The organism is Nocardioides sp. Z35_8 (genome assembly GCF_059621125.1).
Genome location: NZ_JCAQIE010000002.1, coordinates 282,582 through 337,914, shown reverse-complemented (window position 1 = coordinate 337,914; position 55,333 = coordinate 282,582). Strand labels below are relative to the sequence as shown.

Genomic DNA, 55,333 nt, shown 5'->3' with positions numbered 1-55,333 from the left:
GCCGAACCTCCTGGGCCCTTGTGAAGGCGCACGGACGTGGATGAAGGTGAGGAATGCGCCCGGGGGAGACCCGCCTGGGCCGACCCACCACCAGCCCGCCCTCAGGAGGTCGACACAGATGCAACTGACTCCGCGTGAGATCGACAAGCTCTACATCTACCAGGTCGCCGAGCTCGCCCGACGTCGGCGAGAGCGGGGGACCAAGATCAACCTCACCGAGGCCCAGGCGCTCATCTCGGAGGCGATCATCGAGGGAGCGCGCGACGGCAAGTCGGTCGCCGAGTGCATGGAGCTGGGCAAGCACGTCGTCACCGAGGCCGACTGCATGCCGGGGGTGCGCGAGCGGCTCTCCCTGCTCCAGGTGGAGGCGACCTTCGTCGACGGCAGCAAGCTCGTGTCCTGCCACGATCCCGTGGCGGCGTGAGGGAGATGTCCTCGGTCATGTCCGGGCGGACCAGGACCGTCCTGGTCGCAGGGCATGAGAGCGACGGGGGCGCCGCCCTGGCGCCGATCGCCGACACCCTGGGCGCCGTCGTCACCACCTCGGGCCGGCCGTTGCACGACGTCGTGACGGCACTGCTCACCGAGGGGGAGGGCCGCGTCGTGGTCGTCCCGATGACCTGGGGCCGTGACCCCGTCATGGTGGCCGACACGGCGAAGACGCTGCGGTGGATCAGTGCGACGGCGGGAGCGGGACGGGTCGCGCAGAGTGCCGACTTCGGCACCGTCGACCACCTGGTCGCGTGGCTGCGTCGCGCGGCCGAGCGGGTCTCGACCCGACCGGGCACCACCCTGGTCGTCACGGCACCGTCGGGCGACCCGTTCGACGACGCCGACCTCCACCGGGTCGCGCACCTGGTGCGCACCCACGGCGCGGGGGTGCCGGTTGAGGTCGCGTGCGTCGCCGAGCCCGGCGACCTGGCCGAGGTCGTACGCCGGGCGAGGCTGCTGGGAGCCGACCAAGTCGTGGTCGTCCCGGCCGGCTTCGCCCGCACCCCGCCGGCGGGCCTGCCCGAGGACGCGTCGTTCTTCGGCCCCCTGCTCTCCGAGGAGGCGGTCCTGGAGGTCATCCGGCGGCGCGTGGCCGCGGCGGAGCACGACCTCCGGCACGGGCACGACGGCATCGCGGCGGGCCTGCTGGCCGACCACGGTCACGGCTACGCCCACTCCCACGCCTTCGAGCACGGCGGCGAGGGGGACTCGCACGGTCACTCCCACGGCCACTCCGACGGTGCGACCCACCGGCACTCCCACCTCCCGTCACCGCCTGACCTCGAGGCGGTCGGCGCGGCCGGCTCGCTGCCCCGCGGGTAGGGACGGCACGCCACCCCGCCACGAGACGCCCCCAGTGCGCGGCGTCCCCCAGACCGGGCCATCCCGGTCGAACCCCGGAGTCCCGGGCGACGCGCGTTCGCTCGTGCCCACCATGAAAGGACATCCCCATGCTCGGCAGCCCCAAGTACGACCACAACGAGAACGAGATCGAGATCAACGCCGGTCGCGAGAGCGTCACCCTCACTGTCAGCAACACCGGCGACAGAGCGATTCAGATCGGGTCCCACTTCCACTTCTTCGAGGTCAACCGCGCCCTGCAGTTCGAGCGTGAGAGGGCCTACGGGATGCACCTCGACATCCCGGCCGGGACCGGGGTCCGGATCGAGCCGGGCGAGACCAGAGACGTCACCCTCACGGCCTACGCCGGCAGCAGGTACGTCTACGGGTTCAACGGTCTCGTCAACGGCGGCCTCGACGCCGGGCAGACCCGGATTGATGCCCTCGCCCGGATGACCGAGCGGCAGTTCAAGGACGGCGCCCCCGCGGCGAAGAACCGTGGGGCCAACAAGCAGGGAAAGAAGAACTGACATGGCCATCATCTCGCGCAAGCAGTACACCGATCTCTTCGGACCGACGACCGGCGACAAGGTGCAGCTCGCCGACACCAACCTGGTCATCGAGATCGAGAAGGACTACAACGAAGGGCACTACGGCGACGAGGTCGTCTACGGCGGCGGAAAGACCGCTCGCGACGGGATGGCGGCGGACCCGCAGGCGACCAGCGCCCAGGGCGTGCTCGACCTCGTCATCACCAACGCGATCGTCCTCGATCCGGTCCTGGGTGTCGTGAAGGGGGACATCGGCGTCAAGGACGGCCGCATCGTCGGCGTCGGCAAGTCGGGCAACCCCCACCTGCAGAGCGGCGTCGACCCGCGCCTGGTCGTCGGGCCGGGCACCGAGCTGCTTGCGGGGGAGCACTGCATCGCGACCGCCGGTGCCATCGACTCCCACGTGCACTACATCTCGCCGCAGCAGGCGGAGGCAGCCCTGTCGAACGGGATCACCACGCTCTTCGGCGGTGGCACCGGACCCACGGACGGGACCAACGGCGTCACCACGACTCCGGGTGTCTGGAACCTCCACCGGATGATCCAGGCCGCCGAGGACGTGGGGGTCAACATGGGCTTCCACGGCAAGGGCAACGGCTCCATGAGGGAGGCCCTGGTCGAGCAGATCAAGGCCGGGGCCTCGTCGTTGAAGGTGCACGAGGACTACGGGACGACCCCCGCGGCGATCGACAGCGCGCTGCGGGTGGCCGACGAGTTCGACGTCCAGATCTCGATCCACACCGACAGCCTCAACGAGTCCGGATTCGTGGAGGACACCATCTCCGCGATCAACGGCCGCACCATCCACACCTACCACACCGAGGGGGCCGGCGGCGGTCACGCGCCGGACATCATGAAGGTCGCGAGCCTGCCCAACGTGCTGCCCTCCTCGACCAACCCGACCCTGCCCTACACGGTCAACTCCGTCGACGAGCTCCTCGACATGGTGATGGTCTGCCACCACCTCTCCCACGACATCCCCGAGGACGTCGCCTTCGCTGACTCGCGGGTGCGCGCGGAGACGATCTCGGCCGAGACGGTGCTCCACGACGAGGGCGTGCTGTCGATGTTCTCCTCGGACTCCCAGGCGATGGGACGCATCGGCGAGTCGGTGACGCGGGCCTTCCAGACCGCCCATCACAACAAGGACCAGCGCGGGGCGCTGCCCGAGGACGCCGAGGGCAACGACAACTTCCGGGTGCTGCGCTACCTGGCCAAGGTGACCATCAACCCCGCGATCACCCAAGGGGTCTCGGACCACATCGGATCGCTCGAGGACGGCAAGCTCGCCGACATCGTGATCTGGCCGGTGGACTCGTTCGGGGTCAAGCCGCGGATGGTCATCAAGGGCGGGCTGACCAGCTGGGCGCAGATGGGAGATCCCAACGCGTCCCTGCCGACGCCGCAGCCGGTGTACTACCGGCCGATGTTCGGCGCCTACGGCAGGGCCCGGCAGAAGACCCGGGTGACCTTCATGTCCCAGGCCGCGATCGACCTCGGTGTCCCCGAGCAGCTCGGGCTGGAGAGCCAGGTGCTGCCGGTGCGGCGCTGCCGGGGGATCGGCAAGGAGCACATGGTGCGCAACGACCGCACCCCGCTCGTCGAGGTGGACCCCGAGACCTACAAGGTCACCTTCGACGGCAAGCCGGCCCACATCGACCCGGCGGAGTCCCTGCCGCTCAACCAGCTCTTCTTCCTGGCGTGAGGACGAGATGACCTCGACGACCGCGGTCCCGGAGCTGCTGGTGAGCCTGCAGCTCTCGGACTCCGCCTTCCCCAGCGGCTTCTACACGATGTCGCACGGGCTGGAGGGCTTCAGCCAGGCCCGCGCGGTCGACCAGGACGGTCTCGAGGGACTGTTGCGAGGCTTGCTCCTCCACTCCGTGGGTCCGGGCGACGCCACCGCGCTCGCCCGGGCCCACGAGGCGGTCGCGCAGGGCGACTGGGCGCGCGTACGCCACGTCGACCGGCTGCTGTTCGCAGCCAAGCTCAACGCCGAGCTCCGACGGGTGACGGTGCGCAGTGGCCACCAGGTCACCGACGTGGCGGTCGCCGCGATCGGCGGGCCGCTGCTGGAGGAGTGGCAGCGCGCCCTCGCGGCCAAGGAGACACCGGGGTGCCAGCCGGTCGCGACCGCGGTGGCCTACGCCGCCGCGGGCGTGCCGGCGGCCCAGGCCGTCGCGTCCGACCTCTCCGCCTTCGCGGTGAGCTTCCTCGGGGCGGCCCTGCGGCTCGGGCTCACCGAGTACAAGCACCTCCAGGTGGTGCTGCACGCCCTGGGACCGGTCATCGAGCAGGTGTGTGCCGAGGCGATCGATCGGGACCTCGCGGACATGGGCGGATGTGCGCCGATGACCGACGTGATGTCTGCGCGGCACGAGCACTCCGACGCACGACTGTTCGCCAGCTGAGGACCCTCCTCGGCCGGCACGACGACGACAACCACGACGACAACCACGACGACAACCACGACGACAAACAAGGCGGACGTATGAGCGAGAACGTGTTGCGGATCGGCATCGGCGGCCCGGTGGGCTCGGGCAAGACGGCCCTGGCGGAGGCGCTCGTGCCCCGGCTCCTGGCCGCGGGCCGGCAGCCCGCGGTCATCACCAACGACATCTACACGCAGGAGGACGCCCACCACGTGCGGCGCGAGCTCGCCGGGGTGCTCGATCCCGACCGGGTGGTGGGCGTCGAGACCGGCGCCTGTCCCCACACCGCGGTCCGCGACGACCCGACGATGAACCTGGCCGCGGGCGCCGAGATGCTCGAGCGCCACCCCGATGTCGACACGCTCATCTACGAGTCCGGCGGCGACAACCTGACGCTGACCTTCTCGCCGTCGCTGGCGGACGTCTTCGTCTTCGTCCTCGACACCTCGGAGGGCGAGAAGATGCCCCGCAAGCGCGGCCCCGGGATCACCGACTCCGACATCCTGGTCATCAACAAGATCGACATCGCCCAGTACGTGCGGACCGACCTGTCGATCATGGAGTCCGACGCCCACCGGGTCCGCGACGGCAAGCCGGTCGTCCTCACCAACTCCCTGACCGGCGAGGGGGTCGACGCGCTCCAGGACCTGATCCTCGCCGCCTGGGACAGGCGTCCGGTGGCGTCCTCGCGATGACCACCTCGCTCCTGCGCGAGCGGGACCCGGTCCCCTCCAGCACCGTCGCAGTGCCGACGACGCGCTACGGCGGGCCGCGCCTCGACCCGGCCTACTACGAGCCCGACCGCGTGCCCGACATCATCGAGCGCTACGCCGGACCGATCGACACCCTGCCCCCCGGCAGCCCCGGCAAGGTCGGTCTGCTGGAGCTGGAGTTCGGGCGCACACCGCGAGGGACCGAGCTCGTGCAGCACTACCAGAAGGCGCCGCTGCAGATCATGCGCCCGCTCTACTACGACCCGGCCCGCCCGGACATGCCCTACACCTACCTGATGTCGACCGGCGCCGGCGTCATGCAGGGCGATCGGCTGCGCACCGACCTCGTCTTCGGGCCGGGCACGTCCGCGCACGTGACGACCTCGGCCTGGACCAAGGTGCTGCGCATGCACCACGACTACGCGGTCGCGCAGGTCAACATCTCGGTGGGCGAGGACGCCTTCCTGGAGTACCTGCCCGACCCGGTGATCCTGTTCGCCGAGGCCCGGCTCTACCAGCGCACCCGGCTCACGCTGCCGCCGTCGGCGAGCGTCGTCGTGGGCGAGACCCTCGTGGCCGGGCGGCTCGCCCACCACGACGAGCGTCACCTCTACTCGGCGCTCGCCGCCGACTTCGAGGTCTGCCGGCCCGACGGGACGGTCGTGGCACTCGACCGGGTGCGCCTCACGCCCGCGGACGGAGCGACAGGGGACCTCGCCGTCCTCGACGACCACGACGTCCTGTCCATGCTCTACGTCCTCACCTCGCAGGCTTCGGTGGCCGAGGTCACCGAGCTGCTCCACAGCGCGCTGGCCCCGTCGACCACGGGTGGGGTGATCTTCGGGGTCAGCGCCCTCCCCGATGACGCGGGCGTCTGGGTGCGCCTCCTCGGCGACGACACCCGGTCGGTCGGCGCCGCGATGACGCTCGCCTGGCAGTCCGTGCGGCGACTGCTGACAGGCGGCACCGCCCCGACCATCCGCAAGACCTGACCCACTCCCGACGCGCAGAGCGCGCCCGGGCGACCCGCTCCACCCCGACGTACGACCACCACGGACAAGGGAGCTGAGATGACAACATCGCGAACGGCCGCCACGGCGGCGCCCAGCACGTGGCTCACCTGGGAGGTCGTGCCGCGCGGGGTCTCGGAGATCTTCTTCCAGAGCAACACCTGGACCGGCCTGCTGATCCTCGCCGCGTTCGTGGTGGCCGACTGGCAGATGGCCCTGCTCGCCCTGATCGGGGCGATCTGCTCGACGCTCGCCGGCGTGCTCATGCGGGTGAAGACCGACGACATCACGATGGGCATGGCGGGCTTCAACGGCACCCTGGTGGGCGCTGCCCTCTTCGTCGAGCTCGGCGGCGGCAAGGTCTGGACCTATGTGCTCACCGTCGTCGGCGCCCTCGTTTGCGGCCCGGTCACCTGGTTCTTCAACTGGCTCTTCGCGACGCCCGCCCTGTCGCGCTTCGGCCTGCCGTCGACCACGGCGCCGTTCTGCTCGGTGACCGGCGTCATCTACGTCCTCACGACGAGCCTGCACGTCGAGTCGTCGTCGCACCACGCCTTCGATGAGTCGGCCGGCTCGCTGCTGCGCTCGCTGCTGACCAACGTGTCGGAGGTGGTGCTCATCAACAACGTGTGGTCGGGGGCGCTGATCCTGGTCGGGCTGTTCGTCGCGTCGTGGAAGGTGGGACTGGCCGCGGCGATGGGCAGCGTCATCGGCACCCTGTGCGCGCTCGCGATGGGGGAGAGCGCGGAGACGATCGTGGAGGGTCTCGCCGGCTACTCCGGCGTGCTGACCGCCATCGCGCTGTCGGTGGTGTTCCTGCGCAGCACCGTCGGGTCCTGGATCTACGCCGCCGTGGGGGCCGCGATCACCGCGGTCGTCACGGTCGCGATGACCGACGCCTACGGCGGCCCGCACTTCACCTGGCCCTACATCCTCACCACGTGGGTGCTGCTCGTCATCGCGACCTTCATCCCCGCACTGAAGCGACCGTGAGCAGCTCCGACGACCTGGCCTCTCCCGACCCGGACCGAGGCGTGCCACCCCAGACCCGACCCCCCACCCATCCCCAGCCCCACTCCCACCGCAGGGCTGATCACCCCGGGCAGACGATGCGCGTCGAGCTCGACCAGGTGCACGTGATGGGCCGCCGGGACCGCCTGCTCGAGATCGACCACCTCGCCCTCAGCACCGGCGAGTGCGTCCTCGTGGCCGGCGAGCCGGGGCAGGGCCACTCCGCGCTCGCGCTGGCCACCACCGGCCGCCTCGCGCCCACCGGCGGCTCCGTCCGGCTGGTCGCCGACGACGGCACCGTGAGCGACGACATGGCACAGCTGCGGCGGGTCACTGCCGTGGTCGACCTGCCCGGCGTCTCCGAGCCCGACGACGTGATGCCCGTCGAGACCGTCGCCGCCGAGGACCTCGCCCTGGCCGGTCACGACTCCACGCCCGGTGCGGTGCACACGTGGCTGGAGCAGCACGCGCTCGAGGGGTTCGAGGACCACCGGGTCGACGCCGTCGAGGGGGTCGTCCGCACGGCGTTGCTCACCGGGCTCGCGGCGGAGCGTCCCGACGTCCGGTTCCTGGTGATGACGCTGCCCGACCGGCACGGCGGCGAGGCGTACGGATGGTGGCACCTCGCGACGTCCTACGCCGCGCTGGGCTACGGCGTGCTCGTGCAGTGCACCAGGTCGTCCGCGCGCGACCTCGGCGCCGACCTCCCCCCGGCGCGCGGGGGCCACGCCCACCGGATCACGCCCGTCGAGGCGCTGCGCCTGATGCCGTCGGCCGGCACCGCCGGCGAGCTGGGCGACACCCGCACGGTGGTCTCCGACGACCCGACCGAGACACGCGTGCTCGAGGGCACCCCACCGCCCGATCCGGGTGAGCCACCACCCCCACCGCAGGAGAGGAACGAAGGCCGGTGATCGCTCTCCGTCTGGCCATCACCGAGCTGCGGCGCATCAGCGCCGGCACGCTCCCCAAGCTGGCCGTCCTCGCCCTCATCGTGATCCCCACGCTCTACGCCGGCCTCTACGTCTTCGCCAACAAGGACCCCTACGGCTCGCTCGACCGGGTGCCCGCCGCGCTGGTGGTGGAGGACCAGGGCGCCACCCTGACCGACCCGGTCACCGGCAGCTCGGAGGAGGTCAACTACGGCCACCGGATCGCCGAGCGCCTCGTCGACGGCGACGGCGGGTTCGGCTGGGTCGAGACGAGCGCGAAGGAGGCGGACGAGGGGGTGCGGTCGGGCCGCTACGACGCCGCGCTCTACGTCGGCAGCGACTTCTCCGAGGACCTGACCTCCGTGGCCCGCTACGAGCCCCACCGGGCGAGCCTGCGCCTGGTGACCAACGACGCCAACAACTACATGGCCACCACCTTGGCCAAGACGGTCGTCGGCGACGTGCGCAACGAGATCGCCCGGGAGGTCGGCGCCACCTCGGCGAGCACGTTCATCCGCGGTCTCGACGAGGTGCACGTCGACCTGCAGAAGGGACTCAAGGGCGCGCGCAAGCTGGTGGCCGGCACCAAGCGGCTCGGCAAGGGCACCGACCGGCTCGTCAGCGGCACCGGCCGGCTCGCGTCCGGAGCCGCCAGGACGGCGCGCGGTGCCAACCGGCTCGCCTCCGGGGCGAGCCAGGGTGCGCGGGGCAGCGCCCAGCTCGCGAGCGGTGCCACGCAGCTGGCGGGCGGGCTGCGCACCCTGCGCCAGCGCACGTCCGCGCTGCCCGCCGACACCCAGCGGCTCGCCGCCGGTGCCCGGGAGGTGGCCGCCGGCAACGCGAAGGTGGCTGCCATCGGCCGGGACGCCGCCGGCGCGGCCCGCGCGATCGCCCGCCAGCTCGCCGTGGCCCGCGGCGACGTGACGGCGATCGTGCGGCAGCTCGTGCGGCAGGGGCGGCTGACGCCCGCCGAGGCGGCCCGGCTGACGCGGGTCCTCGACGTCGCGCGAGCCGGTGTCGACGACGCCGTACGCACCGCCGAGGGCGCGGCGGGCAAGCTCGGGCGGCTGAGCTCGGGCGCCAAGCAGGTGGCAGCCGGCGCCGGCAGGCTCGCCGGCGCCGCGCCGGCCCTCGCACGCGGTGTGGCCACCGCGGCCGCCGGCGGCGACCGCGTCGCCTCCGGCAGCACGCGGCTCGCGGCCGGCTCGCGCACGCTGGCGAGCGGCGCCTCGACCCTCTCCTCCGGGACCGGCCAGGTCTCGGCCGGCGCCAACCGGCTGGCGAAGTCGAGCACCACGCTCCGCAAGGGCGCCCAGCGGCTGGGGTCGGGCACGACCCGGCTCAAGGACGGCCTGCGCCGCGGGCTGAAGAAGGTGCCCGACCTCGACCGGGCGACCGGCCGCGACACGGCGCGCACGATCGCCGATCCCGTCGCGCTGGACGACGACACGCTGGCCCAGGCGGGGTCGTACGGCGCCGGGCTCGCACCGTTCTTCATGTCCCTCGGGCTCTGGATCGGCGCCTACGTCCTGTTCCTGCTCGTGCGGCCGCTGTCGGCCCGCGCCCTCGCCGCCAACGGTCCCCCCCTGCGCACCGCGCTCGGCGGGCTGCTCCCACCGGTGACCGTCGGGATCTTCCAGGTCGCGGTGATGCTGCTCGTCGTCCGCTTCGGCCTGCGCATCGTGCCCGACGAGCTGCTCGGCACGATCGCGCTGCTGCTGGTGGCGTCCATTGCGTTCGTGGCGATCATCCAGGCGCTCAACGCGTGGTTCGGCACCGTCGGCGAGTTCGCCGGGTTGGTGCTGATGCTGGTCCAGCTCGTCACGGCCGGCGGCACCTTCCCGTGGGAGACGATCCCCGAGCCGCTGCGCTCGCTGCACTGGCTGCTGCCGATGACCTACGCCGTCAACGGCCTGCGCCAGACCCTCTACGGCGGGGAGGACTCCCTCCTCGCGCGCGACCTCGCGGTGCTGGCCGGGGTCGGCCTGGTCGCCATGGCGGCGACGGCGTGGGCCGCCCACCGCCAGCGGGTGTGGACCCCCGAGCGGCTGCAGCCCGAGCTGGTCCTCTGAGCGGCGGGGACCGGCGGGGCTGGGCGGGCAGGGCTGGGCGGGCAGGGCTGGGCGGGCAGGGCTGGGCGGGCAGGGCTGGGCGGGCAGGGCTGGGCGGGCAGGGCAAGAAGGTCGAGTCGGCGCATCCTGACGCGCCCAGCCCGTCGAGTCGGCGCGTCCTGACGCGCCCGGCCCGTCGAGTCGGCGCGTCCTGACCCCGTGTCGTCTTGACGGGCGCGGGCCGGGTGCGCTGACCTACGCGAGGTGACCGCTCGCGCCCCCGCACCGTCCACGAGACGGCGCCGCGAGGCGGGCGCCGGGAGGACCGGGTGGACACGGTGAGCACGCGGGCGGGCACGGACGTGGGCGCGGCGGCGACCCGCGCCGTGGGCCTCGACGTCGGCGGCACCAAGACGCATGGCGTGGTGCTCGCCGAGGACGGATCGATCCTCGCCGAGGCCCGGGAGCCCACGCGGCCCGGAGCCGACGGCGTGGTCGCGACCGCCGCGGAGGTGTACGACGCCCTCGCGCGCGAGGTCGGTGGGCCGCCCGGCCGCGTCGGGGTCGGCGTACCCGGCCTGGTGGACGCCGAGCGAGGGGTGGTGCGGCACGCGGTCAACCTCGGCGTCGACGGCGCCGACCTGCCGCTGCGGGACCTGCTCGCCGCCCGGCTCGGGGTGGAGGTGGCCGTCGAGAACGACGTCAACGCGGCCGCCCTGGCCGCGGGCGCGCTCGCAGGGGTCGACGACGTCGTCTACCTCAGCGTCGGCACCGGGCTCGCGGCGGGCGTGGTGATCGACGGCCGGCTGCGTCGCGGCGCGCAGGCGGCGGCGGGCGAGGTCGGCCACCTGCCGGTCGATCCCGCCGGTGCCCCGTGCGGCTGCGGCCAGACCGGCTGCCTGGAGACCATCGCGTCCGGTCGTGCGCTCGCCCGCGCCTGGCCGACGCCCGACGGCTCGCCGGCAACGGCGGTCTTCACGGCGGCGGCCGCGGGCGACCCAGCGGCCGTGGCCGTACGCGACCGCTTCTGTCGGGGCGTGGCGAGTGCCGTGCGCATCCTGGGCCTGACGATCGACCCCGAGCGGATCGTGCTGGGGGGCGGCGTGGCCGAGCTGGGGGAGCCGCTGCGCGAGCAGGTGGTCCGTCAGCTGCACGTGCTGGGGGAGGGGTCGCCGTTCCTCGCCTCGCTCGGCCTCGCCGACCGGCTCACCCTCGTGCCGTCCGGCCACCCCGTCGCGGCCGTCGGCGCTGCCATCCTGGGCGGGTCGCCGTAGCCGAGGCGGGCGCGGACGTCGTACGAGGCGCCACGGGCTCTGCAGCGTCACGGGCCGCTCGGTAGGTTGTGGCCGTGGAACCCGGCACCTGGATCGATGTCCTGCTCGTCCTCGCCTTCATCCTGGTGGGGGGTGTCTTCGCGGCCACCGAGATCGCGCTGGTGTCCCTGCGCTCCGGGCAGGTCGAGCGCCTGGAGACGCAGGGCGGCCGCGGGCACGCCGTCGCCTCCCTGGCCCGTGACCCCAACCGGTTCCTGTCGGCGGTGCAGATCGGCGTGACCGTGGCGGGGTTCTTCTCCGCCGCCTTCGGCGCCTCGACGCTGGCGCCGTCGTTCGCGCCGGCCTTCGAGAGCCTCGGCGCCCCGGCGCCCGACACGGTGTCGCTGGTGGTCACCACGCTGGTGGTGTCCTACCTCTCCCTGGTGCTGGGCGAGCTGGTGCCCAAGCGCCTCGCGCTGCAGCGCTCGGTGGGGGTGGCCAAGCTGTTCGCGCCGCCGCTGGGCCGGTTCGCGACCGTGATGACCCCGGTCATCTGGCTGCTCTCGCTCTCCACCAACCTCCTCGTCCGGCTCCTCGGCGGCAACCCCGACGCGGCCGGCGACGAGGTCGACGAGGAGGAGCTGCGGATGATGATCTCCGGCCACGAGGACATCCCCGAGGGCGAACGCCGCCTCGTCCACGACGTCTTCGAGGCGGGCGACCGCTCGCTCAGCGAGGTGATGAAGCCGCGCGGCGACGTCGTCTTCCTCGCCGGCGACCTCACCCTCGCCGAGGCGGTGGCCGTGATCGTCGGCCAGCCCTACACCCGCTACCCGGTGACCGGCACGTCGTTCGACGAGGTGCTGGGCTACCTCCACCTGCGCGACGTGCTCGGCCGCGCCGACGACCGCTCCACCAAGGTGGCCGACATCGCGCGCGAGCTGCCGGTGCTGCCGCGCACCAACCGGGTGCTGCCCTCCATCGACCAGCTCCGCAACCTCGGCGCGCACATCGCCCTGGTCGTCGACGAGTACGGCGGCACCGACGGCATCGTCACCCTCGAGGACCTCATGGAGGAGCTCGTCGGGGAGATCCACGACGAGTACGACACCGACGCCGCCATCGCCGCGTCCGCCGACCCGGCCACCCTCGACGCGGGCATGACGATCGAGGAGTTCCGCGAGCGGACCGGGCTCGAGCTCGAGGACGGGCCCTACGAGACGGTCGCCGGCTACCTGCTGCACCGCCTGGCGCGGATGAGCGAGGTGGGCGACTCCGTCCTCGTCGACGGCCGCCCGCTGGAGGTCGTCGAGGTCGACGGCCACCGCATCACGCGGGTGCGCCTGCACGCCGCGCCCGACCCGCACCAGGACACCGCCGCGGACTCGGCAGCGTCGCCGGAGGAGTCCGGCAAGCCGCGTCCGGACGGGCACACGGACGCCTCCCCGGACGCCTTCGCCGACGCCTCCGGCGACGCCGAGGGCCGCCGGGCGGAATAGCGTTCGCACGCTGTCGGTTGTGACCAGTAGGCTGGGCCCGCGGGCTCGGGCCTGCTTGACAACACAAGAGGGGCTGATCGGTTTCGACTTGGGACGTTAGTTCCAGGGGAAGCGGGTCGAGAAGCCAGCGTCATCTCGTAAACGACCGCTGGAAAACCATAGTTGCCAACACCAATCGCAACGACTTCGCTCTCGCTGCCTGAGCAGTGATCGAAGGGTCTGACCGGGCACCCGTCTCCGTCCCGGATCCAGGCCTCATCTAGGAGACTTGCTGGTCACTCTCTGTCAGGAGGGGTGACCGGGACTCAATCCTGACTGGGCCTGTCGGCGACGTGTCTGTGCGAGCGCCGGGGCCGAGAAAAGCGATCTCACTGACTGCACCCGGAGAAGACCTGGATCGACGCTCGAGGACCGGGGTTCGATTCCCCGCAGCTCCACTAATAACACTCAGATAACTTCATCCCTGTAATCTATTTGCCGATACGTAGCAGTGTCTTCCTAGTTGGGGGTGTCCCCGGCTGTCCACCGGGAGACCCGGCGAACGAGGAAGGCAGCCTGTTGCGGGTGGTAGAGGTCCAGCGTGGGCCACACAGGGATGAAGTTCTGAGTGCTCCGTCCGGCAACGGATCGCTTCCCTGGGCGGAGGTGATGGACGCCCTCGATCGGCACCGCGTGCCCGACGGCTTCCCCTTCATCGTCGACGGCGACGGCTCCGTCTCGTCGTGCCGACACCTCAACCTCTACCTCCTGACGGCATGGCAGCAGCGCGCGTACGAACTCGACAGCCTGCGCAAGTTCCACGCCTACCACCTCGCGAGGCTGCTCCGGTTCGTCCGCGCCTGCCACCAGGACGAGCGCGTAGACCTCACGGCAGCCACGTCTGATGACCTCGTCGCCTACCGCGACGCTCGCCGGGACGAGGTGGAGGACTCCACCCTCGCGACGGAGATGGGCTGCTACTCGTCCTTCTTCTACTACGCCACCAAGGTCGGCTGGATGGACCGCGACCCCATCCCGCGCTGGGGTAGGAGCAACCGCAACACCCTTGTGTCCGCCGGTCGTCGCGAACGTCAAGCAAGGTTCCTTACTGCCCCACAGACGCGACACTTCCTCGACGTCGGCATGCGAGGAGACGACTCGCCACCTCAAGGAGCGCCGGGCTATCCCGAAAGGGATTACGTGTACGGACTCCTTCTCGCCACCACCGGGCTCCGTCGCGAGGAGTGCGGACTCCTCCTCGACGTCGAGGTCCCTGCCCCTCACACCATGGGGCCAGAGTCCATCCACGTGTTCGACCGGCTCGGCAAGAAGAACGTCGTTCGCTCGATCTACATCACGCCGCAGGTCGCCCACGCCGTCGACCTCTACCGTCAGACCGAACGAGCCACGGCCATTGGCACAGCGCAGCGCAACCTCCGCAGGAAGGTCCGCGAAGGCGACCTCCTCGTCGTTGACGACGTGGTCGAGCGCCGTGGCCGCCAGTACGTCGCCATGGGTTCCAAACGCATCCCGCTGGTCCGCTTCACCAACGAGCAGCGAGCCAAGGCCGTTCGCCTCCTCGACGACGGCACCATCGAACCGCTGGCACTCCTCGTCTCCCGCCGAGGCATCGCCCCCGGCATCGAACGCTGGGACCGGCTTTTCGCGGACGGACGCGTCCGAGTCCGACAAGCAGCCCACCGCGACCAGCCGCCACGCCACGTGCACGTCACCCCGCACACCATGCGCCACTCGTACGCCGTCCGGATGCTCGCCGCCCTAATGAAGGAAGGGCGCGAACGTGCAGGCGACCCCTACTTCCTCCTGGCCAACCCAGTCCTCACCGTCAAGCAACTCCTCGGCCACGCCAGCGTGCAGACCACCATGCACTACCTCCACGCCGCAGAAACCTGGACCGAGGACCTCCCCAACGCCCTCGCCACCACCGCCGCCGAACTCATCGGCCACACCGACGACGACCCAGGCCCCGACGCCAGCACGATCGACGACGACTGGGACGACTTCGAGGACGACCTACCCAGCGAGGCCACGAGATGAGGGGCTCGTACTCGACCCCGGAAGTGCCGCCCCGGAGGGCGGCCTCGACGGCCTCGACCGACGGCCCGTTCATCTACGAGTGGGTCGTATACGGGGACACCCATCGCCACACGCTCGACCCGTCGACCTTCGCGACTCCCGTCATCGCGACTGAGTTGGGGCGGACCTGGCTTCGGGTGTTGACCGAGTTTGGCCGCTACGAGTCTCAACTGGCCAACGGGCTACGCGAGTTCTTGGCATCCCTCGGTCGACTGCCGCTCACCGACGCGGAGAGGGGTCAGTTCGGCCTCGTCGACCTGCGACGAGCCCACATTGACCTTTGGGAACTCAACATGCTGGCACGGCACCGTGAGGCGCAGTCAGACACCGCCTACCGCAAGGTCGTCTACCTCTTCGCCCTGCTGCGTCGCCACGAGGACGACCACCCCGGCACCCTTCACGACGGCGTGCGGGAACGGCTGGAACGCCAGCCCCGACTGTGGCACCACCGCAACGAAGGGCTACCTGCGCTGAGCAAGGAGGAGGCACGCGAGTGGCGACGCTGGGCCTACCTCAAGGTCCGCAGCGCCCTCGGACAGCCGGACCGAGGCATCGCTGATCTTGACGTCCACACCGCAACCCATGTCCTCCTCAGCCTGTCCACCGGCGAACCACCCGAAGTCCTTCGCGCCCTGACGATCGACGACATCGAAGCCACCACCACGCCAGACGTTGAGGCGGCACTCGTACCGATGTCGCCGAGCGAGCGACTCGCCTACCTCGCAGAACACGACCACATCGAACGCATTCGCGTCCGCTACACCAAGAACCGCTCCGGCGGCGAGGTCTACGACGAGGTCTACGCGCGACGTGACACCGCACCCTTCAAGGCCTTCCGCTGGACCATCATGCTCAACGCATCGGCGCGCGCAGAGTCAGGCAACCCGTCCCTGATCCTCATGCGGGACCCTCGCGGGATCGTGAAGCAGCCACCATGGAGCCGCGTCGAGTACCGGCTGGCGTCGGTGGCAGCGAGGAACGGCGTGTCCTTCAGCGGGCCCAACTACTGGGCCCGACTTCGCAAGACGGTAACGACGCGCGAGGCGCTCGCTGACCCTCGCTCGTACCTGGCCAAGGGCCGACGCCACTCCGCCGAGACGTTCTTCGGCTCGTACACCAACAGCCCAGTGCTGCGCGCCGAAGCCGGACGGATCCTCGTCGAAGGCGTCAACGACCTCTTCGAACGAGCCCTCGCCGGACCCACCGTCGTCACTTCTGAAGCCGAGGAGGCGCTGCGCGCTGGAGCGACGGCACCAGGGCTCGACAACGCCACTGCCGAGGCTCTGGTGGCCGGACGGCTGGACGGGCCTCAGGCGGGCTGTCGAGACCCTCTGAGCAGCCCTTATGAGGCTGAAGGAAACGTGTGCACCAAGTCGATGACTGGTACCTGCTTCGGCTGCCCGAACGCTCTCATCACACGGCACCACCTTCCGGCGGCCATCGCGATCCAAGACCTCGCGCACCCGGACAGAGCAGCGAACCCCGAGACGTGGCTCCATCACTGGAAGCCCATCTACGACACGATCACCGAGGTCATCCTGCCCGCCTTCACCCCGGAGCAAGTCGAGGAGGCACGCCAGCGAGCCGACCTGACCCCCATCGACCCCGGCGTCCTCAACGACATGCGAGAACCAGAGGAGGGCGTGAGGCGATGACTCAGCAGCACGTCAACGAACGCCAAGACATCGAGCCTTGGTCGAACCCATTCACAAGCACCATGCCGGTGTGGCCACACCTCCCCGGAAGCCCTCGTTACGGAGACGACACCTGGGACCTCGCTCCCGTAACGACCCGCATCAACATGGCCGAGCGCTACATCCAACTGAGCCAAGTCCCCGACCGGCACCGAACGACCATCAGGAACGTCCTCACGACCGTGGCAGGACCCGACCGCGATGTCGTCGTCGATGCCGGAGTGGTGCGTCGAGGTGATGGCGCCACGCCAGCCGCCGTGTACAGCCACTTCCTCAAACTCCTAACCATCACGCGCTGGTCCGAGCGGGAAGGCCTCCTGGCGTTCAGCGACTGGACTCAGGCGGACGCCGACCGCTTCCTCGACAACCTTCGCGCCGGAGAGCACCGAGAGGACGGCATTGGGCTGAGTGGCTCGACGATCCGTTCCTACGTCGTCGCTCTGCGACTCCTGCGTGAGTTCAGCGGGGTCCTACCCGACGGGCTCACGTTCCACCCGTGGCCCGGTCGAAGCGCGCACGAGATCGGCGGCGAACAACGGCGCGCCGAGAACGCGAACGCGCCTCTGCCGTGGGAGACATGGGCGCCACTCGTAGCCGCCTCGTGGGCCATCGTCGATCGCTTCAGTGCAGACATCATCGCTGCCACGAACACACGCGCGACTATTCCCAAAGCGCCCCGCGGACCGGCTGGCGCCAACGCCTACGCGGCACTGCTGGACTGGACCGCGCAGAGAGGTCCGATGCCACTACACACCGGCTACGGCCGCACCAACCACAAGCGCGGCGAGCCCAACACGAACCTCCTGCAACGCCTCCTCGGCATCAACGCCACCGTCCTCAAACGAGCCAATCACCAGTACATGCCTGCCGCCGCAGACCTCATCACCCAAGCAGCGGGCGACCCGACCCGCGCAACCTACGGAGGCCTGCACGCCCCGACCGCGACGGTCACTCACCCAGACGGCACAACAAGCCCATGGGTCGACGAACTCGGACTGGGCGAGACAGAGTTCCTCGAAAGCGTGCTCCGAGCCGCCTGCTACGTCCTCATCGCCAGCCTTACCGGCATGCGCGACGGCGAGGTGCAAGAACTCACGCACGACACCCCGACGACCAAGGACGGCCTCCCAGCGCTCCGCAGCATCCAGCACAAGGGCAACGAGATCCCGGACGGCGAACGCCGAGCGTGGTGGGCTCCGCGTCCCGTCATGCGTGCTGTCGAGGTCCTCAGCGCCCTCACCGAGCACGCCACTCACTTGTTCGCCCGCGACGCCGAGAACGCAGGCACCTACGTCCCAACCCGCGACATCGGACGACTCATCGACTTCGTCAACGGCGACCCCACCCAACGGCCTGGCAGGGGACGAGGGCTCGCCTTGGACCCCATCGAGGTGAGGAGGGGAGACGCCATCAACGCCACTACGCTCCGCCGTTCCTTCAGCGTCTTCGCAACCACCCACCCCGGAGCGGAACTGGGACTCGGCATCCAACTAGGACACGCCGCGTGGCGGATGACCAGCGGCTACATGAGTGACGGCCAACAACAGGCCGTCCAGCACATGGACGAAGGCCGCAAGCGAGTGCTCCACCAAGACGCCCTCGCCCTGATCAATGGGGACACACCCGTCGCCGGACCCGCGGCCCACCACGTCACCCAGTTCCGCGCCCAAGTCATCGCCGACCCAGATCGAGCGGAGCGACTGGCTTCGACGCTCGCCGAACGCCTCCACCTCGGCCTTACCAACGACTGCATGTGGAACCCCGCCACCAGTGGCTGCGGCACGGACCGCCCACAACTCGGCGACCACGTCTGTGTAGGACTCGACTGCACCAACGCGCTCGCGCGCCCTGTGCACCTGGGCGTTGTCGTCGATGCCCTCGATCGGATCGACACCTACCTCGACCAAGACCGCGGACACCCCGCGCTCACCGAGCGCATGCGCCGCGACCGCGCCAACCTCGCACGCATCCGCCGCGACCTCGCAGGGGCCGATACCGAGACCGATGACTTGTACGACGACCTCGACGAGGAGCCCCAGAATGCCTAGCCCCACCCGCAAGCGCGTCAGCGACACCGTCATGCAAGCCGTCGCCGATGCACTCGTGGCCATCGAGAACGAGCCGGACGCCCCTCGCACCAAGCGCCAAGTCGAAGCCATCACAGGCAGGAGCCACGACGCCGTCGCTCGCGCCTTCGCTCAGGACAAGGCCGAGAACAGCCCCTACCGTCTCAACGAACGGTTCGCGCGCCTCACTGCCAATCTCACACGCGGTGACAGCCTGAACGAGGCTGCAGTACGCGCGGACCGTCAGACCATCGCTGAACTCCGTCAGAAGAACCGTGACCTGGAGAACCAACTCGACCGCTTCGCAACGGCCCTGTTCGCTCGGTCACTTGACGAGCAGCATGCGCGACCCGAGTTGGAGGTTGTCACACGCATCCGCCGCGACAAGCAGAGCGACTAGAGGTCGGTTGCCAACCGACGGCGTCCCGATCTGATGAGATGCGAACAGTCGGCACGCGCGTCTTCCATACTTGCGGTCATGGCGAAGAAGGGGCTAGCGCGTGAGGTCGCACGTGGGCGCGGTACCACCGACATCTGGATAGACCACGCTGTGATCGAGCCCGCCGACCTCGAATGGCTCGTGCCTGTGCGCAGACTCACGCTCTGGGCGGTCGAGTTGCCAGAGGGCTTCCTCGGTGAGTTGCCAAATCTCGATTGGCTAGACGTCAGGGGAGGTTCGGGAACGACTGCGGACTTCGTCACCGGCTGCGAGCGACTCCGATACCTCCAGATCAACCAGGTCCGAGGGCTGTCGGACGCATCGGCCGTCGGAGATCTAGAGTCCCTCGAACTGCTAAGCCTCTACGGTCTCCCGAGGGTCACGGTTCTTCCTACCCTCGCTCGCCTACGGACGCTTGCTCGACTCGAACTTGGATCCCTTAAGGGACTTCGAACTATCGCTCCCGCGCTCGATGCTCCCGCACTAGAGGAGTTGTTCCTCAGCCGGGCAGTATCAATGGACGCCGATGACCCGCTCCGCATCAGGGATGCGTCTCAAATCAAGGCGTTCTCTTGGTTCGCCGAGGATGTTCCCGACCGGGTCTGGACGCACGTCGTGCGGGTGGTTGACAAGCCCGCGGCTCGCGCAGTCATGCCTTCAGACTGGTTCGCCGAGCGAGGCTAGACGCGTTCACTCACTGATGAGTCGGATCACGTGCTGAGCCTGGTTCTCCAACGACCCCGCGGGGTTCCTCTTCCAGCCGCCGTTGCCGGGGAGAAGCATCGAGAGCCAGAAGCACGCGAACATGCGTCGGTGCGACCTGACTCTGTCGCGCTGCGCTTCGGTGAGCGTCAAGAGGTCAAGCAGTCCCGGCACATCGAGACGGCCCTCCAGCCGCGACGAAGCGTGCTCCACCATGTCTGACACTTCGTAGGCGAGGTCGGAAGCGCCGAACTCCTCCCAATCGACTAGGCGGCATACCTGTCCGTCCCAGATGACGTTGTCAAGGTTTCCGTCGCCGAGAGCGATGACCGGATCGACGATCCACTCCTCAGTTGTCGTGCGGTCGGCAAGCCAGTCCCTGGCGACGTCGACGGCGGCGCGGACGAGAGCAGCGTCGAGGCACACACCCCAGTCGTACTCCACGTCGAGGCGCGGTCCGAAACGATGCTGGAAGGTCGCCGGGTCGTTGGCGCGCACGCCAAGGTCCGACGGTACCGAGATGGCGAAGAGCCGGTGAAGGGCGGCCGCAAGCGCCTCAGACTGGCTGGCGGTGAGCCGAGTTGTCAGGGGGGCGCCGGGAACGCGAGACATGACGACTACCGGCCGTCCATCGACCGTGCTTCGGGAGATCGGACGCGGCACGAGATCGGGGTCCTGACCGTGAAGATGGTTCAGTGCTGCCCACTCTCGCCTGTCTTCACCGTCGGCCCAGGACAGGAAGGTCTTTCGAACAACGTCGTCCGTCATCTTGATGTCGTGGGTATGCAGCACAGGCTCAACGGTATGCGGCCACCCGGTGCTGCGCGGATCAACTTCACCGACACGCGGGGCCCGAAGCGCGGAGCGCGGAGCGTGATCGGAACGCGTGAGGGTCTGCATGTGCCGTAGGCAGCACACGACTGCCGATCGTGTTCAACGTTGGCGAAGGAGAAGGGGTGCTTGTTCTTTGTCGCCTCAGCGCAGATCAGGGCATTCGGTTCGTCAAGGCCAGTAGGGGCTCGGTGGCTCGACGGCCGGGTCGCTGACCTCATACCGCTTGCGGCTCTTGTCGAGCCCGGTGATCTTCACGATGCGCTGCTTGGTCACCGGGTCTAGTTCGGCGACGATGGGGTTGATGGCAGCACAGAGCGCCCCGGAGGCCAGGCCGAAACCGCGAAGGCCCGAGGGCACTTCGTAGGAGATGTGGTGCATGCCCGAGCGCTTGATGGCATCGCACTCTTTCGGCACGTTGAACTGGCCGATGTTCTGTGTGATGAAGGCTTGGAAGCCACGGCGGGCCGCATCGCTGAGGAGCGGGACGTCCTTCTTCCCCGACCAGTCGAGTTCCGAGACGTGCGTGACGTCGTGCCCTCGTAGCAAGTGCCTGACGAGCGAAATGACGGGCTGTGGCACGTCCTCGTCGAGCAGCACCTTCATGCCGATTGGGGTTCTGCCTGGTCGACAAGGTCCGACAACTCGACCGCCCCGTGGATGCCGCCGACGGTGGCAGTCGGGTACAGCGCGATGACGTCGTCCTCGGTGAGGCCATCGTGGATCAGACCGGCAACGGTGTCGTACGGGATGCGGGTGCCTTCGAGCACGGGGTACCCGCCGCGTACCTCGTCGTTGATGGAGAGTCCAGGGGCAGGCGCGGTGAGGTCGGGAACCTTGCGGCCGTCCGCCGTTTCGAAGGACGCGAAGACCTCTTCCATCACCACGCGGATGCCGGGCTGGCCAGGCTGCTCGACGGTGTCGATGTAGTCGCCGTCCTCGGTCAGCCAGACGATCGTGCGACCGGCTGACTTGAGGGTGTGCGCCGACAGGTGGGTATCCGGGGCCACCTGTTGCAGGTGGGCCACAGCGCGGCGCACCCGCTGAAGCGACGTCTCTTTCCGGAGGCGAACGCAGATGCGCAGCGCAACCACGTCGCGGAAGGAGTACAACGCCCTCGGCGAGACGCCGTACTCAGGAAGCAGAAGGGGCCCCTGCCCGTTGTCGCGGCGCCAGTACGCCAGTTGCGCTGGGGTCGCGCCAGTGAGGGTCGCTGTCAGACGACTGTTGTACATCCCCGCCCCTCCTTTGGTCCTGTCGTGGGGAGTATGCCCGCTCAGAGTCGTGTCCTCGACGTCTTTCGACCGAGGACCACCGGAAGTGGTGGGTCACGCGCCCCTGTTGTCAACGTAGGGCTTCGGTGTGACAGAACGCGGGACCCCCGACTCGGCCATGCCCCTGGTGTCGACCCGACGGCTTGGTGGTCAACCCGGCCTTGCCCTTCCTCAGTGTCGGTGCCGTCGTCGACAATGAGCGTCGGAGCGGCATCGGTGCGCGGGTGACAGGCGGATCGCGGCCGCTGGCGGGTGAACCAGGGGACTGGTGTCAGGGCCCTCGGGTTCACCCGACAACAGGTCGGGGCACAGTGGTAGGTGAACCGACTGGGTGGTTCGAGCCGCTGTTGCAGGCGGCTCGAACCACTGTCGGCTGCCGCTCGTACAGTGCAGCCATGGAGCCGGACGCCATCCAGGAGTACGCCAACGCTGTGGTAGCCGCTGTGATGCCCACCTTGCGCGCGACGGCGGCCACTTGGGCGGCCGTCGACATCGTCGCCCCCGAACCTCAAGAACTGGCACAGCGACTGATGGACGCGTGGCTGACGGCTGCCTGCCGGGCCGTCCAGCCGTAGGAACGAGCAGACGGCAAGCGCGACTCCTCATCCGGCCAACGGGGGTCGTGGCGCACATCTCTTCCGGGCAGCCAGGTGTCTCCCGGTGAACAGCCGGGACACCCCCAACTAGGAAGACACTCCTACGTATCGGCGCTCCTGAGGCTGGGAGACATGGCGCACAGGAAGACACCCCGATGTCACAGTTAACTCCACTGAGAGGTCTTCGCAAAATAAGCGTGGACTCTTCGCAGAATTGCCGGTCCCGGTGGGTCACCCCATCGAGAGCCAGCCCTCTTGAACGAGAGCCGCTCCGACACCCGTCGGTGCGGCTCTCGTGCGTGGCCTGCCAGTCCGTCACAAGCAATCCGTCTGCGCCGACCTCACGCGGCGGGCGGGGCGACTGTCGCGTCGTGTCTACCTGATCGGATGAGCGCCTCGGCGATGAAGCCGGTGACTTTCAGGTCCTCGACGAAGGTACGCAGGAATCCGACCGTCTGGGGGCTCCGGGTCCGCGTGGTGCCCACGGCCTGCTGGATCTCCATGAAGCACGGCTCGAGCAGCCGAGTCCCGGGATGGGTTGCGACGAAGTCGACGACCGGCTGCCTGATGCCCGCGGCGACCTCCAGTTGCTGCTCAGTGAACGTCGCGGTGCCCTCGCTGCCACGCACCACCTCTGCGTGAGCCAGGGTGCGGGTGAGGAACAGGTCGTAGGCGGACCCCTTCTTGACCCCGACCCGGACGCCCGGGCGGTCCACGTCGGTGGCAGAGGTGAGAGGCGAGTCGTCGGGGACCGCGAAGACCCCCTCGATGAGGGCGTACGGCGCGGTGAAGGCGACTGTCTCTTCGCGGGCAGGGTCGACGGCGAGGAAGCAGATGTCGGCCCGACCAGCGGCCATCGCCTCGAACGAGTCGCGCGCGGCGTCGAAACAGATCAGCTCGACCGGGATCCCGAGCCGAGAGCCGAGCTCCCGGGCAATGTCGACCGTGACGCCGGCGGGAGCGTCGGGTGTGCCCTGGGCGAGCACGGGGTTGCCGAGGTTGATCGACGCACGCAGGGTGCCGGACGGAGCTAGATCGTTGGTGATGTCCACGAGCCGCATGGTGCCAGCCGTGTCGCTCGTGGCAGCGGGCGACGTTCCGGTCCCGGTGGGTCACCCCGCTGAGAGCCAGCCCTCGTGAACGTGAGCCGCTCCGACACCCGTCCGGAGCGGCTCTCGTGCGTCAGAGCCAGTGGCGCCCATGTGATGGTTCTCGTGCCTGGGGCGGCACCCTTGGGGTCGTGACCGAACTGGGAGTACTCCGGACGACTGACGGCACCGCCAGCTTGCGGCGAGCTGTCATCGAGGACGTTCCGAGCATCGTGGACCTATTGACCGACGATCCGATGGGGGCGGCGCGGGACGGGAGCGATGACTCGAACGGCCTGCAGCCTTACGTGCGGGCCTTCGCGGCCGTCGACGCGGACCCTGCACACCTCCTGGTGGTGGCCGAAAGACACCACCAGGTCGTGGCAACCATGCAGTTGAGCTTCCTTCCCGGACTCGCACGTCGGGGCGCGCTTCGAGCACAGGTCGAGGCGGTGAGAGTGCACGCCGACCTGCGCAACAGCGGTCTGGGCGGGGCCCTACTGATGTGGGCAAGGGGCGAGGCTGAGCGCCGCGGCTGCGCGCTGATCCAGCTCACGAGCGACAAGCAGCGGCCCGAGGCCCACCGGTTCTACTCAGGACTCGGGTTCACCGCTTCGCATGTGGGCTTCAAGCTGGAGCTGTAGGCACTGTGGGCGGGCGGCCGGCCCTGCGTGTGAGCTCATACCGACCTGGATCCGCCTGTCACACGCCTCCCATCAGGTTCGGATGCGAGCGCACCGGTGGGTGCTGAATCTGTTGTCGGAGGGTGCAGATTGGCGGAGCAGTTCGCGGAATGCGACTGCTACGAGCTGCGCGATGGCGGCCAACCCCGACCTCACGCCCGGACTGGGCGGGCAGGGATGGACTGGCCTTGGAACGGGTCGGGCTCAGCCGTGTCCCGGTAGCGGTTGGCGACTGCGTCTGCCCGAGCGTGCAGGGAGACGCGCAGCTCACGCGGGGCGATCGCTTCAGCGTTGATACCGAGCTGCCACAGCGCCCACTCTGCGTGCCAGAGATCTTGGAAGGTGACTTCGAGCCGCAGCCAGCCGTCTGGTTCGGGCTCCTCGACGCGAACCGCTTCGGCCATGTCGAGGAGGTCATCCCGCCGCGCCGCGCTCACCCGTACCTGGACGGGGACGTGACCCTCGGACAGGAACTCCGCGCACCGCTGTGCCCAGACGTGCTCGAGGTCGACCTGCTCGGGTCGCTGAGCCGGTTCGGCAAGCTCTTCGGCGGCGCGGATGCGCGATAGTCGAAGGGTCCGGTCGGTGCCGGACTCGGTGACCAGGAGGTAGCCCGTGTCTCGCACGGTGACCAGGCCGATCGGGTCCACTGTGCGCCACTGGGGTGTCTGGCCTCGCGAGGCGTAGTGGATCCGCAACCTGCGGCCGGCGAGGACCGCGCGTCGCACCACCGTCAACGTGGCGTCGGGCAGCGCGTCTCGGCTCAGGCGACGGGAAAGGAGGTCGGTCTCGGGGTTGACCAGGAATCGCTGTGCCGCGTTGCTCGCGGCGACCTGATGGCTTTCGGGCAGCGCGTCAACGATCTTCCGCATCGCTGAGGCGAGAGCCGTTCGGAGTCCCAGAATCTGCTCGCCTGAACCCGAGTCCGCGGTGAGCAGCGCGAGCGCTTCCTCGTGGTTGAGGCCCGTGAGCTCGGTGCGGAACCCCGGCAGCAGCGAGTAGCCACCGTGCCTGCCGCGTTCGGCATAGACGGGGACGCCAGCCGCAGAAAGGGCTTCGATGTCGCGCATGACGGTGCGCGTGGAGACCTCGAGCTCCTTGGCCAAGGCAGTGGCGGTCAGCTGGCCGCGCTGACGCAGCAGAAGGACCAAGGACACCAGCCGATCAGCGCGCACCACGAAGACGCTACCGAATACCTGACACAAGGTGTCGTGATTCAGCGTCAGGGTGGTGACGCGGGGCCGACCGCGGCCCGCGAACGGGGGAGACTCCGGAGGCAATCTGATGGGAGCTGATGTGGCGATCGAACGAGTGGCCGTCAACCCCGTGGGGTGGTCGGTGGAGATGGGGTTCAACCAGGGCGAAGTGGTCACCGGCCACACCCGGACGTTGTACTGCTCTGGGCAGACCGCGATGGGGGCCGACGGAACTCCCCGTCATGAGGGAGACATGGCAGCACAGGTGAGGTTGAGCCTGGACAACCTGGAGGCGGTGCTCGCCGCGGCCGGCATGACGCTGGCCGATCTCGTGCGGCTCAACGTCTACACGACCGACGTCGACCTGATCTTCGAGCACTACGGGGTGCTGGCGTCGCGGCTGGGAGCAGCCCAGGTGGCGCCGACCACCACGATGCTCGGCGTGGCTCGGCTGGCGATCCCCGGGCAGATGATCGAACTGGAAGGGACGGCAGTCGCCTGAGCGGCTGCCGCTGCCGCACCGAGCCCCGCCCGGCCTGGCCTCCTGCCCGCGCCATCCGGCATGGGCACTGTGGCCCGTCCGCAGACCGGCCGGCCGCGTTACCGTCCACGGGTGTGCTTCTCGGTGGGCGCCGATCTGACGGCGGGCGTGGTCCTCCTCCCCGTCGGCGTGTTCTGCCTGAGCGAGGTGCGCACGCTGCGTGAGGTGCCGTTCGCCTCGCTGCCGCTGCTCTTCGCGCTCCACCAGCTGACCGAGGCCCTCGTCTGGCACAGCGCGTCCGACATCTTCTCGCCCGGGGTCCAGCACGCCGCAGCGATGGCCTACGTCCTCTTCGCGTTCCCAGTGCTTCCGATCCTGGTGCCACTCGCGGTGCTGCTCCTCGAGCCGAAGGGGCGCCGCCGGCGGGTGACCCCGTTCGTCGCGCTCGGCGCGGTGGTCGCGGCCTACCTGCTCTGGGCGGTGCTCAGCGGCCCGCTCGAGGTCCGGGAGGAGCCGCACGCGCTGGTCTACGACGTCGGCCTGACCTTCGGGCCGATGTGGGCCGTGCTCTACGTCGTCGCGGTGATCGGTCCGTCGGTGCTCTCGGGCTACCCCTCCATCGTCGCCTTCGGGCTGCTCAACCTCGTCGGGCTCACGGTCGTCGCCATCGTCTACGTCCAGGCGTTCGCGTCGCTGTGGTGCGTGTACGCCGCGCTGACGTCCGCGCTGATCACCGTGCACATGGTGCTGCGCCGCCGGCTGTCCGACCTCCACCGCCTCGAGGGTCAGGCACTGGCGCCCGCCTGAGGCGGCGCCGACGCGGGGGAGAGGGAAATTCCTCGGATCCGGCCGGTCGCCGGTGCATCCAGTGGGCGGTGTGGTGCGGAGAAGGAGGTGACCGCAGATTGCGGTCACCCACGAGAGGACATGCCAATGAACGTGTTCCGCCGCACCACCGCAACTCTCGCTCTCGCCCTCACCACGGCACTGGTCGCCCCAGCTGCCGCCCACGCTGCCGGCTCCGGATCGGGGGGCGCCGGCGCCACGGGGACGAACAGCCTGGCCTCGGTGCTCACCGCCGACGGCAACCAGTTCGACCGCGACTGGTACGACTACGACATCGTCACCGAGGCGGTGCTGGCCGTCATCGCCGCCGACTCCGACGCCAACAGCCCGGTGCGCCTGCTCGCCGACGGGTCGGTGGCGCTGACCGCGTTCCTCCCCAACGACCGCGCGTTCCAGGTGCTCGTCAAGGACCTGACCGGGCGGTGGGTGCGCTCGGAGGCGGACGTGTTCGCCGCAGTCGCGAGCCTGGGCATCGACACGGTCGAGAACGTCCTGCTCTACCACGTCGTCCCGGGCGCCACCATCACGGCCCGCGACGCGCTCCGGTCGAACGGCGCCCAGCTGACCACGGCGCTCGGGCCCACGATCGGCGTCAAGGTGCCCTCGCGGTTCCTGCCGATCATCATCCTTCGGGACCAGGACCCCAACGACGTCGACCCGATCGTCAACCCGCTCGCTCTCGACATCAATCGGGGCAACGCGCAGATCGCCCACGGCATCACCTTCGTCCTGCGCCCGGCCGACCTGTGATGTGACAGGCCAGGCGTAGTCGAGCACGAGGGCCTCCGGCGGGACGGGTCTCCCCCACCCCATCGCCGGAGGACCTCGTCGCTACGCCTCGGACCGCGCCGGTCCGGTGCGCGGTGGCAGCCGGCCTACTTCGGGGCGCCGGCCTCGAGCTCGCCCAGCAGTCGGTCGAGCAGGCGGCGAAGCGTACGGGCCTCGTCCTCGCTCAGGTCGATGCCCTCCACCAGCCCTGCCGGCACACCGGCCACGTCGGCGCGGAGGGCCAGACCGCGCTCGGTGGGGGCGACCAGCACCCGCCGCTCGTCGGCGCGGTCGCGGGTGCGGGTGACCAGGCCGGCCTGCTCCATCCGCTTGAGCAGCGGCGTCAGGGTGCCCGAGTCGAGGTGGACCCGGCCGCCCAGCTCGCCGACCGTCAGCGGACCGTCGGCGTCCCAGAGCGCGAGCAGGCAGAGGTACTGCGGGTAGGTCAGGCCGACGCCCGCCAGCAGCTCGCCGTAGCGCCGGGTGAGGGCCCGCGACGTCGCGTAGAGCGGCAGGCAGATCTGCTCGTCGAGCGCGAGCTGCGGGTAGTCGTCCACGACGTCGATGATACTGGTTGTGCAATTGAATTGTGCGCAATATGATCGAGCACATGGAAACTGTCTACACCGCAAGCGCCGTCGCCACGGGCGAGGGCCGCAACGGCCACGTCGAGTCCACCGACGGCCTGCTCGCCGTCGACGTCCGCATCCCGAAGGAGATGGGAGGCCCCGGCGGGGCGACCAACCCCGAGCAGCTGTTCGCGGCCGGCTACGCCGCGTGCTTCCACTCCGCGCTCCACGCCGTGGCCCGGGGCTCGGACGCGGACGTGTCGGAGTCCGAGGTCGTGGCCGACGTCTCGATCGGCGACAACGGCAAGGGCGGGTTCGGCCTGGCCGTCGCCCTCGAGGTCACCCTTCCCCGCGTCGAGCGCTCGCTCGCCGAGGAGCTGGTCGAGAAGGCGCACCAGGTGTGCCCCTACTCCAACGCCACCCGCGGCAACATCGAGGTCCGGCTCACCGTCGCCTGACGGAGCGAGCGGCCGGCGTCGGGCTAGACGTCGAAGACGTTCCAGCAGATCGGGTTGCGACGTCGTTGGTCCTCGAGCACCAGCTCGCGGACCTCGCGGGGGAGCCGGGCGTGCTGCCACCGACACTCGGCCGCACGCGCGGCCGCCTGGCGCTCGGTCCCCGCGGCGGCCATGGCCGCCCTGATGGCGTAGGCCGCAGCGCCGAGGTCGTGCTCGGGCACGTGCGCGACCACCGCGGCCTGCCCGGCGGCGTACGCAGCGAAGCGCGGCGCACCCGCGAGATCGCGAGCGGCTCCCATCGCGTGGTCGCCCGCGGCCCGCGTGCGCATCATCGGCAGCTCTCCCCGGACCCACGCGCGGACGGCCTCGATCGCCTCCCGCGGCCGGGGGTCGTCCCCCCGAGCCTGTTCGAAAAGCGCCAGCACGTGCTCCGCGCACGCGGCGGCCCAGAGGGCGAGCCGGTGATGGTCCTCGTCGCGCAAGGTCCCTCCGCGCCGGATCGTCACCAGGCGCTGGTCACGGACCTGCGGCAGGATCACGGGCCGACGCTACGTCACCAGCAGGACGCCCAGGCGCCGCGGGCGTGGGTGCGGGCGTGGTCGATCGCGCGGACGTACTCCCGGTGCCGCGCCACCGGCTTGCCGCCGAACACGTACGGCCGGGTGTGGCCGTCCCACGCTTGGCGGAACGACAGGTCGCCGTAGCCGCCCTTGCGGCCGACGTAGCGCAGCAGCCGGCCGTAGCGGTCCTTCGCCGCCTGGGTGCGGTCGGAGACGAGGGTGACCGTCGAGCCGACCGGCGCGAGCCGGCGCAGGTTGGCGGTCGCGGCGTCCGCGCCGCACCGGCCGCGCTCGGGGGTGTCGATGCCGAGCATGCGCACCGAGACGTGGGCACCGCTGCGCAGCCGCACGCGCAGCGTGTCGCCGTCGGTGATGCGTACGACGTCGCCCGTCTCGCGGTACGTCCGCGGGCCTTGCTGCTGGCTGTCGCCGGCGTGCTGCTGCGGCGAGGTCGTGCCCCGCCCGATGCACGGGCACGGGTTGGACTCGCACGCGACGCCGTCGCCGTCGTCGTCGAGGCGGTGCGGGTCGCCCGCGCCGGCTCCGAGGAAGAAGTGCTGGGCGGCGGCCTGGCTGGCGAAGTCGCCGCAGTCGCGGTCGACGACGGCGGACGCCGGCACCGGCGCGGTGGCGCTCAGGCCGAGCGCCACCACGGCCAGCGCGAGCGCGCGGACGATCGTGTCGAGCATGGTCCCCCCACGGGATCGGGTGTGCTGAGGGGCAAGCCTCACACCGCCGCGCCCGGCGCGTGGCCGGAACGGGAAAGCCGAGGCGGCGCATCCTGACCGCCGGATGGGGTCGAGTCGGCGCATCCTGACCGCCGGATGGGGTCGAGTCGGCGCATCCTGTGCCTAGACGCGCCGACTCGACGGGCTGGGCGCGTCAAGATGCGCCGACTCGACCGCTTGGTCAGCCGGCGTCCTCGGTGGAGGCTTGTCGCCGCGTGCGCCAGCCCTTCTTCGCGGCCCGGCTGCGGCGCCGGCGGGCCCGTTCGGCCTCCTCCACGAGTCGTTCGGCCGCCCGCTGCTCGCGCCGCGCGGCGGTCTCTTCCCGGCGGCGCTCGGCCTCGAGCACGGCGGGGGAGCGGACCGGCCAGACGTAGGGCAGGTCGTCGGGGACGCCGGGAAACCGCTCGCGGTAGAGGTCAGGATCCTTGCGCACCAGCGCCGAGCGGTGGCTCAGGTGGAGAGCCGGGTCGCCCAGCCACGCCGGGAGTGCGCCGGCCGCGGCGAGCTCGGCCTGCGTACGCACGCTCGTGATCCCGGCCTCGGCCAGGTCGGCGGCGATCGTCGCCGCGCACGCGTCGCCGAAGCCGAGCTCGAGCCACACGTCGCAGCAGGTGAGGCCGTAGCGCCCGAGCGCCTCCTCGTGGCCCTTCCACATCAGCGTCGCCGGGTGGTTGGCCCACCCGTAGCCCGGCACGGTCAGCGCCCGCACCACCTGGATGGTCTCCACCCGTTGCTTGCCCAGCCGCTTCTGGTCCAGCGCCCGCGCCGACGCCTCGAAGTCGGGGTAGGGGAGGAAGGTCTGCACCCGTTCGAGGCTAGGTGGCGCTCCGGGGGCCACGCCCCACCCCGACGGCCGGTCGGGGATTCCTCGGAACGTCCTCGAGCCGCCTGCCGTCCCGGCCGCATCTCGGGCCAGGACGGGCCGACTCGACGGGCTGGGCGGGTCAGGACGCGCCGACTCGACGGGCTGGGCGGGTCAGGACGCGTCTGGCAGCATCCGCGGGGTGGACGGATGCGTGTTCTGCCAGATCATCGCCGGCGAGCTGCCCGGGCACCTGGTGCTGGAGACCGACGACCTGGTCGCCTTCCTGGACACCCGGCCGGTGTTCAAGGGCCACGTGCTGCTCGTGCCGCGTGCCCACCTCGAGACGCTGCCCGACCTGCCGGCCGACCAGCGCGACGGGTTCCTGGCCGCGGCCCAGCGGCTCGCGACCGCGGTGGTGGACGCCCTCGGTGCGCAGGGGTCGTTCGTCGCGATCAACAACACGGTCAGCCAGTCGGTGCCGCACCTGCACCTGCACGTGGTGCCGCGGACCAAGGGCGACGGGCTGCGCGGCTTCTTCTGGCCGCGCACGAAGTACGCCGAGGGCGAGGCGGCGGCGTACGCCGAGCGGTTGCGGGCTGCCCTCGACTCCTAGCCGGACGGGCCGCCACCTCACCCCGGCGATGTCGTACGCTCCCGACGCCGCACCACCGCCAGCACGCCGACGACCGCGGCTGCGACCGCGGCCAGCGTCGGCACGACGAGCGCCCGCTGGTAGTCGCCGAGGGCGGCCCCGTCGGCGTGGCCTGCGCCCAGCGCGACCGTGACGCCCGCCAGGCCGAGCGCCCCGCCGAACTGGAACGCGGTGTAGACGACGCCACCGGCGGAGCCCTGCTCGGCCTCCGGCACCCCCTCGGCGGCCAGCGAGGTCAGCGGTCCGTAGACCAGGGCGAACGCCGCGGCGACCAGCAGCAGGCTCGGCAGGAAGTCCACGTAGGACCAGTCGTTCCCGAGCCCGAGCAGGCGGCCGAACGCGACGGCGGCCGCGACGAGGCCGGCGGTCATCACCCGGGCGGCGCCGAAGCGGCGGACCAGCGACGGCGTCAGCAGCGGCGCGGCCACCAGGTCCAGGCCCATGATCGCGAAGGTGAGACCCGCCTCGAGCGGGCTCCAGCCCCGCAGGTCCTGGAGGTAGAGCGTGACGGCGAACTGGAAGCCGAAGAAGGCGCCCATGAAGAGCAGGCCGGCGAGGCTCGCGTGCAGGAGGAGGCCCTCGCGCAGCATCCCCAGGCGGAGCAGTGGCGAGGAGTGGCGGGACTCGATCGCGACGAAGGCCCCGAGGAGCACCACCGCCGCGCCGACGACGAGGACCGCGGCGCCGAGCGCGCCGCCCTCGCCGACGGTGATCACCGCGTAGACGACAGCCACCATCCCGGCGGTCGCGGTGAGGGCCCCCGCCACGTCGAAGCCTCCGGGTGGGCCGTCGTGCTCGTCGGGCCGGATCAGCCTCGCGCCGGCGACCAGCAGGACCAGGCCGAGGACGGCCGGGCCGAAGAAGACCAGCCGCCAGCTCGCCGACGCCAGTACGCCGCCCGCGACCGTGCCGAGCACGAAACCCGCCGCCCCGACCGAGCCGTAGACGACCAGCGCTCGGTCGCGCAGCGGCCCCTCGGGGAAGGTGGTGACGACGATGCCGAACCCGGCGGGCGTCAGGAAACCGGCGGACACACCGGTCGCGAACCGAGCCAGGACCAGCACCCAGTCCGCCGTCGCCAGGCCCCCGAGCACCGAGAAGGCGACGAAGATGACCAGCGCGAGCAGGAACACGCGGCGCCGGCCGGCGAGGTCGGCGGTCCGTCCGCCGAGCAGCATGAACCCGGCGTAGCCGAGCACGTAGGCGCTGATCACCCAGTGCGCCGTGCCGGCGGTCAGCCCGACGTCGGCCGCGATGACCGGCACCGCAACGTTCAGCATGGCGATGTCGATGCCCTCGAGGAACAGTGCCCCGCAGACGACCATCAGCAGGCCCCAGGACCGGAGCGTGCTCGCTCGGTCGGCCCCCGTCTCCATGGCCCGGTCGGTCACGATGCCTCCAGTTCCGATTCGTGTCTTGGTTACCACTTGTAACCATGTCTCATCGTGAGGACGATGGACTGATGACGGAAGTAGGCACTTCGAAGTCATCTAGTTCCCGTGAGGTGACCACGGTGGACGAGGCCGCCGAGTGCGGCTGCCCGGACGCCTTCCAGTGGGACGTGCGCGAGGGATGCGAGGTGCGGCAGATCCTCGACCGGATCGCCGACAAGTGGTCGCTGCTCGTGATCGCGCTGCTGGAGCGGCGCACGATGCGCTTCAACGAGTTGCGCAGGGAGATCGACGGGATCAGCCAGCGCATGCTGACCGTCACGCTGCGCCACCTCGAGCGCGACGGGCTCGTCGGGCGCACCGTGCACCCGGAGGTGCCGCCCCGCGTCGAGTACCGGCTGACCGCGCTGGGGTGCACGCTGCTCGAGATCATCCAGTCCCTGGTGCACTGGACCGAGCTGCATCAGCACCAGATCGCCCACGCCCGAGAGAAGTTCGACGAGCGCACCGCTCGCGAGGGGCGGTCCGCCTAGGCTGCGGGACGCTCTCCGCGCCTAGGAGGCCATCGCCTCGTCGGCGCGGTCGCGGGCCGAGGCGCGCGACCACGGCCGCTCCCGCCGACGCAGCGGGTGGCCGGTCACCCAGGCCGCGAGCACCAGCGCGAGCGTGCCGACCAGCGCCCCGCCGATCACGTCGACGAAGAAGTGCCACCCGAGGTAGACCGTGGACAGGCAGGTGAGCCCGGCGAAGACCCACCCGGCCACCCGCACCGGGCGCGGCAGCCGCAACAGCTCCATCACCAGGCAGGTGGTCACCGTGATGGCCACGTGCAGGGACGCGAACGCCGCCACCGTCTGCACGGCGCGGGTGTCCCAGGCTCCGGCCAGCACGGCGACGCGGTCGCTGAGCAGCAGGTCCTGCACGTCGGTGTTGAAGGTGTGGGGCAGGTCGGCGAACTGCTGGGGCCGCGAGTAGACCGGGCCGAGCGAGGGGACCAGGTAGTAGACCGCCACGCCGAGCATCCAGTTGAACGACACCGCCGTGACGTAGAGCGCGCCCGCGGCCGAGCGCCGGGTCCACACCAGCGCGATCGCCAGCGCCGCCGGCACCAGCCCGATCCACAGCACGTAGACGCCGGACAGCACCCACGCCGCCCACCCGGTGCCGAGCACGTCGTGCAGCACGCCGGCGGGGTCGTGACCCAGCCAGAGCAGCCGGTCGAGGCGCGCCAGCTCGGTGTCCCACAGCCGGTCGTCGACGAAGGGGAGATAGCCCTTGAGGTTGCGGAAGGCGACGTAGGAGACGTACCAGGCCGCGAGGCCGCTCACCGTGAACCACACCTGGTCGCGGGTCCAGCGGTCGCGGAGCACGGTGCGCAGGGCCGTCCACGCCCCCGGGCGGGGCGTGGCCCGCGCACCGGCCACCCACCGCGGCACCGCGTCGAGCAGGACGGCGAGGAGCACGATGAGCGGCAGCCGCACCCACGTCGGGACCGAGACGCCGTCGGGGTCGCGCACCGGCAGGTCGTGGGTGGCGGCGACCGCCCACGTGGCGACCGCCATCGCGGCCGCGACGCCCATCGCGCCGCGGAAGTCGCCCCGTGCCATGGCTGGCAGGCTAGGGCACCGGACGACGGCGCGCGAGCGAGATGCACCGGATCTCCCCACCGCGGGGGAGCCCCGCCCCGGCCCACGCACTACCCTCACGACAGACAGCCGCCCAGTCCTGAGGAGTCACGAGATGGGTCGATTCGACCGCCGCGTAGCCGTCATCACCGGAGCCGCCCGAGGCATCGGGTTCGGCATCGCGCAGCGCCTGGCGAGCGAGGGCGCCTCGATCGCGATCCTCGACCTCGACGAGTCCGCCGCCCAGGAGGCCGCCGGCCGCCTCGACCTCGCCGAGGGTGCGCGCGCCGTCGGCATCGGCTGCGACGTCGTCGACTCGGCCGCCGCCGAGGCCGCCGTGCAGCGGGTCGTCGACGAGCTCGGCGGCATCCACGTGCTGGTCAACAACGCCGGCGTCACCCGCGACAACCTGCTCTTCAAGATGACCGAGGACGACTGGGACATCGTGATGAACGTCCACCTCAAGGGCGTCTTCAACATGACCAAGGCCGCGCAGTCGCGGTTCGTGGAGCAGAAGTACGGCAAGATCCTCAACCTCTCCAGCGTCTCGGCGCTGGGCAACCGCGGCCAGGCCAACTACTCGGCCGCCAAGATGGGCATCCAGGGCCTCACCCGCACGCTGGGCATCGAGCTCGGCCCCTTCGGCATCACCGCCAACGCCATCGCACCGGGATTCATCGTCACCGAGATGACCGACGCCACCGCCCGCCGGCTCAAGATGGAGCCCGAGGAGCTGCAGCGGCTCAACGCCGAGGCCACCCCGGTGCGGCGCGTGGGCCAGCCCGAGGACATCGCCGCGGCCGCGGCGTTCCTCTGCAGCGACGAGGCGTCGTTCATCACCGGTCAGACGTTGTACGTCGACGGGGGCCGCAAGCTGGGCTGAGCCCCTCCTCCGCGTGAGATCGGCCACGATCCCTGCCTCAGGGGTCGTGGCCGGTTTGGATCTGCCCGGTCGTCCTGTCACGTTGGAGGAGGTCGAGAGACCCAACCGTCCCGGAGTACGCCGAGTCCTGCCCGGCCGGGACGACACCCCCGACAGCACCAGGGCAGGAGTGGGGGACCCACAGGTTCCAGCGCCGGTCGTCGACCGGCTCGGGGCGAAGCCACCGGACTCCCTCGGAGGACGGGGCGGGGCACCTTCCTGCCCTAGCCCGACAGCTCACCTCACAGGCGTGGAAAGGAACAACCATGCCTACGACCACTCGTGTGGCGCGAGCCTGCGCGCTCGCCCTCGCCGGGCTCGGCCTCGCCGGATCGACGATGAGCGCCCTGCCCGCCACGGCCGCCCCGGGCGCCGGCCAGTCCGACCGCACCACCAGCACGCGCACCACCAGCGACGACATGAACCGGAGTCCCCAGGACCGGAGCTCCCACGACCGGAGCGCCAAGCGGACCACCCCGCGCAAGCACGCGCGCACGTCGGCGCGCCTCAGCGCCAAGCGCCGCGTCGACAGCCGGGTGCTGGCCGCCCGCAACATCGCCATGCGCCAGCGCGGTGACGCCTACGCGTACGGCGCCGCCGGGCCGGACCGCTTCGACTGCTCCGGGCTGATCCGCTACAGCTACAGCCGTGCCGGCTTCGCCGTGCCCCGCACCTCGCGCGCCCAGGCGGCCCACGCCCGCCGCATCGCGAAGGGCAGCATGCGCTCCGGCGACCTGATGTTCTTCTACGGCGGCGGCGGGGTCTACCACGCCGCGATCTTCCTCCGCTGGGTCGGCGGGAAGGCCCAGATGCTGCACGCCCCCGGCACCGGCCAGCGGGTCCGGGTCGCCACGGCCTGGACGCCGAGCTGGTTCGGCGGCACCCTGCGACGCGCCTGAGCGGGCCGCCACCCGGGCGACAGGCTCGGATTGGTAGGCAGTTCCTGCTGATCTACCCTGTGGCGCGCCTTCCCCGATCAGGGAGGGCGCGCCTCCAGACTTTCCAGATGCCCCCGCGGGCCCAGGCCCGGCACCCCCGTTCGATCGGAGTCACCGTGCGTCACCGTCGTCCCACCTCGTCCTTCCGGGCCGTCGTCGCCACGCTCGCAGCGAGCGTGCTGGTCCTCACCGCGTGCAGCGGCGGCGACGACGAGCCGACGAGCGGATCGGCCTCGGCCGAGCCGAGCCCGTCGGAGACCACCGAGGCCGCGCCGGAGCCGAGCTACTGGCCCCTCACCGGCCTGGAGCGCAAGGGCGACGCGCCCAAGCACCCGGTCCTCGTCACCAAGGTCGACAACACGTCCTCGAGCGCCCCGCAGGTCGGGCTCGGCTCCGCCGACCTGGTCGTCGAGGAGCTCGTCGAGGGCGGCTACACCCGGCTGGCGGCGTTCTACTACTCCCAGGTGCCCGGCTCCATCGGACCGGTGCGCTCGATGCGCGCGAGCGACATCGGGATCGTGCCCGAGGGCGCCACCGTGGTGACCAGCGGTGCCGCAGCCGTCACCATCAAGCGCATCAACGGTGCCGGGATCCCGTGGATCACCGAGGGCGACGCCGGGGTCTACCGGGACACCTCCCGCTCGGCCCCCTACAACCTCTTCGCCCGGCTGGGCGAGATCGCCAAGCGCGTCAAGGCCGACGAGGAGCCGCCGCCCTACCTGCCGTGGGGCGACGCGGCCGACCTGCCGAAGGGCGCCAAGGCCCGCACGCTGACCGCCGACTTCGGCGCCCACTCGACCAGCTGGCAGTTCCAGCGCGGCCGCTACGTCAACACCGACTCCTACGCCGCCGAGGGCGACCACTTCCCGGCCGAGTCCGTGCTCGTGCTGCGGGTGGAGGTCGGCGACGCCGGCTACCGCGACCCCGCGGGCTACCCGGTGCCCGAGACCAAGCTCGAGGGCAAGGGCACCGCGCTGCTCTTCCACGGCGGCCGCGTGGTGAAGGGCACCTGGCGCAAGGACGGCCTCAACGGCGCGATCGAGCTCTCCACCAAGCGGGGCGACCTCACGGTGCCCGCCGGTCGCGTGTGGATCGAGCTGGTGCCGGCCGTCAACGGCGAGGTCACCTTCGCCAAGTAGCGCCGCGGTCGGTTGCCCCGTCCCCACCGGCGGTGTCCTCCAGCAGGCGCCGCAGGCCCGTGACGATGGCGCCGATCGCCGCCTCCGCTCGGACCGCCGCGGCCGCGGGGTCCTCGCTCATGGCCACCGAGCCGCCGGCGGCCGACACCGCGCCGAAGACGACCCTGGCGGACGTGTCGAGCAGCGCGTCGTCGGGGGACCGGTCGGGGCCCGTGAGCGCCGAGCGGACGAGCTCGGCGACGACGGCGTAGGTCGACCGCTCGTGCTCGCGGTGGCGCGCGGGGCCGAGCACCGAGGGGCCGTCGGAGACGACGATCTGGCGGTAGTCGGGCTCCTGCGCGACCCGGAGGAACGCCCGCAGACCGGCCTGTCCCTGCTCCCACGGGTCGGCGTGCTGCGCGCTGGCGTGGACGATCGTGGCGCTCGCGCGGGCCTGCACGAGCTCGAGGGCGGCTTCGAAGACGGCCTGCTTGCCGCTGAAGTGGTGGTAGAGCGCGCCCTTGGTGAGCTGGGCGGCCTCGGCGATCGCCTCCAGCGAGGCGGCCGGGTAGCCGTGGACGGTGAACAGCTCCCGCGCCGCGTCGACGAGCGCCTGCCTCGTGGCGTCGGAGGAGCGCGGCCGGCGGGTCTCCATGGCTCGCAGCCTAGGTGACCCGTGCCCCCGTGGGGGTGTGCCCGAGGCACCCTCACGAATCGTCGGGAGCCCTTCCGGGGGATGATGTGCGGCCGGGAGGGCGCGGTCCATAGTGGAAGCCATGCAGCCCGCATCGGGAATGCTCCTGGTCGCCACGCCGGCGCTGCAGGACCCCAACTTCGCCGACACCGTGGTCCTCCTGCTCGACGTCACGGAGGAGGGTGCCCTCGGCGTGGTGCTCAACCGGCCCTCCCAGGTGCCCGTCGCCGACGTCCTCGAGCCGTGGCGCGACGTCGTGGTCGAGCCCGAGGTGCTGTTCCGCGGCGGGCCGGTCGGCACGGACGGCGCCCTCGCTGTCGCAGCGCTGCGCGATCCGCAGGACCCGCCGGTGGGCTGGCGCCCGGTGGCCGGCCTGCTCGGCATGGTCGACCTCGACACCCCGACCGAGCTGGTCGACGGCGCGCTGACCGGGATGCGCGTCTTCGCCGGCTACGCCGGGTGGGGCGTCGGACAGCTCGAGGGGGAGGTCGAGGAGGGCAGCTGGTACGTCGTCACCAGTGAGACGGCCGACGCGTTCCGCGACGACCCGAGCGAGCTGCGTCGCGAGGTCATGCGCCGCCAGCCCGGGACGCTGGCCTGGCACGTCAACCGGCCCGTCGACCCCGACCTCAACTGATCCGCTCGTCGCGCAACCGGAAGCACCGGGCGCGCGTCTCCCCCCACATGACGACGACCACGGGGGCAGCACGGGGCGGGGCACGACGCGGGTTCAGCGGTGGGTTCCGCGGTGGGGTGGCCGCCCTGGCGGCTGCGGCGGCGTGGGGCCTGGTGGCCGTGCCGCCCGGGGGCGCGGTCGGTGCGGCCGGTGCGCCACCCGTCGCCCCCGCGGTGCGGACCGCCGGCACGGCTGCTGAGCAGCCCGCCCGCAACCGGGTCGTCGACACCGTGCTGCGGGGGGAGCGCTACGACTACCAGCGCAAGAACTGGCGCGTGCAGGACGCGGACCGCCTGCCGCGGTGGCTGCGGCTGCGCGGGGGTCGCCTCACCGGCACGGCGCCGCGGCTGGGGACCTGGCGGATCGGCCTCGTCGAGCGCGGGGTGCGCACGCAGCGGGGCGAGACGCGGCGCACGACGCTCGTCCTGAAGGCCGTGACGCCGCGCGCCGCCCCCGGAACGGTCCTGGTGACGCGCGGCCTGGACGGCCGTCCGGCCAACGGGTGGAGCGGCGACGTCACCGTGTCGGGCGACGGCGGGACCGTGGTGTTCTCCTCCGCCGCCACCAACCTCGTCGCGGGCACCCGCCGCGGCGTCGAGCGGCTCTACGTCTGGGAGGCGTCGTCCCGGCGGGTGTCGCTCCTCCACCCGGACGCCTGGACAAGGGTCGAGGGGCTGAGCCACGACGGCCGGCGCGTGCTGCTCGACCTCGATCCCGGGCTCGTCCTCCTCGACCGCACCGACGGATCGCTGACCGAGGTCGCCCCACGCGCGTCCGGGGCGGCGCTGACCGCGGACGGCGCCCGGGTGGTCTACCGGGACCGCTACCCGGTGATGAACGTGCCCGCGCCCCAGCTGCTGGAGTGGACCGCCGCCACGGGCACGACCCGGACCGTCGTGCCCGACCTCGGGTCGCAGGTGTTCGCCGGGATGTCGGACGACGCCCGCCACGTCGTCCTCGTCGACGCCGACCGCAGCCGGATGCTCGACACGACCGACGGCTCCGTGCGCGACCTCGGCCGCCTCGGCGTCGAGTCCGGCAGCACGCGCCGGGTGGCGGTGTCGAACGACGGGCGGCTGGTGTCGGTGACGGGGGCGGGCATCCCCGCCTGCTGCGGCGACGGCGGGCGTCCGGTGGGCGGCGTCCACGACACCCTCCTCGGGTCGTCGCTGGGGCCGTCGCGTGACAACCTCGGCGCCGCCGTCACCGCCGACGGTGCCCACTACACGGTGGCCACGTCACGACGTCCGCTGCGCCTGGTCGCGACCGCCACGGGCGAGCGCTCCGCGGCCTTCGTGGGGCGGCCCGCCGGCACGCAGGAGAGCGTCTCGCTGAGTGACGACGCCTCGCGGGTGGCGTACGCCAGCGACGCCCACGACGTGCTGCGCGGCACCCGGCGCGGCGTCGCCAACGTCTTCATCTGGGTGCGTGGGCGTTAGGCTTGCCCATCATGAGCACCATCGGATTCTCCCCGGGCAGCCAGACGATCGAAGAGCGTCAGACCGTCCCGACGGACGAGGGTGACCACGAGCGCTTCTCGCACTACGTCCCCAAGGACAAGCTCACCGAGGCCATGGTGATGGGCACCCCGGTGATCGCGCTGTGCGGCAAGGTCTGGGTGCCCTCCCGCTCCCCGGAGAAGTACCCCGTGTGCCCGGAGTGCAAGGAGATCTGGGACTCGATGAACCCGGGCAAGCCCGGCGACGGCTCCGACGGCTCGGGCCCCGAGGCGTGACGGGGCGGCCCGACGCGCCGCTGCCTCCCGCGTGGCCCGACCGGGCCGCCTGGGGCACCGCGCCCTCCCTCCGTGCCTGGCAGCAGGCGGCGATGGACGTCTACCTGTCCCGCCAGCCCCGCGACTTCCTCGCGGTCGCCACGCCCGGCGCCGGCAAGACGACATTCGCGCTGACCGTCGCGGCCGACCTGCTGAGCCGGCGGCTGGTCGACCGGATCACCGTCGTCGCGCCCACCGAGCACCTCAAGACGCAGTGGGCCGAGGCCGCGGCCCGCGCCGGGATCCCGATCGACCCCACCTACTCGGCGGGCAAGGGCAGGACCTCCGACGACTACGTCGGCATCGCGGTGACCTACGCCGGGGTGGCGGTCAACCCGCTCGCCATGCGCATCCGCACCGAGCGCTTCAAGACGCTGGTGATCCTCGACGAGATCCACCACGCCGGCGACGCGCTGTCGTGGGGTGAGGGCGTGCGCGAGGCGTTCGACCCGGCGACCCGCCGGCTGGCGCTGACCGGCACCCCGTTCCGCTCCGACATCAACCCGATCCCGTTCGTCACCTACGCCCCCGGCGAGGACGGGATCCCGGTCTCGGCCGCCGACTACACCTACGGCTACGCCCACGCCCTGGCCGACCACGTCGTGCGCCCGGTGATCTTCATGGCCTACTCCGGTGAGATGCAGTGGCGCACCCGGGCCGGTGACGAGGTCGTCGCCCGGCTGGGCGAGCCGCTCACCAAGGACATGCACGCCCAGGCGCTGCGCACGGCCCTCGACCCGAAGGGATCGTGGATCCCGGCGGTGCTGGAGGCGGCCGACACGCGCCTGTCGGAGGTACGCCGCCACGTGCCCGACGCCGGCGGGCTGGTGATCGCCGGCGACCAGGAGACGGCGCGCGCCTACGCCGGGCTGCTGAAGAAGATCACCGGCGAGTCGCCCACCGTCGTGCTGTCCGACGAGAAGGGCTCGTCGAAGAAGATCGCGAAGTTCACCGCCTCCGACGACCGCTGGATGGTGGCCGTCCGGATGGTCTCCGAGGGCGTCGACGTGCCGCGCCTGGCGGTCGGGGTCTGGGCGACCACCGTCTCCACGCCGCTGTTCTTCGCCCAGGCGGTCGGCCGCTTCGTCCGCGCCCGCTCGCGCGGCGAGACCGCGTCGGTGTTCCTGCCGTCGGTGCCGCACCTGCTGGAGTTCGCCTCCGACATGGAGGCCCAGCGCGACCACGTGCTGGGGCGCCGGGTCACCGACGAGGACGACATCTTCGCCGCGGAGGAGGGGCTGCTCGCCGAGGCGCAGCAGGGGGAGTCCGCCTCCGACGAGCTCGAGATGTCGTGGGAGGCGCTGGGCTCCACCGCGTCCTTCGACCACGTGCTCTACGAGGGTGCGCAGTTCGGCCACTCCGGCGAGGTCAACGTGGGCTCGGAGGAGGAGATGGACTTCCTCGGCATCCCCGGCCTGCTCGAGCCCGACCAGGTCCGCGAGCTGTTGCACTCGCGCCAGAGCGAGCGCGCGCGCAAGCAGCGCGCCGACGGCGCCGGGGACCGGGTGGTCGACTCGGTGCAGGAGCTCAGCACGCACCAGCAGCTCGGCGTGCTCCGGCGCGAGCTCAACGGGCTGGTCGCCGCCTGGCACCACCGCACGGGCCAGGCGCACGGCATCACCCACAACGCGCTGCGCAAGGAGTGCGGCGGCCCGCCGGCGGCGGTCGCCAACGCCGAGCAGCTGCACGAGCGGATCAACCGCATCCGCGAGTGGGCGGTGCGGCAGACCTCCTGAGGCTCGCACTGCCATAGTGGGCACGTGGCGACCGAGACCTCGCAGACGCTCGACCGTGGCCTGCGGGTGCTCGAGGTCCTGGCCGAGAGCCCCGAGGGGCTGACCGTCACCGAGCTCTCCCACCGGCTCGAGGTCAACCGCACGGTCGTCTACCGGCTGATCAGCACCCTCGAGCAGCACGGCCTCGTGCGCCGCGACGCGCGCTCGCGGCTCTTCATCGGCCTGGGCGTGCTCCACCTCGCCAGCGGCGTGCAGCCGCTGCTGCGCGACCTCGCGCTGCCCGAGCTGCGCCGGCTCGCGGAGGCGCTCGGCGCGACCGCCCACCTCACGGTCGCCGACGGCGAGGAGGCGCTCGCGCTGGCCGTCGTCGAGCCGACCTGGACCGACTTCCACGTCTCCTACCGCGTCGGCGCCCGACACCCCCTGACCCAGGGCGCGGCCGGCAAGGCCATCGCGCTGGCCGACGTCGACGAGCCGGCGTACGCCGTGACCAGCGGCGAGCTGCAGACCGGCGCCCGCGGGCTCGCGGCGCCCGTGCGCGGCGTCGAGGGGCTGCGGGCGAGCGTGGGCATCGTGATGCTCGACGGCGCCATCGACGAGGACGCCGTCGCGCCGCAGGTGATCGCCGCCGCGGCTGCGGTCGCCCGACGGCTCGGGTGACGCGGGCGCCCTAGGGGGTCGGCGGCTCCGGGGTCGGCCGCACGGCGGCCCGGGCCAGAGGCACCACCCGGTGGGAGATCTGCGTCGCCAGCGCGATCACCGTCGTCGAGCGGTCGATGCCGGGCTCGGTGAGCACGAGGTCGATCACCCGCTGGAGGTCGGAGTTGGAGCGGGCGACGACGCGCGCCCACATGTCGCCGGCGCCGGTGATCGTGTAGGCCTCCAGCACCTCGGGGATGCCCGCCAGGTGCGCGGCGACGGCCTCGTGGCCGCCGCGGTCGGCCGAGCCCTGGCGGATCTCCAGGGTCAGGAAGGCCGTGACGGGGTAGCCGAGCGCCTCGGGGGAGAGGTCGGGACCCCACCCGGTGATCACGCCGGCGGCGGCCAGCTTGTCCAGGCGCGCCTGCACGGTGCCGCGGGCGATGCCGAGGCGGCGACTCGCCTCGAGCACCCCCAGCCGCGGCTCCCCGGCGAACAGATCGATCACCTTGCCGTCGATCTCGTCCATCAGGCTCCCTTGGTTGGGCAATCTGCTCGATGTTTCGGCGTACTGTTGCACATTGTGCCGTCGGTGGGCAGGGTTCGGACCATGACGACTGACATCGCCTCGACCGGCGGCGCCCTGACCGTGGACGAGATGAAGGCCGACCTCTCCCTCGAGCAGCTGCGCCAGCTCGTCGGCCTCGTGGAGTACGACGCCGACGCCGACCCGTTCCCGGTGACCGGGTGGGACGCGATCTGCTTCGTGGTCGGCAACGCCACCCAGGCCGCGCACTACTACGCCTCGGCCTGGGGCATGGACCTCATCGCCTACTCCGGCCCGGAGAACGGCAACCGCGACCACAAGTCCTACGTCTTGAAGTCGGGCTCGATCAAGTTCGTGCTGAGCGGCGCCGTCGCGCCCGACAGCGACCTCATCGCCCACCACGCCCGGCACGGCGACGGCGTCGTCGACATCGCCCTCGAGGTGCCCGACGTCGACCAGTGCATCGCCCAGGCCCGCCGGGCCGGCGCGACGGTGCTCGTGGAGCCGCAGACCGTGGCCGACGAGCACGGCAAGGTCCGCGTCGCCGCGATCGCGACCTACGGCGAGACCCGCCACACGCTCGTGCAGCGCACCGTCGACGGCGAGACCTACGCCGGCCCCTACCTCCCCGGCTACGTTCCCGTCGCGCCGCGCTGGGAGAAGAAGCCCGACCAGCCCAAGCGCCTGTTCCAGGCCCTCGACCACATCGTCGGCAACGTCGAGCTCGGGCGGATGGACGAGTGGGTCACCTTCTACAACAAGGTGATGGGGTTCGTGAACATGGCCGAGTTCATCGGCGACGACATCGCCACCGACTACTCCGCGCTGATGTCGAAGGTCGTCGCCAACGGCAACCACCGGGTGAAGTTCCCCCTCAACGAGCCGGCGATCGCCAAGAAGAAGTCGCAGATCGACGAGTACCTCGAGTTCTACAACGGCCCCGGCGCCCAGCACCTCGCGCTCGCCACCGGTGACATCCTCACCACCGTCGACGCCCTGCGTGCCAACGGCGTGGAGTTCCTCAACACCCCGGACTCCTACTACGAGGACCCCGAGCTGCGCGCGCGCATCGGCGAGGTGCGGGTGCCGATCGAGGAGCTGCAGAAGCGCGGCATCCTCGTCGACCGCGACGAGGACGGCTACCTGCTCCAGATCTTCACCAAGCCCCTCGGCGACCGGCCCACGGTGTTCTTCGAGCTCATCGAGCGCCACGGCTCGCTCGGCTTCGGCAAGGGCAACTTCAAGGCGCTCTTCGAGGCCATCGAGCGCGAGCAGGACGCCCGCGGCAACCTCTGACCGCGCCCGGCGCGCGGGGCGGGCGCTGGAGACGGCGCGGCCGCCGGTGGGAGACTCGGCGCCATGATGATCCGACCGGCCGAGCTGGCCGCGATCAAGGCCGGGACCGTGGACCTGGCGTTCCGTCGCTGGGCCCGGCCCCGCGTGGTGGTCGGCACCCGGATGCGCACGGCCGTCGGGGTCGTCGAGGTGACCTCCGTCGAGGAGGTCAGCGTGTCGAGCCTGCGCGCCGAGGACGCCCGCCGCGCCGGAGCACAGTCGCTCGCGGCGCTGAAGCAGGCGCTGGCGGCGCGCCCGGACGACCCGGCGTGGCGCATCGGGCTGGCGTACGCCGGTCCGGACCCCCGTGAGACGCTGCGCTCCACCGTGCCGGACGCCGACGAGATCGCGGCCATCAACGCCCGCCTCGACCGCCTCGACGCCGCCTCGTCCACCGGGCCGTGGACGCGCGAGACCCTCGACCTGATCGACCTCAACCCGACGGTGCGCGCCCCCGACCTCGCGGCCCGGGTCGGCCGCGAGACGGCCGACTTCAAGAAGGACGTGCGCAAGCTCAAGGAGCTCGGCCTCACCGAGTCGCTGGCGATCGGCTACCTGCTGTCCCCGCGAGGCGAGGCGGTGGTCGACGCCGGGCTGCCGGCACCGCGCGAGCGCGCCCCCCGCGAGGAGGGCACGCCGCTGCCGAGGAGCATCGGGGCGCCCGCGACCCGGGCGCTGCGCGGGGCGGGGCTGACCACGCTCGAGCAGGTGGCCACCCGCAGCGCCGACGAGCTGGCCGCGATGCACGGCGTCGGCCCGATGGCGATCACCCGTCTCGCGGAGGCGCTGGCCGAGCGCGACCTGGCGTTCGCCGACCGATAGGGGTCAGTGCGCGAGCAGCCCCACGCCGAGGGCGCCCATGACCACCGCGATCGTCGAGTCCAGCACGCGCCAGGCGGCCGGGCGGGCGAACAGGCCGCGCAGCAGCCGTGCCCCGTAGCCCAGTCCGAAGAACCACAGCAGGCTCGCGACGAGGGTGCCGGCGAGGAACCACCAGCGGTCGGTGCCGAAGCTGTTGGCCACCGTGCCCAGCATCAGCACCGCGTCGAGGTAGAAGTGCGGGTTGAGCCAGGTCAGCGCGAGCGTCAGGAGCACAGCGCGGCCCGGGGTGAGTGCGGTGCCCTCGCCCGCCTCGAGCCCCTTCGGCCGCCACGCGCGCATCGCGGCGTGCAGGCCGAAGGCGATCAGGTAGAGCCCGCCGAGCAGCTGGGCGAACGGCAGCACGCCCGGCCACCGCTCGAGGACGACGCCCAGGCCGGCCACTCCCGCCGTGATCGCCACGACGTCGGAGAGCAGGCAGGTCAGCACGATCGGCAGCACGTGCTGACCGCGGATCCCCTGGCGCAGGAGGAACGCGTTCTGCGCGCCGATGGCGACGATGAGAGCGAGTCCGGTCAGCAGACCGGCGAGAGCAACCTGGAACACGTGGTCAACGGTAGGTCGCGTGCGTGGTGCAATCCAGCGAACTATTCTGAGGAATCATTAGGATGTCTTGTTATGAAAGACATCACCCAGCTCGACCCTGTGGCTCTCCGCACACTCGCCGTCGCGGTGCGCCTCGGCACCTTCGAGGCGACCGCTCGCGAGCTGCACGTCACGCCGTCGGCGGTGAGCCAGCGCATCAAGGCGCTGGAGACCCGGATCGGCCGGGTGCTGCTCCACCGCGTCAAGCCGTTGGAGCCCACGGAGGCGGGCCAGGTGCTGGTGCGGCTGGCCACCCAGACCGAGCTGCTCGAGCGCGAGGCCGTCGCCGAGCTGGTGGAGGAGACCGGCGGCGGCACGACGTCGTACGCCTCGCTCCCGATCGCCGTCAACGCCGACGCGCTCTACGGCTGGTTCGTCGACGCGCTCGCCGAGGTGCAGTCGCGCCACCGGGTCGTCTTCGAGGTGGTCCGCGAGGACCACACCCGCACCGCCGAGCGGCTGCGGCGCGGCGAGGTCGTGGCGGCGATCACCGGTGAGCCCAAGCCGGTGCCGGGCTGCCGGGTGGTGCGCCTGGGCCGGCTCCGCTACGCCGCCGTCTCCACCCGCGACTTCCACGCCGCCCACTTCGCCGACGGCGTCGCCTCGGGCTCGCTGGGCGAGGCGCCGATCGTGGCGTTCGACCGCAACGACTCGCTCCAGCACGACTTCATCCGCCGCGTCACGCGGCGCCACCTCGCGCCGCCGGTGACCTACGTGCCGTCGGTGCGCGAGTTCGACCGGGCCATCCGGGTCGGCATGGGGTGGGGCCTGCTGCCCGAGTCGGACGTCGTCGACGAGCTCGACCGCGGCGACCTCGTCGAGCTCGTGCCGGGCCGCCGGCCCGAGGTGCCGCTGTTCTGGCAGCACTGGCGCCTCGGCTCCGCGCTGGTCGACGACCTGACCGACGCCGTGGTCGGCGCCGCCCGCGGGTGGATGGCCGGTTGAGGGCCGCACTCGATCGGATCCGGGATTCGGCTGACAGGCGACGGTGCCGGACCTAGGCTCCGAGCCAGATCGAGCACGGAGCTCATCACCGACCTGATCGGGGAAGGCCAGTGACACGTCGTCGAGCCGCAGGGCGTGCCGTCGCCGCCTGCGCGGGCCTCCTGCTCACCCTCGCCGCGTGCGGGGGATCGGGCGAGACCGCCGCGACCGACGGCGCCGAGGGCGTGCTGCTGGAGGACGAGCAGCTCGACGCGATCAAGGGCCAGGTCGACAAGATGGGCATCGTCGAGTGGCACGGCCAGCTGCTGACGAAGAACCCGGACAACGGCGGCAAGCGGATCTTCGACCTTGACGGCCGCTACAGCCCGTCCACCGGCTACAGCGAGCTCTCGATGGACTCCGCGATCGACGGCAACCGCCAGCAGGTCGACTACCTCGTCGTCGCCGGCCGCACCTACTTCAACAGCGAGGTCTGGGGCCCCAACGCCTCCGACTGCTGGGCCGACATCACCGGCGACGAGTCCCGCAGCTGGGGCCTGCCGACCGACCTCGACCCGACCTGGCCGGTCGTCGCGGCCCGGGCGATCCGGCTCGCCGGCGACGGCGTCGCGGTGGGCGTGCCGGCGCGCACGGTGATCACCGGGATGCCGCGCGGTCTCTTCCCGTCCGTGCCTCCCGCGCTCGACAAGATCGAGGCCGGCGCGGTCGTCACGCCGCACGGCCACCTGATCGAGGTCGGCGTCGACGTCGTGAACATGTGGAACGACGTCCCCGCCGCCGCGCGCTCCGCCATCGAGACCCGCAAGGCCGGCTGGTGGGCGATGACGATGAAGGAGTCGCAGAACGATGCGAACATCACGCCGCCCAAGCACGTCTTCGACCCGGTCGTGACGCCGCCCAGCCAGTGCAAGCGCGGCTGACCCCACGCCGGTTCGGGGGGATACTCCCGGCATGCCCACCTACATCGCCTTCCTGCGCGCGATCAACCTCGGCGCGAAGCGGAAGTTCCCCAAGGACGCGATCCGCGCCGCGACGGAGGCGGCCGGCGGCACCGACGTGGAGACCTACATCAACACCGGCAACGTCCGGCTGACGCACCCGGCCCGCTCGGTGGCCAAGGTGCAGGCGGTGCTGGAGCAGGCGTACGCCGCCGAGGCCGGCTTCGAGGTGCCGACCGTGGTGTTCACCGCACCAGACCTCGCCGCGCTCACTGCCCGGGGGGAGGAGCTGCACGCCCGCCACGACCCCGCGGGCCAGCACTACGTGTCGTTGTACGCCGACCCGCCGCCCGCAGCGGCCGTCGACGCGGTCCACGCCCTGGCTCACCCCGGCGAGACCGTGGTCGTCGACGGCCGCGCCGCCTACGTGCTGCTCGACGGCGACATCCACACCTCGAGGGTCATGGCGGCGAAGGAGCTCGCCGCGCTCGGCCGAGGGACCGCCCGCACCATCAAGGTGCTCCGCACGGTCACCCAGAAGTGGTGCTGAGACCGCTCGCGGAGCCGTCAGGCGATCTCCACCCCGGCGCGCGCCAGCTCGGTGATCGCCGCGGCCGAGGACTCCTCCGCGACGCCGGCGCACAGCGCGGTGAGCACCCGGGTCGTGAACCCCTCGGCGATGGCGTCGAGCGCCGTCGCGCGGACGCAGTGGTCGGTGGCGATGCCGCACACGTCGACCTCGTCGACCTGCCGGGCCCGCAGCCACTCGGCCAACGGCTCGCCCGACGACGTACGCCCCTCGAAGCCGCTGTAGGCGGCCGCGTGCTCGCCCTTGTAGAAGACCTCGTCGAAGGGCTGGGGGTCGAGGTTGGGGTGGAACGCCGCGCCCTCCGTGCCGACCTTGCAGTGCACCGGCCACGAGTCGGTGAAGTCGGGCTTGGCCGACCAGTGCGGCCCGGGGTCGACGTGGTGGTCCTTCGTGGCGAGCACGGCGTCGTAGGCCGGGGCGTCCTCGGCCCGCGCGTGCCAGCGGTGGAGCAGGTCGTTGATGCCGGCCGCCACGTGGGCGCCGCCCGTGACGGGAAGCGAGCCGCCCTCGCAGAAGTCGTTCTGGACGTCGACGACGATCAGGGCTCGGGCCATGCCACGAGGCTAGCGGTCCCCGTCGTGGGAGCAGCCCTCCCGCCTCGCGGCAGGAGGGCTGCTCGCGGCCTCGGTCCCCACGGCCGGGCCGGCGCGACAGGGCGCATCCCTGTCCGCGTCGTTCAGCGGCGGGTGGCCGTGACGAGGCGGTACTCCCAGTCGCACACCAGGTGGCCGGACCCCTCGCGGCGGTCGTGCGACTCGGCGAGCGCGACCAGGTCGGCCCGGAGCGCGGCGCGCCCCTGGTCGTCCAGCCGGCTCGCCGCCGCGAACGTGGGCCCGTAGTAGGTGAGGAACAGGTCGGCGAAGGCTCCGGCGTCGGTGAAGCGCTGGGTCACCGTGGCGGTCTGCGACCGCAGGTCTCCCACCCCCTCGCCGAGCAGGCCGGCGACGACCTCCTCCGTGCCCCAGCGGGTCGCGGGCCGGGCGCCGGGCGGCGGCGCGGCGTGCGCCCCGACAGTGCGCAGCATGCCGCCCACGAACCCCTCCGGGGTCCAGCTCGCGAGCCCGATCCGCCCGCCGGGGCGGGTCACCCGGACGAGCTCGCGCCCGGCGGCGTCGGGGTCGGCGGCGAACATGACGCCGATCGCCGACAGCACGACGTCGAAGGACGCGTCGTCGTGCGGCAGGTGCTCGGCGTCGGCCTCGGTGAGGTCGACGGCGACGTCCTCCGCGGCGGCCCGGCGCCGGGCGATCTCGAGCAGCGCCGGGACGTAGTCGATGCCGACCGCCTCGGCGCCGCGGCGCGCGGCGGCCAGGGCGACGTGCCCCGTGCCGGTGGCGACGTCGAGCACCCGGTCGGCCGGGCCGACGCCGACGTGGTCGACGAGATGCTCCGACACCGGGACGGTCAGGGCGGCGATCTTGTTGTAGTCGCCGCTGCTCCAGACCTTCTGCTGCTTGTCGCGCAGCTCGGTGAGGTCCGGGCCGGGATCCGAGGTGCCGGTGCTGCTGCTGCTGGTGGTGCTGGTGCTGGTCATGCTGGTTCCTTTCGTGGTGCCGACCGGCGTCTCGGGAACGCCGGCGACGGACGTGGTGGCCGCCGAGACGTGCTCGAGCCGGAGCCCGGCCCGTCGCACCGCCTCGGCGACCAGGTGGGCCGAGTCGGCCTCGTAGAGCAGGAAGCACGTCTCGTCCTCGGGGACGAAGATCGACCTCAGGCAGCGCACGGCCCGGCCCTCGCGGGACAGGTCGGCGCCGGCCCGCTCCGCCAGCGCGACCTGACGGCGCGCGGCGGCGTGGTCGCCCCGGGCGACGTAGAGCTCGACGAGGTACTCGGCCATGTCTCCACCGTGCGCCCCCGTGAGGGTCGGCGAAACTGTGGATGACCCGAGGAAATGGCCGGGGAGGAACCCCAGTCGACACGACCGACCGGCGCTGGTCGGCTCACTCCGGTCGGGTCACTCCGGTCGGGTCACGCCGGCGTCGAGCTCGGCGAGGCGGGGCGCGAGCTCCATCCGGGAGCGGATCTCGAGCTTGGTGTAGGTGTTGCGGAGGTGGAACTCCACGGTGCTGACGGTGACGACGAGGGCCCGGGCGATCTCCTTGTTGGCCAGTCCCTGCGCCGCGAGGTCCGCCACCCGGCGCTCGGCGGTCGTCAACCGGCCGGGGGAGCCCGGGCGCCTGGCGCCGACGCGCTCCAGCTCGCCGCGCGCGGCGTCGGCCCAGCCGGGGGCGTGCTGCGCCTCGAAGAGGCCGACCGCGCACTCCAGGGACGCGCGGGCCGCGCCCCACTTGCGCGAGCGGCGCTGCGCCCGGCCGAGGGCGAGCCAGGTGCGGGCGGCGTCGGCGACCAGCCCGCGGTCGTCGTAGCCCGACGCGATGCCGGCCAGTGCGGCGGCGTCGGCGTCCGACCACGCCCGGGCCAGCGCGATGGTCGCCGAGCCGCGGGCCGCGGCCTGCCGGGCCCAGTCGTGGTCCTGCAGGTCGGCGGCGTCGGCCAGCGCGTCGACGACCTGGCGCGCCTCGTCGAGGGAGTCGGTGCTGCCGACCTCGGCGAGGGCCTCGACGAGGTCGGGGGCGGCCGGGAAGGCGCCGGGGTCGAGCACGCCCGCGTCGCGTGTGTGCGCCCACACCGCGCGCAGCCGGCTGGCGGCCTCGTCGGGCCGGTGGTCGAGCAGGTCGGCCACGCCCGCCGCCCGGGTGGCCTCCAGCCAGTCCCACTGGACGCCCGTGTCCTCCGCCTGGGCGACGGCGCGCTGGGCCCAGTCGCGCGCCGCCGCGGGGTCGCCGCGGCCGGCGGCGAGCAGGCTGCGGCAGCGCTCGTACATCGGCCAGTGCAGCAGGCTGCTGTCGGTCGAGGCCGCCCACTCGTCGAGCAGCGCCTCGGCGGCGTCCCACCCGCCCAGGCGCAGCTCGAGCTCGCACAGGTGGAGCCGGGCGAGCGCGTAGGAGTTGGGCTCGCCGCGCTCGGCGGCGAGCCCGCGGAACGCCTCGAAGCGCTCGCGGGCCGGGCCCGGCTCGCCGCGCCACACGTGCTGCTGGCCGGCCACCCGGCCCGGGGTGCGGGCCAGGTAGGTCGACCGGCTGGCCAGCGCCTCGTAGCGCTCGAGGAGGTCGTCGAGCGGCCGCCCGCGCAGGGCCGAGGTCCACACCCGCGTGTAGAGCGCGAGGCGCTGGTCGCCGCCGGTGCCGGTCGCGGAGGCCTCGACGGCCTGGGCGGCGCGCGCGTCGGCGAGCGCGACGTGGCGCACCGCGATGACGGCCTCGTTCTCGGCGAGGTGGCACAGGACGCGCAGGCGCAGGTCGTGGTCGTCGCCGGCCTCGTCGAGGGCCTGTTGGAGCAGCGCGCGGATGTCGGCGTTGCCGCGCACCACGCCGCCGGTGAGCAGGACGTAGGCCCGGACCCGGTCGGCGCGGTCGGGCAGCGTCGCCGCGCGGGAGCCGAGCAGCGCGGTGAGGCGCTGCTTCTCCCCGGCCATGTGCAGCACCTTGGCCAGCACCATCACGCGTGCCGCGTCGGGCTCGCCGGCCGGTGTCAGGCGCAGGGCGTGGGTCGCGAGGTCGGCGGCGAGCCGGATCGAGCCGCGGGCGATGGCCCGCGTGGCGGCACCGTCGAGCCGCTCGGCGAGGAGGGCGTCGGGCTCGGTGGCGGCGAGGGCGAGGTGCTGCAGCATCCGGCAGGGGTCGTCGGCGACGACCGCGGCGAGGTCGGCGTGCAGCCCGCGCACCTCGTCGGGCGACGCCGCCCGCCGCGCCGCCTGCGCGAGGAGGGGGTGCGCCGAACGCACCCGCTCGCCGTCGAGGTCGACGACCCCTGCGGCGGCGGCCTGCTGGAGCGCGTCGGGCCCGAACAGCGCCTGCAGCCGGGGCGCGCGCAGGTCGGCGTCGAGGGCGAGCGCGAGCAGCAGCCGGCGCGTGGTGGGGTCGAGGTCGGCGACCCGCAGGCCGAGGAGGTCCTCGACCGCGTCGGGCACCGGGAGCTCGTCGCCCAGCGTCGCCGGGTCGCGCCGGGCCAGCAGCCGGCCCACCTCGAGGGCGAACAGCGGGTTGCCCAGCGTGGTGTCGTAGACGCGACGGAGCAGGTGGTGCGGCAGCCGGAGCCCGAGCCGGGTCGCGAGGATCTGGCGGGTGCCGCCGAGCGTGGTGGCGCGCACGACGAGGTGCTCGACCCGGCCCTCGCGGAACGCCCGCTCGACCGCGGTCGGCGCTCCGGGGCGGCGGGAGAGCACGACGGTCACGTCGTCGGGGAGGCGGCGCGCGACGTAGGCGAGCGCGGTCAGGGAGGAGGCGTCGAGCCACTGCAGGTCGTCGACGGCGACGAGCAGCCGCTGGTGGCGGGCCAGCGTCCGCAGCGCGGACAGCAGGGCGAGCGAGACGACCTGCTCCGTGGGCGGCTGCTCGCCGGGGTCGGCACGGTAGAGCGCCACCGCGAGGGCGTGCAGCTGGGGCGCCGGCATCTCCAGCTCCTCGACCCCGACCTCGTCGAGCAGATCGATGAGCCCCGCGAACGGCAGCTCCGTCTCGGACGCACTGGCCCGCGCCGCCAGCACGCGCAGGCCGCGGTCGCGCCCGCCGGCCAGCGCCTGCTCCCAGAGGCTGGTCTTGCCCACGCCCGGCTCGCCCTCGAGCACCAGGGCCCGCACCGGGGTCGGCTCCTGGTCGAGCACCCCGGCGATGACTGCGAGCTCGGCGTCGCGCGCGACGAGACCCATGGGGGCATGATCGCAGCCGTCGGCCCCGAGGGCATCGACAATTCGGGGCAGGTGGGGCGCTACCCGCCGAGGTGGACCGTGGGGATGACCGGCTCGCCCGCCGACATCATCGTGACGGCGCGCGGGAGCTCGGCGACCGACGCGCGGTGCCGGGCCCGGGCCTCGTCGAGCGTGGTCCGCCCGACGACCTCGCCGTCGCGCACCAGGGGGACGAGCAGCGGGCGGTCGTCCCCGTCGTCCCCCGGGACCTGGTCGATCCCGACGACCTCCGCCTGGGCGACGCCCGAGGGTCCGCGGCGGCGCAGGGCGTGCTTGCGGCCGCCGATGGACAGCTTGTCGGTCGACCGCTTGGCCACCGACACCAGCTCGCCGTCGGTCCCCTCACGCGCGACGAGCTTGTAGACGAAGCCGCACGTCGGGTGCCCGGAGCCGGTGACCAGCTGCGTCCCGACGCCGTAGGCGTCGACGGGGGCCGCGGCGAGCGCCGCGATGGCGTACTCGTCGAGGTCGCTCGTCACCACGATCCGGGTGTCGTGGGCGCCGAGGCCGTCGAGCTGGGCGCGCACCTCGCGGGCCAGGTCGCCGAGGTCGCCCGAGTCGAGCCGCACCGCACCGAGCCCGGTGCCGGCCACCTCGACGGCGAGTCGCACCGCCTCGGCGACGTCGTAGGTGTCGACCAGCAGCGTGGTGCCCACGCCGAGCGTCTCGACCTGCGCGCGGAACGCGTCGGCCTCGGCGTCGTGCAGCAGCGTGAACGAGTGGGCCGCGGTGCCGGTGGAGGGTACGCCGTAGCGGGCCCGGGCCGCGAGGTTGCTCGTGGCGTCGAAGCCGGCGACGTACGCCGCCCGGGCGGCCGCGACCGCCGCGTCCTCGTGGGTGCGGCGCGCGCCCATCTCGATGCACGGGCGGCCGTGGGCGGCCAGCACCATCCTCGACGCGGCCGAGGCGATGGCGGAGTCGTGGTTGTAGATCGACAGCAGGACCGTCTCGAGGAGCACGGCCTCGGCGAAGGTGCCCTCGACGACCATCAGGGGTGAGTGGGGGAAGTAGGCCTCGCCCTCGGCGTAGCCCCACACGTCACCGGTGAAGCGGTAGGAGGCGAGCCAGTCGAGCATGCCCGGGTCGACGATGCCCTCGAGCGCGGTGAGAGCCGCCGCGTCGAAGCGGAAGTCCTCGATCGCGTCGAGCGCCCGGCCGACCCCGGCGACGACGCCGTAGCGCCGGCCCTCCGGCAGCCGCCGGGGGAACAGCTCGAAGACCGCCCGGCGCTCGGCCGTGCCGGCCTGTCGCGCAGCCTGCACCATGGTCAGCTCGTAGTGGTCGGTCAGGAGCGCGGTCGACGCACGGGGGGAGCTGGTCACGACCCACACTGTGCCACGATGGGACCCGTGTCAGCCGCCAGTCCCGTAGAGGTCGAGCCGACCATCACCCCTGACGAGATCACCTTCCTGGCCAAGCCGTGGGTGACCCTCGTCTGGGACGACCCGGTCAACTTGATGTCCTACGTCTCCTACGTGTTCCAGAAGTACTTCGGCTACGACAAGGCCAAGGCCGAGAAGCTCATGCTCGAGGTGCACACCGACGGCAAGTCGGTGGTCTCGACGGGCACGCGTGAGGAGATGGAGCGCGACGTGCAGGCGATGCACGAGTACGGCCTCTGGGCGACGATGGAGAAGGCGTCGTAGTGCACCGGTCCCGCATCTCCGTGGTCATGATCGACCACCCCGAGGAGACCTACGACCCCGCGGCCGCGTTCTGGGCCGCCGCGCGGGGCGGTCGTCGTACGACCAACGAGGAACCCGCCTTCGAGTCGCTGGAGCGGCTGCCGGGCAACGTCGCGCTCGAGCTCCAGCGCACCGGCAGCGGCACTCCACCGCGCGTGCACCTCGACCTCGAGACCGACGACGTGGACGCCGAGGTGGCCCGCCTCGAAGCGCTCGGCGCCACCGTGCAGAGCCGACACGACACCTGGGCGGTGCTCACCGACCCGGGCGCGCT

The 55,333-nt window shown here is 71.8% G+C and carries 58 protein-coding genes and 1 other RNA gene (1 of these 59 running past the window's edge); 41 read left to right on the top strand and 18 right to left on the bottom strand.

Going from position 1 to position 55,333, the window contains the following annotated elements; translation table 11 throughout:
- Window positions 1-118: 118 nt before the first annotated feature.
- The 18 genes from AC54T2_RS13405 (at window position 119) to AC54T2_RS13320 (ending at window position 19,743) form a co-directional block, all read left to right on the top strand.
- The gene (locus tag AC54T2_RS13405) at window positions 119-424 is read left to right on the top strand and encodes an urease subunit gamma (RefSeq protein WP_186340672.1); all 306 of its coding nucleotides are present in this window, start codon (window positions 119-121) and stop codon (window positions 422-424) included.
- The gene (locus AC54T2_RS13400) at window positions 421-1,314 is read left to right on the top strand and encodes a sirohydrochlorin chelatase (RefSeq protein WP_496666407.1); all 894 of its coding nucleotides are present in this window, start codon (window positions 421-423) and stop codon (window positions 1,312-1,314) included. Before AC54T2_RS13405 ends, AC54T2_RS13400 begins: the two co-directional genes overlap by 4 nt.
- A gap of 128 nt (window positions 1,315-1,442) precedes the next feature.
- Entirely contained in the window at window positions 1,443-1,862 is a 420-nt protein-coding gene (locus tag AC54T2_RS13395; protein ID WP_186340674.1) for an urease subunit beta, read from the top strand.
- A 1-nt stretch (window position 1,863) separates the two neighbouring features.
- On the top strand, window positions 1,864-3,588 hold the full coding sequence (gene ureC, locus AC54T2_RS13390; protein ID WP_186340675.1) for an urease subunit alpha: 1,725 nt from the start codon (window positions 1,864-1,866) through the stop codon (window positions 3,586-3,588).
- A gap of 7 nt (window positions 3,589-3,595) precedes the next feature.
- A complete protein-coding gene (locus AC54T2_RS13385) occupies window positions 3,596-4,294 on the top strand; it encodes an urease accessory protein UreF (protein WP_186340676.1) in 699 nt (232 codons plus the stop codon).
- 80 nt (window positions 4,295-4,374) lie between these two features.
- Window positions 4,375-5,010 (top strand): urease accessory protein UreG, encoded by a 636-nt coding sequence (gene ureG / locus AC54T2_RS13380; RefSeq protein ID WP_186340677.1) that lies wholly within the window; start codon window positions 4,375-4,377, stop codon window positions 5,008-5,010.
- Window positions 5,007-6,020: an urease accessory protein UreD gene (locus AC54T2_RS13375; protein ID WP_489974900.1), complete on the top strand. Its 1,014-nt coding sequence runs from the start codon at window positions 5,007-5,009 to the stop codon at window positions 6,018-6,020. The genes ureG and AC54T2_RS13375 overlap by 4 nt, the downstream gene beginning before the upstream one ends.
- Window positions 6,021-6,098: 78 nt before the next feature.
- Window positions 6,099-7,031, top strand: coding sequence for an urea transporter (locus tag AC54T2_RS13370; RefSeq protein ID WP_186340679.1), 933 nt, complete (start codon window positions 6,099-6,101; stop codon window positions 7,029-7,031).
- A 116-nt stretch (window positions 7,032-7,147) separates the two neighbouring features.
- A complete protein-coding gene (locus AC54T2_RS13365; RefSeq protein ID WP_186340680.1) occupies window positions 7,148-7,963 on the top strand; it encodes a P-loop NTPase family protein in 816 nt (271 codons plus the stop codon).
- Window positions 7,960-10,053, top strand: a complete 2,094-nt coding sequence (locus tag AC54T2_RS13360; RefSeq protein ID WP_496666406.1) for a YhgE/Pip domain-containing protein — start codon at window positions 7,960-7,962, stop codon at window positions 10,051-10,053. The genes AC54T2_RS13365 and AC54T2_RS13360 overlap by 4 nt, the downstream gene beginning before the upstream one ends.
- A 317-nt stretch (window positions 10,054-10,370) precedes the next feature.
- Complete coding sequence (locus AC54T2_RS13355; protein WP_496666405.1) at window positions 10,371-11,306, top strand: ROK family protein; 936 nt, start codon at window positions 10,371-10,373, stop codon at window positions 11,304-11,306.
- A gap of 74 nt (window positions 11,307-11,380) precedes the next feature.
- Window positions 11,381-12,784, top strand: a complete 1,404-nt coding sequence (locus tag AC54T2_RS13350; RefSeq protein ID WP_496666404.1) for a hemolysin family protein — start codon at window positions 11,381-11,383, stop codon at window positions 12,782-12,784.
- Between the two features lie 69 nt (window positions 12,785-12,853).
- Window positions 12,854-13,224, top strand: a transfer-messenger RNA (tmRNA) gene (ssrA, locus tag AC54T2_RS13345).
- A gap of 208 nt (window positions 13,225-13,432) precedes the next feature.
- Window positions 13,433-14,821, top strand: coding sequence for a tyrosine-type recombinase/integrase (locus AC54T2_RS13340; RefSeq protein WP_496666403.1), 1,389 nt, complete (start codon window positions 13,433-13,435; stop codon window positions 14,819-14,821).
- Complete coding sequence (locus AC54T2_RS13335) at window positions 14,818-16,515, top strand: hypothetical protein (RefSeq protein ID WP_496666402.1); 1,698 nt, start codon at window positions 14,818-14,820, stop codon at window positions 16,513-16,515. Before AC54T2_RS13340 ends, AC54T2_RS13335 begins: the two co-directional genes overlap by 4 nt.
- Window positions 16,512-18,602 carry a hypothetical protein gene (locus AC54T2_RS13330; protein ID WP_496666401.1) on the top strand — a complete coding sequence of 697 codons (2,091 nt, stop codon included), beginning with the start codon at window positions 16,512-16,514 and terminating at the stop codon, window positions 18,600-18,602. Before AC54T2_RS13335 ends, AC54T2_RS13330 begins: the two co-directional genes overlap by 4 nt.
- A complete protein-coding gene (locus AC54T2_RS13325; RefSeq protein ID WP_496666400.1) occupies window positions 18,595-19,020 on the top strand; it encodes a hypothetical protein in 426 nt (141 codons plus the stop codon). Before AC54T2_RS13330 ends, AC54T2_RS13325 begins: the two co-directional genes overlap by 8 nt.
- 78 nt (window positions 19,021-19,098) lie before the next feature.
- Complete coding sequence (locus tag AC54T2_RS13320; protein ID WP_496666399.1) at window positions 19,099-19,743, top strand: hypothetical protein; 645 nt, start codon at window positions 19,099-19,101, stop codon at window positions 19,741-19,743.
- Window positions 19,744-19,749: 6 nt separating this feature from the next.
- Here the strand turns inward: AC54T2_RS13320 and AC54T2_RS13315 are convergent, their stop codons facing one another.
- From AC54T2_RS13315 to AC54T2_RS13305, 3 genes are all read right to left on the bottom strand, one after another.
- Window positions 19,750-20,553, bottom strand: a complete 804-nt coding sequence (locus tag AC54T2_RS13315; RefSeq protein ID WP_496666398.1) for an aminoglycoside phosphotransferase family protein — start codon at window positions 20,551-20,553, stop codon at window positions 19,750-19,752.
- A gap of 210 nt (window positions 20,554-20,763) precedes the next feature.
- Window positions 20,764-21,198, bottom strand: a complete 435-nt coding sequence (locus AC54T2_RS13310) for a PIN-like domain-containing protein (RefSeq protein ID WP_496666397.1) — start codon at window positions 21,196-21,198, stop codon at window positions 20,764-20,766.
- Window positions 21,195-21,827, bottom strand: coding sequence for a DUF433 domain-containing protein (locus tag AC54T2_RS13305; protein ID WP_496666396.1), 633 nt, complete (start codon window positions 21,825-21,827; stop codon window positions 21,195-21,197). Before AC54T2_RS13305 ends, AC54T2_RS13310 begins: the two co-directional genes overlap by 4 nt.
- Before the next feature lie 434 nt (window positions 21,828-22,261).
- Here AC54T2_RS13305 and AC54T2_RS13300 point away from each other — a divergent pair, with 434 nt between their 5' ends.
- Window positions 22,262-22,441: a hypothetical protein gene (locus AC54T2_RS13300; RefSeq protein WP_496666395.1), complete on the top strand. Its 180-nt coding sequence runs from the start codon at window positions 22,262-22,264 to the stop codon at window positions 22,439-22,441.
- A gap of 362 nt (window positions 22,442-22,803) precedes the next feature.
- Here the strand turns inward: AC54T2_RS13300 and AC54T2_RS13295 are convergent, their stop codons facing one another.
- On the bottom strand, window positions 22,804-23,523 hold the full coding sequence (locus AC54T2_RS13295) for a transporter substrate-binding domain-containing protein (protein ID WP_496666394.1): 720 nt from the start codon (window positions 23,521-23,523) through the stop codon (window positions 22,804-22,806).
- A gap of 179 nt (window positions 23,524-23,702) precedes the next feature.
- On the opposite strand from AC54T2_RS13295, the gene AC54T2_RS13290 reads away from it, so the two are divergent.
- The gene (locus AC54T2_RS13290; protein ID WP_496666393.1) at window positions 23,703-24,194 is read left to right on the top strand and encodes a GNAT family N-acetyltransferase; all 492 of its coding nucleotides are present in this window, start codon (window positions 23,703-23,705) and stop codon (window positions 24,192-24,194) included.
- A gap of 191 nt (window positions 24,195-24,385) precedes the next feature.
- On the opposite strand, the gene AC54T2_RS13285 is transcribed toward AC54T2_RS13290, so the two are convergent.
- Window positions 24,386-25,408, bottom strand: a complete 1,023-nt coding sequence (locus AC54T2_RS13285) for a helix-turn-helix transcriptional regulator (protein WP_496666392.1) — start codon at window positions 25,406-25,408, stop codon at window positions 24,386-24,388.
- 127 nt (window positions 25,409-25,535) lie between these two features.
- Between AC54T2_RS13285 and AC54T2_RS13280 the strand changes: the two genes are divergently transcribed.
- The 3 genes from AC54T2_RS13280 to AC54T2_RS13270 all read left to right on the top strand — a co-directional run bounded on the left by AC54T2_RS13280 (window position 25,536) and on the right by AC54T2_RS13270 (window position 27,506).
- Entirely contained in the window at window positions 25,536-25,931 is a 396-nt protein-coding gene (locus AC54T2_RS13280) for a RidA family protein (protein WP_496666534.1), read from the top strand.
- Window positions 25,932-26,042: 111 nt separating this feature from the next.
- Window positions 26,043-26,717 (top strand): DUF6629 family protein, encoded by a 675-nt coding sequence (locus AC54T2_RS13275; RefSeq protein WP_186340695.1) that lies wholly within the window; start codon window positions 26,043-26,045, stop codon window positions 26,715-26,717.
- Between the two features lie 126 nt (window positions 26,718-26,843).
- Window positions 26,844-27,506, top strand: a complete 663-nt coding sequence (locus AC54T2_RS13270; protein ID WP_186340696.1) for a fasciclin domain-containing protein — start codon at window positions 26,844-26,846, stop codon at window positions 27,504-27,506.
- Between the two features lie 125 nt (window positions 27,507-27,631).
- On the opposite strand, the gene AC54T2_RS13265 is transcribed toward AC54T2_RS13270, so the two are convergent.
- Window positions 27,632-28,081 carry a MarR family winged helix-turn-helix transcriptional regulator gene (locus tag AC54T2_RS13265; RefSeq protein WP_241005169.1) on the bottom strand — a complete coding sequence of 150 codons (450 nt, stop codon included), beginning with the start codon at window positions 28,079-28,081 and terminating at the stop codon, window positions 27,632-27,634.
- 41 nt (window positions 28,082-28,122) lie between these two features.
- Here AC54T2_RS13265 and AC54T2_RS13260 point away from each other — a divergent pair, with 41 nt between their 5' ends.
- Window positions 28,123-28,551: an organic hydroperoxide resistance protein gene (locus tag AC54T2_RS13260; protein ID WP_206054404.1), complete on the top strand. Its 429-nt coding sequence runs from the start codon at window positions 28,123-28,125 to the stop codon at window positions 28,549-28,551.
- A 23-nt stretch (window positions 28,552-28,574) separates the two neighbouring features.
- Here the strand turns inward: AC54T2_RS13260 and AC54T2_RS13255 are convergent, their stop codons facing one another.
- From AC54T2_RS13255 to AC54T2_RS13245, 3 genes are all read right to left on the bottom strand, one after another.
- Entirely contained in the window at window positions 28,575-29,090 is a 516-nt protein-coding gene (locus tag AC54T2_RS13255) for a putative immunity protein (protein WP_496666391.1), read from the bottom strand.
- A gap of 14 nt (window positions 29,091-29,104) precedes the next feature.
- Entirely contained in the window at window positions 29,105-29,800 is a 696-nt protein-coding gene (locus AC54T2_RS13250) for an excalibur calcium-binding domain-containing protein (protein WP_496666390.1), read from the bottom strand.
- Between the two features lie 220 nt (window positions 29,801-30,020).
- Window positions 30,021-30,644: an MSMEG_6728 family protein gene (locus AC54T2_RS13245; protein WP_496666389.1), complete on the bottom strand. Its 624-nt coding sequence runs from the start codon at window positions 30,642-30,644 to the stop codon at window positions 30,021-30,023.
- Window positions 30,645-30,843: 199 nt separating this feature from the next.
- Between AC54T2_RS13245 and AC54T2_RS13240 the strand changes: the two genes are divergently transcribed.
- On the top strand, window positions 30,844-31,257 hold the full coding sequence (locus AC54T2_RS13240) for an HIT family protein (RefSeq protein WP_186340700.1): 414 nt from the start codon (window positions 30,844-30,846) through the stop codon (window positions 31,255-31,257).
- 17 nt (window positions 31,258-31,274) lie between these two features.
- Here AC54T2_RS13240 and AC54T2_RS13235 read toward each other — a convergent pair whose 3' ends face one another.
- Window positions 31,275-32,687, bottom strand: coding sequence for an MFS transporter (locus AC54T2_RS13235; protein ID WP_241005168.1), 1,413 nt, complete (start codon window positions 32,685-32,687; stop codon window positions 31,275-31,277).
- A gap of 113 nt (window positions 32,688-32,800) precedes the next feature.
- Here AC54T2_RS13235 and AC54T2_RS13230 point away from each other — a divergent pair, with 113 nt between their 5' ends.
- Window positions 32,801-33,220: a winged helix-turn-helix transcriptional regulator gene (locus tag AC54T2_RS13230; RefSeq protein WP_313960517.1), complete on the top strand. Its 420-nt coding sequence runs from the start codon at window positions 32,801-32,803 to the stop codon at window positions 33,218-33,220.
- A gap of 21 nt (window positions 33,221-33,241) precedes the next feature.
- Here AC54T2_RS13230 and AC54T2_RS13225 read toward each other — a convergent pair whose 3' ends face one another.
- Window positions 33,242-34,294 carry a phosphatase PAP2 family protein gene (locus tag AC54T2_RS13225; RefSeq protein WP_186340702.1) on the bottom strand — a complete coding sequence of 351 codons (1,053 nt, stop codon included), beginning with the start codon at window positions 34,292-34,294 and terminating at the stop codon, window positions 33,242-33,244.
- A gap of 133 nt (window positions 34,295-34,427) precedes the next feature.
- Between AC54T2_RS13225 and AC54T2_RS13220 the strand changes: the two genes are divergently transcribed.
- The 3 genes from AC54T2_RS13220 to AC54T2_RS13210 all read left to right on the top strand — a co-directional run bounded on the left by AC54T2_RS13220 (window position 34,428) and on the right by AC54T2_RS13210 (window position 37,311).
- Window positions 34,428-35,195, top strand: a complete 768-nt coding sequence (locus AC54T2_RS13220; RefSeq protein ID WP_186340703.1) for an SDR family NAD(P)-dependent oxidoreductase — start codon at window positions 34,428-34,430, stop codon at window positions 35,193-35,195.
- A gap of 305 nt (window positions 35,196-35,500) precedes the next feature.
- Window positions 35,501-36,133 carry a C40 family peptidase gene (locus AC54T2_RS13215; RefSeq protein WP_496666388.1) on the top strand — a complete coding sequence of 211 codons (633 nt, stop codon included), beginning with the start codon at window positions 35,501-35,503 and terminating at the stop codon, window positions 36,131-36,133.
- Window positions 36,134-36,240: 107 nt separating this feature from the next.
- Entirely contained in the window at window positions 36,241-37,311 is a 1,071-nt protein-coding gene (locus AC54T2_RS13210; protein ID WP_496666387.1) for a DUF3048 domain-containing protein, read from the top strand.
- Here AC54T2_RS13210 and AC54T2_RS13205 read toward each other — a convergent pair.
- A complete protein-coding gene (locus tag AC54T2_RS13205) occupies window positions 37,295-37,945 on the bottom strand; it encodes a TetR family C-terminal domain-containing protein (protein WP_489974886.1) in 651 nt (216 codons plus the stop codon). The two genes, AC54T2_RS13210 and AC54T2_RS13205, sit on opposite strands and share 17 nt — an antisense overlap.
- Before the next feature lie 121 nt (window positions 37,946-38,066).
- Here AC54T2_RS13205 and AC54T2_RS13200 point away from each other — a divergent pair, with 121 nt between their 5' ends.
- The 5 genes from AC54T2_RS13200 (at window position 38,067) to AC54T2_RS13180 (ending at window position 42,830) form a co-directional block, all read left to right on the top strand.
- Window positions 38,067-38,621 carry a YqgE/AlgH family protein gene (locus AC54T2_RS13200; RefSeq protein ID WP_186340707.1) on the top strand — a complete coding sequence of 185 codons (555 nt, stop codon included), beginning with the start codon at window positions 38,067-38,069 and terminating at the stop codon, window positions 38,619-38,621.
- A 116-nt stretch (window positions 38,622-38,737) separates the two neighbouring features.
- A complete protein-coding gene (locus tag AC54T2_RS13195; protein WP_489974885.1) occupies window positions 38,738-40,099 on the top strand; it encodes a WD40 repeat domain-containing protein in 1,362 nt (453 codons plus the stop codon).
- Window positions 40,100-40,110: 11 nt separating this feature from the next.
- Complete coding sequence (locus tag AC54T2_RS13190) at window positions 40,111-40,395, top strand: DUF3039 domain-containing protein (protein WP_186340709.1); 285 nt, start codon at window positions 40,111-40,113, stop codon at window positions 40,393-40,395.
- Complete coding sequence (locus tag AC54T2_RS13185; protein WP_186340710.1) at window positions 40,392-42,170, top strand: DEAD/DEAH box helicase; 1,779 nt, start codon at window positions 40,392-40,394, stop codon at window positions 42,168-42,170. Before AC54T2_RS13190 ends, AC54T2_RS13185 begins: the two co-directional genes overlap by 4 nt.
- 24 nt (window positions 42,171-42,194) lie before the next feature.
- The gene (locus AC54T2_RS13180; protein WP_496666386.1) at window positions 42,195-42,830 is read left to right on the top strand and encodes an IclR family transcriptional regulator; all 636 of its coding nucleotides are present in this window, start codon (window positions 42,195-42,197) and stop codon (window positions 42,828-42,830) included.
- Between the two features lie 10 nt (window positions 42,831-42,840).
- On the opposite strand, the gene AC54T2_RS13175 is transcribed toward AC54T2_RS13180, so the two are convergent.
- Window positions 42,841-43,338: an Lrp/AsnC family transcriptional regulator gene (locus tag AC54T2_RS13175; RefSeq protein WP_186340712.1), complete on the bottom strand. Its 498-nt coding sequence runs from the start codon at window positions 43,336-43,338 to the stop codon at window positions 42,841-42,843.
- Window positions 43,339-43,419: 81 nt separating this feature from the next.
- Here AC54T2_RS13175 and hppD point away from each other — a divergent pair, with 81 nt between their 5' ends.
- Together hppD and AC54T2_RS13165 are read left to right on the top strand one after the other, a co-directional pair.
- Window positions 43,420-44,652, top strand: a complete 1,233-nt coding sequence (hppD, locus tag AC54T2_RS13170; RefSeq protein WP_186340713.1) for a 4-hydroxyphenylpyruvate dioxygenase — start codon at window positions 43,420-43,422, stop codon at window positions 44,650-44,652.
- Between the two features lie 63 nt (window positions 44,653-44,715).
- Window positions 44,716-45,513 carry a helix-hairpin-helix domain-containing protein gene (locus AC54T2_RS13165; protein ID WP_186340714.1) on the top strand — a complete coding sequence of 266 codons (798 nt, stop codon included), beginning with the start codon at window positions 44,716-44,718 and terminating at the stop codon, window positions 45,511-45,513.
- 3 nt (window positions 45,514-45,516) lie between these two features.
- Here the strand turns inward: AC54T2_RS13165 and AC54T2_RS13160 are convergent, their stop codons facing one another.
- Window positions 45,517-46,116, bottom strand: a complete 600-nt coding sequence (locus AC54T2_RS13160; RefSeq protein WP_186340715.1) for a LysE/ArgO family amino acid transporter — start codon at window positions 46,114-46,116, stop codon at window positions 45,517-45,519.
- A gap of 72 nt (window positions 46,117-46,188) precedes the next feature.
- Between AC54T2_RS13160 and AC54T2_RS13155 the strand changes: the two genes are divergently transcribed.
- From AC54T2_RS13155 to AC54T2_RS13145, 3 genes are all read left to right on the top strand, one after another.
- Window positions 46,189-47,100, top strand: coding sequence for a LysR family transcriptional regulator ArgP (locus AC54T2_RS13155; protein ID WP_186340716.1), 912 nt, complete (start codon window positions 46,189-46,191; stop codon window positions 47,098-47,100).
- Between the two features lie 110 nt (window positions 47,101-47,210).
- Entirely contained in the window at window positions 47,211-48,020 is an 810-nt protein-coding gene (locus tag AC54T2_RS13150; RefSeq protein WP_186340717.1) for a hypothetical protein, read from the top strand.
- 31 nt (window positions 48,021-48,051) lie between these two features.
- A complete protein-coding gene (locus AC54T2_RS13145; RefSeq protein WP_496666385.1) occupies window positions 48,052-48,588 on the top strand; it encodes a DUF1697 domain-containing protein in 537 nt (178 codons plus the stop codon).
- A gap of 17 nt (window positions 48,589-48,605) precedes the next feature.
- Here AC54T2_RS13145 and AC54T2_RS13140 read toward each other — a convergent pair whose 3' ends face one another.
- From AC54T2_RS13140 to AC54T2_RS13125, 4 genes are all read right to left on the bottom strand, one after another.
- Window positions 48,606-49,181, bottom strand: coding sequence for an isochorismatase family protein (locus AC54T2_RS13140; RefSeq protein WP_489974880.1), 576 nt, complete (start codon window positions 49,179-49,181; stop codon window positions 48,606-48,608).
- Between the two features lie 122 nt (window positions 49,182-49,303).
- The gene (locus AC54T2_RS13135) at window positions 49,304-50,464 is read right to left on the bottom strand and encodes a methyltransferase domain-containing protein (protein WP_496666384.1); all 1,161 of its coding nucleotides are present in this window, start codon (window positions 50,462-50,464) and stop codon (window positions 49,304-49,306) included.
- 117 nt (window positions 50,465-50,581) lie between these two features.
- Window positions 50,582-53,335, bottom strand: coding sequence for an AAA family ATPase (locus tag AC54T2_RS13130; RefSeq protein WP_496666383.1), 2,754 nt, complete (start codon window positions 53,333-53,335; stop codon window positions 50,582-50,584).
- A 59-nt stretch (window positions 53,336-53,394) separates the two neighbouring features.
- Window positions 53,395-54,696, bottom strand: a complete 1,302-nt coding sequence (locus AC54T2_RS13125; protein ID WP_496666382.1) for a nicotinate phosphoribosyltransferase — start codon at window positions 54,694-54,696, stop codon at window positions 53,395-53,397.
- Window positions 54,697-54,714: 18 nt separating this feature from the next.
- On the opposite strand from AC54T2_RS13125, the gene clpS reads away from it, so the two are divergent.
- Window positions 54,715-55,020, top strand: a complete 306-nt coding sequence (gene clpS, locus AC54T2_RS13120; RefSeq protein WP_186340722.1) for an ATP-dependent Clp protease adapter ClpS — start codon at window positions 54,715-54,717, stop codon at window positions 55,018-55,020.
- A gap of 26 nt (window positions 55,021-55,046) precedes the next feature.
- A protein-coding gene (locus AC54T2_RS13115) for a VOC family protein (protein WP_496666381.1) crosses the window boundary here: on the top strand, window positions 55,047-55,333 show its 5' portion. It continues 73 nt past the right edge of the window; the window shows 287 of its 360 coding nt (coding positions 1-287); the start codon lies at window positions 55,047-55,049; its stop codon lies beyond the right edge, outside the window.

Excerpts from the sequence above, each read along its gene's own strand:
- AC54T2_RS13215 (WP_496666388.1), top strand. The coding sequence starts at position 35,501 with ATGCCTACGACCACTCGTGTGGCGCGAGCCTGCGCGCTCGCCCTCGCC.
- AC54T2_RS13200 (WP_186340707.1), top strand. The coding sequence starts at position 38,067 with ATGCAGCCCGCATCGGGAATGCTCCTGGTCGCCACGCCGGCGCTGCAG.
- AC54T2_RS13155 (WP_186340716.1), top strand. The coding sequence starts at position 46,189 with ATGAAAGACATCACCCAGCTCGACCCTGTGGCTCTCCGCACACTCGCC.
- AC54T2_RS13270 (WP_186340696.1), top strand. The coding sequence starts at position 26,844 with ATGAACGTGTTCCGCCGCACCACCGCAACTCTCGCTCTCGCCCTCACC.
- AC54T2_RS13250 (WP_496666390.1), bottom strand. The coding sequence starts at position 29,800 with ATGCTCGACACGATCGTCCGCGCGCTCGCGCTGGCCGTGGTGGCGCTC.
- AC54T2_RS13335 (WP_496666402.1), top strand. The coding sequence starts at position 14,818 with ATGAGGGGCTCGTACTCGACCCCGGAAGTGCCGCCCCGGAGGGCGGCC.
- AC54T2_RS13175 (WP_186340712.1), bottom strand. The coding sequence starts at position 43,338 with ATGGACGAGATCGACGGCAAGGTGATCGATCTGTTCGCCGGGGAGCCG.
- AC54T2_RS13365 (WP_186340680.1), top strand. The coding sequence starts at position 7,148 with ATGCGCGTCGAGCTCGACCAGGTGCACGTGATGGGCCGCCGGGACCGC.
- AC54T2_RS13320 (WP_496666399.1), top strand. The coding sequence starts at position 19,099 with ATGGCGAAGAAGGGGCTAGCGCGTGAGGTCGCACGTGGGCGCGGTACC.
- AC54T2_RS13210 (WP_496666387.1), top strand. The coding sequence starts at position 36,241 with ATGCCCCCGCGGGCCCAGGCCCGGCACCCCCGTTCGATCGGAGTCACC.
- AC54T2_RS13405 (WP_186340672.1), top strand. The coding sequence starts at position 119 with ATGCAACTGACTCCGCGTGAGATCGACAAGCTCTACATCTACCAGGTC.
- clpS (WP_186340722.1), top strand. The coding sequence starts at position 54,715 with ATGGGACCCGTGTCAGCCGCCAGTCCCGTAGAGGTCGAGCCGACCATC.
- ureC (WP_186340675.1), top strand. The coding sequence starts at position 1,864 with ATGGCCATCATCTCGCGCAAGCAGTACACCGATCTCTTCGGACCGACG.
- AC54T2_RS13385 (WP_186340676.1), top strand. The coding sequence starts at position 3,596 with ATGACCTCGACGACCGCGGTCCCGGAGCTGCTGGTGAGCCTGCAGCTC.
- AC54T2_RS13370 (WP_186340679.1), top strand. The coding sequence starts at position 6,099 with ATGACAACATCGCGAACGGCCGCCACGGCGGCGCCCAGCACGTGGCTC.
- AC54T2_RS13330 (WP_496666401.1), top strand. The coding sequence starts at position 16,512 with ATGACTCAGCAGCACGTCAACGAACGCCAAGACATCGAGCCTTGGTCG.
- AC54T2_RS13145 (WP_496666385.1), top strand. The coding sequence starts at position 48,052 with ATGCCCACCTACATCGCCTTCCTGCGCGCGATCAACCTCGGCGCGAAG.
- AC54T2_RS13165 (WP_186340714.1), top strand. The coding sequence starts at position 44,716 with ATGATGATCCGACCGGCCGAGCTGGCCGCGATCAAGGCCGGGACCGTG.
- AC54T2_RS13260 (WP_206054404.1), top strand. The coding sequence starts at position 28,123 with ATGATCGAGCACATGGAAACTGTCTACACCGCAAGCGCCGTCGCCACG.
- AC54T2_RS13295 (WP_496666394.1), bottom strand. The coding sequence starts at position 23,523 with ATGCGGCTCGTGGACATCACCAACGATCTAGCTCCGTCCGGCACCCTG.
- AC54T2_RS13310 (WP_496666397.1), bottom strand. The coding sequence starts at position 21,198 with ATGAAGGTGCTGCTCGACGAGGACGTGCCACAGCCCGTCATTTCGCTC.
- AC54T2_RS13300 (WP_496666395.1), top strand. The coding sequence starts at position 22,262 with ATGGAGCCGGACGCCATCCAGGAGTACGCCAACGCTGTGGTAGCCGCT.
- AC54T2_RS13305 (WP_496666396.1), bottom strand. The coding sequence starts at position 21,827 with ATGTACAACAGTCGTCTGACAGCGACCCTCACTGGCGCGACCCCAGCG.
- AC54T2_RS13225 (WP_186340702.1), bottom strand. The coding sequence starts at position 34,294 with ATGGCACGGGGCGACTTCCGCGGCGCGATGGGCGTCGCGGCCGCGATG.
- ureG (WP_186340677.1), top strand. The coding sequence starts at position 4,375 with ATGAGCGAGAACGTGTTGCGGATCGGCATCGGCGGCCCGGTGGGCTCG.
- AC54T2_RS13190 (WP_186340709.1), top strand. The coding sequence starts at position 40,111 with ATGAGCACCATCGGATTCTCCCCGGGCAGCCAGACGATCGAAGAGCGT.
- AC54T2_RS13395 (WP_186340674.1), top strand. The coding sequence starts at position 1,443 with ATGCTCGGCAGCCCCAAGTACGACCACAACGAGAACGAGATCGAGATC.
- AC54T2_RS13135 (WP_496666384.1), bottom strand. The coding sequence starts at position 50,464 with ATGGCCGAGTACCTCGTCGAGCTCTACGTCGCCCGGGGCGACCACGCC.
- hppD (WP_186340713.1), top strand. The coding sequence starts at position 43,420 with ATGACGACTGACATCGCCTCGACCGGCGGCGCCCTGACCGTGGACGAG.
- AC54T2_RS13340 (WP_496666403.1), top strand. The coding sequence starts at position 13,433 with ATGGACGCCCTCGATCGGCACCGCGTGCCCGACGGCTTCCCCTTCATC.
- AC54T2_RS13220 (WP_186340703.1), top strand. The coding sequence starts at position 34,428 with ATGGGTCGATTCGACCGCCGCGTAGCCGTCATCACCGGAGCCGCCCGA.
- AC54T2_RS13130 (WP_496666383.1), bottom strand. The coding sequence starts at position 53,335 with ATGGGTCTCGTCGCGCGCGACGCCGAGCTCGCAGTCATCGCCGGGGTG.
- AC54T2_RS13325 (WP_496666400.1), top strand. The coding sequence starts at position 18,595 with ATGCCTAGCCCCACCCGCAAGCGCGTCAGCGACACCGTCATGCAAGCC.
- AC54T2_RS13140 (WP_489974880.1), bottom strand. The coding sequence starts at position 49,181 with ATGGCCCGAGCCCTGATCGTCGTCGACGTCCAGAACGACTTCTGCGAG.
- AC54T2_RS13205 (WP_489974886.1), bottom strand. The coding sequence starts at position 37,945 with ATGGAGACCCGCCGGCCGCGCTCCTCCGACGCCACGAGGCAGGCGCTC.
- AC54T2_RS13375 (WP_489974900.1), top strand. The coding sequence starts at position 5,007 with ATGACCACCTCGCTCCTGCGCGAGCGGGACCCGGTCCCCTCCAGCACC.